51 protein-coding genes and 1 riboswitch are annotated in these 57,286 nt (G+C 69.7%); of the genes, 36 read left to right on the top strand and 15 right to left on the bottom strand.

Annotation, left to right across the window (positions count from 1 at the left end):
* Positions 1-73 precede the first annotated feature (73 nt).
* Positions 74-1,192, bottom strand: coding sequence for a restriction endonuclease (locus IEY81_RS05615; protein ID WP_189117475.1), 1,119 nt, complete (start codon positions 1,190-1,192; stop codon positions 74-76).
* A 168-nt stretch (positions 1,193-1,360) separates the two neighbouring features.
* Between IEY81_RS05615 and IEY81_RS05610 the strand changes: the two genes are divergently transcribed.
* On the top strand, positions 1,361-1,738 hold the full coding sequence (locus tag IEY81_RS05610) for a hypothetical protein (RefSeq protein ID WP_229787387.1): 378 nt from the start codon (positions 1,361-1,363) through the stop codon (positions 1,736-1,738).
* On the opposite strand, the gene IEY81_RS05605 is transcribed toward IEY81_RS05610, so the two are convergent.
* Entirely contained in the window at positions 1,707-3,002 is a 1,296-nt protein-coding gene (locus IEY81_RS05605) for an MFS transporter (RefSeq protein ID WP_189117473.1), read from the bottom strand. The genes IEY81_RS05610 and IEY81_RS05605 overlap by 32 nt on opposite strands.
* Complete coding sequence (locus IEY81_RS05600) at positions 3,003-3,575, bottom strand: helix-turn-helix domain-containing protein (protein WP_189117472.1); 573 nt, start codon at positions 3,573-3,575, stop codon at positions 3,003-3,005.
* 109 nt (positions 3,576-3,684) lie between these two features.
* Here IEY81_RS05600 and IEY81_RS05595 point away from each other — a divergent pair, with 109 nt between their 5' ends.
* Entirely contained in the window at positions 3,685-5,046 is a 1,362-nt protein-coding gene (locus IEY81_RS05595) for an FAD/NAD(P)-binding protein (RefSeq protein WP_229787385.1), read from the top strand.
* Between the two features lie 64 nt (positions 5,047-5,110).
* Here IEY81_RS05595 and mqo read toward each other — a convergent pair whose 3' ends face one another.
* Positions 5,111-6,574 (bottom strand): malate dehydrogenase (quinone), encoded by a 1,464-nt coding sequence (gene mqo / locus IEY81_RS05590; protein WP_189117471.1) that lies wholly within the window; start codon positions 6,572-6,574, stop codon positions 5,111-5,113.
* Between the two features lie 161 nt (positions 6,575-6,735).
* Between mqo and cds1 the strand changes: the two genes are divergently transcribed.
* Positions 6,736-7,836 carry an L-cysteine desulfhydrase Cds1 gene (cds1, locus tag IEY81_RS05585; RefSeq protein ID WP_189117470.1) on the top strand — a complete coding sequence of 367 codons (1,101 nt, stop codon included), beginning with the start codon at positions 6,736-6,738 and terminating at the stop codon, positions 7,834-7,836.
* Positions 7,837-7,969: 133 nt separating this feature from the next.
* Here the strand turns inward: cds1 and IEY81_RS05580 are convergent, their stop codons facing one another.
* A complete protein-coding gene (locus tag IEY81_RS05580) occupies positions 7,970-8,653 on the bottom strand; it encodes a YwaF family protein (protein WP_189117469.1) in 684 nt (227 codons plus the stop codon).
* A 172-nt stretch (positions 8,654-8,825) separates the two neighbouring features.
* The gene (locus IEY81_RS05575) at positions 8,826-9,638 is read right to left on the bottom strand and encodes a putative protein N(5)-glutamine methyltransferase (protein WP_189117468.1); all 813 of its coding nucleotides are present in this window, start codon (positions 9,636-9,638) and stop codon (positions 8,826-8,828) included.
* A gap of 16 nt (positions 9,639-9,654) precedes the next feature.
* Here IEY81_RS05575 and IEY81_RS05570 point away from each other — a divergent pair, with 16 nt between their 5' ends.
* Genes IEY81_RS05570 through IEY81_RS05560 form a run of 3 tightly spaced genes read left to right on the top strand, consistent with a single transcriptional unit; the run spans position 9,655 to position 11,482 of the window.
* A complete protein-coding gene (locus tag IEY81_RS05570) occupies positions 9,655-10,011 on the top strand; it encodes a hypothetical protein (protein WP_189117467.1) in 357 nt (118 codons plus the stop codon).
* Positions 10,008-10,433 (top strand): hypothetical protein, encoded by a 426-nt coding sequence (locus IEY81_RS05565; RefSeq protein ID WP_189117466.1) that lies wholly within the window; start codon positions 10,008-10,010, stop codon positions 10,431-10,433. Before IEY81_RS05570 ends, IEY81_RS05565 begins: the two co-directional genes overlap by 4 nt.
* Entirely contained in the window at positions 10,430-11,482 is a 1,053-nt protein-coding gene (locus IEY81_RS05560) for an MBL fold metallo-hydrolase (RefSeq protein WP_189117465.1), read from the top strand. The genes IEY81_RS05565 and IEY81_RS05560 overlap by 4 nt, the downstream gene beginning before the upstream one ends.
* A 29-nt stretch (positions 11,483-11,511) precedes the next feature.
* On the opposite strand, the gene IEY81_RS05555 is transcribed toward IEY81_RS05560, so the two are convergent.
* On the bottom strand, positions 11,512-11,943 hold the full coding sequence (locus tag IEY81_RS05555) for a GNAT family N-acetyltransferase (protein ID WP_189117464.1): 432 nt from the start codon (positions 11,941-11,943) through the stop codon (positions 11,512-11,514).
* Between the two features lie 57 nt (positions 11,944-12,000).
* Positions 12,001-12,109: riboswitch (TPP riboswitch) on the top strand.
* Between IEY81_RS05555 and IEY81_RS05550 the strand changes: the two genes are divergently transcribed.
* From IEY81_RS05550 to IEY81_RS05515, 8 genes are all read left to right on the top strand, one after another.
* Entirely contained in the window at positions 12,105-13,175 is a 1,071-nt protein-coding gene (locus IEY81_RS05550; protein ID WP_229787380.1) for a thiamine ABC transporter substrate-binding protein, read from the top strand. Its footprint overlaps the riboswitch before it by 5 nt.
* Before the next feature lie 10 nt (positions 13,176-13,185).
* The gene (locus IEY81_RS05545; protein ID WP_189117462.1) at positions 13,186-14,829 is read left to right on the top strand and encodes an ABC transporter permease; all 1,644 of its coding nucleotides are present in this window, start codon (positions 13,186-13,188) and stop codon (positions 14,827-14,829) included.
* Positions 14,830-14,985: 156 nt separating this feature from the next.
* Positions 14,986-16,020: an ABC transporter ATP-binding protein gene (locus IEY81_RS05540; protein ID WP_189117637.1), complete on the top strand. Its 1,035-nt coding sequence runs from the start codon at positions 14,986-14,988 to the stop codon at positions 16,018-16,020.
* Positions 16,021-16,031: 11 nt separating this feature from the next.
* On the top strand, positions 16,032-17,099 hold the full coding sequence (locus tag IEY81_RS05535) for a phosphatase PAP2 family protein (protein WP_189117461.1): 1,068 nt from the start codon (positions 16,032-16,034) through the stop codon (positions 17,097-17,099).
* Positions 17,100-17,129: 30 nt separating this feature from the next.
* A complete protein-coding gene (locus IEY81_RS05530; RefSeq protein ID WP_189117460.1) occupies positions 17,130-19,043 on the top strand; it encodes an acyl-CoA dehydrogenase family protein in 1,914 nt (637 codons plus the stop codon).
* Positions 19,044-19,278: 235 nt separating this feature from the next.
* Positions 19,279-20,244, top strand: a complete 966-nt coding sequence (locus tag IEY81_RS05525; protein ID WP_189117459.1) for a type IV toxin-antitoxin system AbiEi family antitoxin domain-containing protein — start codon at positions 19,279-19,281, stop codon at positions 20,242-20,244.
* Between the two features lie 4 nt (positions 20,245-20,248).
* The gene (locus tag IEY81_RS05520; protein WP_189117458.1) at positions 20,249-20,434 is read left to right on the top strand and encodes an AAA family ATPase; all 186 of its coding nucleotides are present in this window, start codon (positions 20,249-20,251) and stop codon (positions 20,432-20,434) included.
* 32 nt (positions 20,435-20,466) lie between these two features.
* Complete coding sequence (locus tag IEY81_RS05515) at positions 20,467-20,799, top strand: hypothetical protein (protein ID WP_189117457.1); 333 nt, start codon at positions 20,467-20,469, stop codon at positions 20,797-20,799.
* A 123-nt stretch (positions 20,800-20,922) separates the two neighbouring features.
* Here IEY81_RS05515 and IEY81_RS05510 read toward each other — a convergent pair whose 3' ends face one another.
* Positions 20,923-21,414 (bottom strand): inorganic diphosphatase, encoded by a 492-nt coding sequence (locus IEY81_RS05510; protein ID WP_189117456.1) that lies wholly within the window; start codon positions 21,412-21,414, stop codon positions 20,923-20,925.
* Between the two features lie 85 nt (positions 21,415-21,499).
* Here IEY81_RS05510 and dacB point away from each other — a divergent pair, with 85 nt between their 5' ends.
* The 4 genes from dacB to hpt are packed head-to-tail and all read left to right on the top strand — an operon-like array spanning position 21,500 to position 25,557.
* A complete protein-coding gene (gene dacB / locus IEY81_RS05505) occupies positions 21,500-22,879 on the top strand; it encodes a D-alanyl-D-alanine carboxypeptidase/D-alanyl-D-alanine endopeptidase (protein ID WP_189117455.1) in 1,380 nt (459 codons plus the stop codon).
* Between the two features lie 24 nt (positions 22,880-22,903).
* Positions 22,904-23,956 carry an Rv3626c family coenzyme F420 biosynthesis-associated protein gene (locus IEY81_RS05500; protein WP_229787378.1) on the top strand — a complete coding sequence of 351 codons (1,053 nt, stop codon included), beginning with the start codon at positions 22,904-22,906 and terminating at the stop codon, positions 23,954-23,956.
* A 55-nt stretch (positions 23,957-24,011) separates the two neighbouring features.
* Complete coding sequence (tilS, locus tag IEY81_RS05495) at positions 24,012-24,995, top strand: tRNA lysidine(34) synthetase TilS (RefSeq protein ID WP_189117454.1); 984 nt, start codon at positions 24,012-24,014, stop codon at positions 24,993-24,995.
* A gap of 10 nt (positions 24,996-25,005) precedes the next feature.
* Complete coding sequence (gene hpt, locus IEY81_RS05490) at positions 25,006-25,557, top strand: hypoxanthine phosphoribosyltransferase (RefSeq protein ID WP_189117453.1); 552 nt, start codon at positions 25,006-25,008, stop codon at positions 25,555-25,557.
* 13 nt (positions 25,558-25,570) lie between these two features.
* Here hpt and IEY81_RS05485 read toward each other — a convergent pair whose 3' ends face one another.
* Positions 25,571-26,386, bottom strand: a complete 816-nt coding sequence (locus IEY81_RS05485; protein ID WP_189117452.1) for a DUF8017 domain-containing protein — start codon at positions 26,384-26,386, stop codon at positions 25,571-25,573.
* A gap of 158 nt (positions 26,387-26,544) precedes the next feature.
* Between IEY81_RS05485 and ftsH the strand changes: the two genes are divergently transcribed.
* Both ftsH and folE read left to right on the top strand, forming a co-directional pair.
* Entirely contained in the window at positions 26,545-28,590 is a 2,046-nt protein-coding gene (gene ftsH / locus IEY81_RS05480) for an ATP-dependent zinc metalloprotease FtsH (RefSeq protein ID WP_189117451.1), read from the top strand.
* An 11-nt stretch (positions 28,591-28,601) separates the two neighbouring features.
* On the top strand, positions 28,602-29,240 hold the full coding sequence (gene folE, locus IEY81_RS05475; protein ID WP_268244486.1) for a GTP cyclohydrolase I FolE: 639 nt from the start codon (positions 28,602-28,604) through the stop codon (positions 29,238-29,240).
* 55 nt (positions 29,241-29,295) lie between these two features.
* Here folE and IEY81_RS05470 read toward each other — a convergent pair whose 3' ends face one another.
* Positions 29,296-30,816 carry a polysaccharide pyruvyl transferase family protein gene (locus IEY81_RS05470; protein ID WP_189117450.1) on the bottom strand — a complete coding sequence of 507 codons (1,521 nt, stop codon included), beginning with the start codon at positions 30,814-30,816 and terminating at the stop codon, positions 29,296-29,298.
* 94 nt (positions 30,817-30,910) lie between these two features.
* Between IEY81_RS05470 and folP the strand changes: the two genes are divergently transcribed.
* The 6 genes from folP (at position 30,911) to IEY81_RS05440 (ending at position 37,476) form a co-directional block, all read left to right on the top strand.
* Positions 30,911-31,738 carry a dihydropteroate synthase gene (folP, locus tag IEY81_RS05465; RefSeq protein ID WP_189117449.1) on the top strand — a complete coding sequence of 276 codons (828 nt, stop codon included), beginning with the start codon at positions 30,911-30,913 and terminating at the stop codon, positions 31,736-31,738.
* Complete coding sequence (gene folB / locus IEY81_RS05460; RefSeq protein ID WP_189117448.1) at positions 31,735-32,115, top strand: dihydroneopterin aldolase; 381 nt, start codon at positions 31,735-31,737, stop codon at positions 32,113-32,115. The genes folP and folB overlap by 4 nt, the downstream gene beginning before the upstream one ends.
* Positions 32,112-32,678 (top strand): 2-amino-4-hydroxy-6-hydroxymethyldihydropteridine diphosphokinase, encoded by a 567-nt coding sequence (folK, locus tag IEY81_RS05455; RefSeq protein WP_189117447.1) that lies wholly within the window; start codon positions 32,112-32,114, stop codon positions 32,676-32,678. Before folB ends, folK begins: the two co-directional genes overlap by 4 nt.
* A gap of 71 nt (positions 32,679-32,749) precedes the next feature.
* Positions 32,750-33,187, top strand: a complete 438-nt coding sequence (locus IEY81_RS05450; RefSeq protein WP_189117446.1) for a DUF3180 domain-containing protein — start codon at positions 32,750-32,752, stop codon at positions 33,185-33,187.
* A 96-nt stretch (positions 33,188-33,283) separates the two neighbouring features.
* A complete protein-coding gene (locus IEY81_RS05445; protein ID WP_229787376.1) occupies positions 33,284-33,796 on the top strand; it encodes a hypothetical protein in 513 nt (170 codons plus the stop codon).
* Positions 33,797-33,960: 164 nt separating this feature from the next.
* On the top strand, positions 33,961-37,476 hold the full coding sequence (locus IEY81_RS05440; RefSeq protein WP_189117444.1) for a bifunctional glycosyltransferase/CDP-glycerol:glycerophosphate glycerophosphotransferase: 3,516 nt from the start codon (positions 33,961-33,963) through the stop codon (positions 37,474-37,476).
* Between the two features lie 119 nt (positions 37,477-37,595).
* Here the strand turns inward: IEY81_RS05440 and IEY81_RS05435 are convergent, their stop codons facing one another.
* The gene (locus tag IEY81_RS05435) at positions 37,596-39,941 is read right to left on the bottom strand and encodes a hypothetical protein (protein WP_189117443.1); all 2,346 of its coding nucleotides are present in this window, start codon (positions 39,939-39,941) and stop codon (positions 37,596-37,598) included.
* 146 nt (positions 39,942-40,087) lie between these two features.
* On the opposite strand from IEY81_RS05435, the gene IEY81_RS05430 reads away from it, so the two are divergent.
* Positions 40,088-42,025: a glycosyltransferase gene (locus IEY81_RS05430; RefSeq protein WP_189117442.1), complete on the top strand. Its 1,938-nt coding sequence runs from the start codon at positions 40,088-40,090 to the stop codon at positions 42,023-42,025.
* Between the two features lie 33 nt (positions 42,026-42,058).
* Here IEY81_RS05430 and IEY81_RS05425 read toward each other — a convergent pair whose 3' ends face one another.
* The 3 genes from IEY81_RS05425 to IEY81_RS05415 are packed head-to-tail and all read right to left on the bottom strand — an operon-like array spanning position 42,059 to position 46,186.
* Positions 42,059-43,627, bottom strand: a complete 1,569-nt coding sequence (locus IEY81_RS05425; protein WP_189117441.1) for a class I SAM-dependent methyltransferase — start codon at positions 43,625-43,627, stop codon at positions 42,059-42,061.
* A gap of 9 nt (positions 43,628-43,636) precedes the next feature.
* Positions 43,637-44,767 carry an acyltransferase family protein gene (locus IEY81_RS05420; RefSeq protein ID WP_189117440.1) on the bottom strand — a complete coding sequence of 377 codons (1,131 nt, stop codon included), beginning with the start codon at positions 44,765-44,767 and terminating at the stop codon, positions 43,637-43,639.
* 3 nt (positions 44,768-44,770) lie between these two features.
* Complete coding sequence (locus IEY81_RS05415; protein ID WP_229787374.1) at positions 44,771-46,186, bottom strand: bifunctional cytidylyltransferase/SDR family oxidoreductase; 1,416 nt, start codon at positions 46,184-46,186, stop codon at positions 44,771-44,773.
* 304 nt (positions 46,187-46,490) lie between these two features.
* Here IEY81_RS05415 and IEY81_RS05410 point away from each other — a divergent pair, with 304 nt between their 5' ends.
* From IEY81_RS05410 to IEY81_RS05375, 8 genes are all read left to right on the top strand, one after another.
* Positions 46,491-47,444, top strand: coding sequence for a Rossmann-like and DUF2520 domain-containing protein (locus IEY81_RS05410; RefSeq protein WP_189117438.1), 954 nt, complete (start codon positions 46,491-46,493; stop codon positions 47,442-47,444).
* Entirely contained in the window at positions 47,444-48,328 is an 885-nt protein-coding gene (panC, locus tag IEY81_RS05405; protein WP_189117437.1) for a pantoate--beta-alanine ligase, read from the top strand. Before IEY81_RS05410 ends, panC begins: the two co-directional genes overlap by 1 nt.
* A complete protein-coding gene (gene panD / locus IEY81_RS05400; protein ID WP_229787373.1) occupies positions 48,325-48,750 on the top strand; it encodes an aspartate 1-decarboxylase in 426 nt (141 codons plus the stop codon). The genes panC and panD overlap by 4 nt, the downstream gene beginning before the upstream one ends.
* A 9-nt stretch (positions 48,751-48,759) precedes the next feature.
* On the top strand, positions 48,760-50,457 hold the full coding sequence (locus IEY81_RS05395) for an L-aspartate oxidase (RefSeq protein WP_189117436.1): 1,698 nt from the start codon (positions 48,760-48,762) through the stop codon (positions 50,455-50,457).
* The gene (gene nadC, locus IEY81_RS05390; protein ID WP_189117435.1) at positions 50,457-51,386 is read left to right on the top strand and encodes a carboxylating nicotinate-nucleotide diphosphorylase; all 930 of its coding nucleotides are present in this window, start codon (positions 50,457-50,459) and stop codon (positions 51,384-51,386) included. Before IEY81_RS05395 ends, nadC begins: the two co-directional genes overlap by 1 nt.
* An 11-nt stretch (positions 51,387-51,397) precedes the next feature.
* Positions 51,398-52,180, top strand: coding sequence for a type III pantothenate kinase (locus IEY81_RS05385; protein ID WP_189117434.1), 783 nt, complete (start codon positions 51,398-51,400; stop codon positions 52,178-52,180).
* A gap of 123 nt (positions 52,181-52,303) precedes the next feature.
* Positions 52,304-52,627 (top strand): histone-like nucleoid-structuring protein Lsr2, encoded by a 324-nt coding sequence (locus IEY81_RS05380; RefSeq protein WP_189117433.1) that lies wholly within the window; start codon positions 52,304-52,306, stop codon positions 52,625-52,627.
* 237 nt (positions 52,628-52,864) lie between these two features.
* Entirely contained in the window at positions 52,865-55,426 is a 2,562-nt protein-coding gene (locus tag IEY81_RS05375; protein ID WP_189117432.1) for an ATP-dependent Clp protease ATP-binding subunit, read from the top strand.
* Between the two features lie 121 nt (positions 55,427-55,547).
* On the opposite strand, the gene IEY81_RS05370 is transcribed toward IEY81_RS05375, so the two are convergent.
* Entirely contained in the window at positions 55,548-56,414 is an 867-nt protein-coding gene (locus IEY81_RS05370; protein WP_189117431.1) for an HhH-GPD family protein, read from the bottom strand.
* Positions 56,415-56,493: 79 nt separating this feature from the next.
* Between IEY81_RS05370 and IEY81_RS05365 the strand changes: the two genes are divergently transcribed.
* Positions 56,494-57,237 (top strand): hypothetical protein, encoded by a 744-nt coding sequence (locus IEY81_RS05365; RefSeq protein ID WP_189117430.1) that lies wholly within the window; start codon positions 56,494-56,496, stop codon positions 57,235-57,237.
* Positions 57,238-57,286: the final 49 nt, after the last annotated feature.

Below are 57,286 nucleotides of genomic sequence, written 5' to 3'. Positions count from 1 at the left end.
CATCGTTCGGTAACACCTGTCCGGCTGCGGCCTCACCGTCGGGCCCTGACCGGGGCTGAGCGACCGCGGATGCTCAGACCGCGCGGCGATAGATCGCCATCGCGCGGTCGTACGCCTCCCACGCCCGCCACGACTCCAGCGCCCGCTCGCCCTGCGGCTTGAGGCCGTCGACCTTGTGGTAGGAGTCGCCGCTGGCGTACTGCGACTCCCGGCCCGTCACCAGCGAGAGCAGCATCGGCAGCACGCTCTCGTCGGTGACCGTGATGGTCGGGACCTGGAACGTCTGCCGCACCCACTCGGCGCGCTGGTCGGAGCCGAGCACGAGCACGACCGGCAGCTGCGCAGCCCGCGCGATCGCATCCAGGACCGGGCCCAGGCTGTCGGGGACCCAGCGCTCGTGAGGGGGCGGGGTCGGGGCCTTCGGGATGCTCATCGTGGAGTACGCCGGGACCGACCCGGTCACGGCAGGGACCGATCCCGTCATTGCCGGGGTCGACCCCGTCGTCGGACCGGCGATCCGCTCCGGCACGTTCGGGACCGCCTCGGGCGCGATGCCCGGGGTGCTCGGGATCTTGGCGGAAACGACCTCCGCCGGCGTGACGGGGAGCTTCGTGAGGACCTTCTCGGCGACCTTCTCCGGAGCCTTCTCGGCGGTCTTCTCGGCAGCCCGCTCGCCGGCCTTCCGGCGCGGCCGGACGACCGGGATCTTGGAGGTGAAGTTGAAGCTGCCGGTGCGGGGCGAGGAGTCGGCGTGGCGGCCACGGGTCGGCTCGGGCGCCTTGCCGGGCGTCGGTGGGGCGGGTGCGGTGGCGGTGGTGACCAGCTCGGCGGCGTGTTTCCCGTGCGGGCGGATCGAGCCGTCGGCCGCGAACTCGAAGAGCGCGACCCGGACCCGGTCTGCCCACTCGACCGCATCGACGGTGAAGCCTGCCCGGCTGAAGAGCGCGACCGTGCGGGCGTCGTAGGCGTAGCCCGCGCCGCGGACCGCGCAGACGGTGCGCGCCTCGGTGGGCGCGCGGGTCAGCACGACCTGCGCGACCGCGACGTTGTCGGGCCGGCCACCGATGATGTCGATGTCGGCGGCCGAGGTGCTCCCCGAGGGGGCGGCGTCGGGCCAGCCGAGAGACTGCAGGTGCTCCGCGGCGTACTTCTCGGCTTCTTCGCCCGTGCGGGGCTGCCTCGGCGATGCCAACTGGGGTCCTTCCTCGATCTTCCCTCGGCCCTCCCTGGCCGATCGAGATTGGGGAGGATGATAGGCCCGCTGCGTACGCCCTGTCCGGCGGGGTCGCGAATCGGTCCGCGATGTTCGCTCCTGGCAGATCGGCGGCGGATGTCGGCGCTCGCCGCTAGCGTGGTTTTCATGAGGCGCCCGCACGAGAACGTCGCAACGGTCCTGGTGGACCCGCGTCGTCTCGGCGACATCGAGATCGAGCTGATGTCGCTCGACATGCCGCTGTGGCGGGTGTGTGCGGTGCCGATCGTGAAGGACGGTCAGCGGCTCGCGTTCCAGGTCCGCCACAAGCTGTTGATGTCGAAGCGGGGCGAGTGGGACTGCGCGAAGGACTGGGTCCCGGTCTACATCGGTTTCGGCTCGAGCTGGGCGTTCCCGGGCGAGGCGATCCCGTGGCCCGCCCACAAAGCGCTGTGGACGCTGCTCGAGGGCTACGCCGACCACGTCCGCTACAACAAGCGGCTGGGTGGGATCCCTAGGATCCCGCGCCTGCGGGAAGCCTGCTAGCCGGATCAGGCCGCTCGATCTGCTTCCAGGTCGGGTCGAGGACGGGGAACATCGTGACCACGAAGTAGGCGACCCCGCAGGTCACCAGCGCCGTGGTCAGCCCGAACCCGGAGACGAGGCCGCCGCCGAGCAGACCGCCGAGAGGCATCAGCCCCCACGCGAACGCGGAGATCAGCGACATCACCCGGCCGAGGACGTGCGCCGGGATCCGCTCGAACTGGAGCGCCCCGAGGATCGGGTTGATGAACCCGCTGGCGGTGCCGCCGATCGCGAACAACGCGAAGACCACCCACAACGGCGCGCCGAACGCGATCACCAGGAACCGTGGGATCCCGGTGACCAGGAAACAGACGAGGTACGTCGGGTAGCGCCGCATCCGGTCGCCGAGCGCCGCCGCCACGGCCGATCCTGCTGCGGAGAACCCGGAGAAGGTCGCGAAGAGCAGACCGATCGTCTCCGGCCCGGCGTGCTGCTGGCCCCATACCGGCATCAGCACGCTGCTCCAGGCCAGGTCGATCAGGTTCGTCAGCGCGACCATGAACGCGATCCCCATCAGCACCCGGTCGCGGCGGAGGAAGTGCCACCCCTCCGCCAGCTGAGCCCGATAGGAGACCGGTCCGGAGGTCGAGCCTGTCGAGACCTTGTCCGCACCGGAGGTCGAGCCTGTCGAGACCCCACCAGAGGACACCCGCAACCCCGCGACCCCAGCGGTCGACACCGCCAGTACAGCCGCCCCGACCGCGAACGACACAGCGTCGATGATGATCGCGTTCGTCGCCCCGACCAGCCCGATCAGCAGCCCGGCCGCAGCCGCGCCCAGCATCGACGCGGTGCGCTCGACGAACGAGTGCAGCCCGGTGGCTCGCTCCGTCGGCACCCCGGCCGCCGCGACCAGATGCGGGATCATCGAGGACTTCGCCGCATCCCCGGGGCCGCGCAGTGCACCGGCAGCCGCGACGAGGAGCAGCAGGGTCGCGAAGTGCAGCAGCCCCGTCACGTACAGCAGCGGGATCAGGCCGACCACGACGGCTGAGCCGAGGTCGCACACGATCGCGACGCGACGCGGTCCGAGTCGGTCGATGATCGGCCCGCCGAAGATCTTGCTGAGCACCAGCGGCGTCATCTCGAAAAGCGCGATCAGGCCGGCCTTGGCGGGGCTGCCGGTCGTCTCGAGCACGAACCACGGCAGCGCGAGCATCGAGATGCGGGTGCCGACCAGCGAGATGGTCTCGGCGGTCAGCCAGCCGTAGAGGGGGAGCTTCATCTATCTCTCCTGGTCGATCGCGAGGTGGCCGGGCATCGGGTAGGCGTGGAACTGGAACATCACCGGCTCGCCGTCGGAGTCCTCCTCGAACCCCTGGATGATGGCGCTGACCTGCTCCTTCAGGTGGTCGGCCTGGCTCGGGGTGAGGCGTACGACCCGGTCGTTGAGCTCGAAGACCTCGCGCCACTCCGGCGGCAGCAGCGGCCGCTCCTCGATCGCCTCCTGGAGGCGCTGGGAGTAGATGGTGACCACTGTCTGCAGGTAGGCATCGAGGGTCTCGCGCCCTTCGGGGGTGTCGGGCACGTTGTCCTCGCCGGTGACCGTCATCTGATGGGCGGCCTTCCACCAGCGCTCGCGCCCGTTGCCGCGACTCTCGTCGTCCTCGATGAACCCGCGCTGAGCGAGCTGGCGCAGGTGATAGGACGTCGCCCCGCTGTTGATGCCGAGCCGGGTCGCCAGCGTCGTCGCCGTCGCCGGCCCGTCGACGCGGAGGATGCCGAGCATGCGTACGCGCACGGGGTGGGTGAGGGCCTTGAGCTGGTCTACTCCAGGAACGATCTCGCGGGCTGCCATGGCATCAATGTAGACCGCAAAGAGATGTTTGCAAATGAATTTGTGTGGTCTGGTTGAAAATCGAGTAACCCGGTGAACAAAGCACGGATAGCGCAGTTACGCTGGGCGGGTGACGACTGATGCCGCTACGCCCACGCAGACCTCTACCCCGACGGTGGCGATCATCGGAGGAGGCGCCAGCGGCACGCTGACCGCGATCAACCTGCTCCGCCGCGGAGCCTCGGTGGTGCTCTTCGAGTCGCGGGGAGCGGCGGGCCACGGCGTGGCCTACTCGACCACCGACGGGCGTCATCTGCTCAACGTCCGGGCCAACAACATGTCGGGCTTCCCCGACGACCGTGACGACCTCCTGGAGTGGGCGTCCGCGGCCGGCATCGACCTCGGGCCGACCGACTTCCTGCCGCGCCGCGACTATGCGCGCTACCTGCGCGACCGGCTCTCCGAGGCGGCCGCGACCGGTGCCGGGATCCTGGAGACGGTGGGCGAGACCGTCGTCGACGTCGAGCCGGCCTGTGCCGGGTTCCGGGTGCTGACCAGCGACGACGAGGCGTACGCCGCCGAGGCCGTCGTGCTCGCCTACGGCAACCCGCCGCCCCGGCCGCTCCCCGGGCTGCCCGAGGAGGCGCCGTGGAACCTCTCCGACCCGTGGGACGTCGCCCGGATCAGTGCCCTGCCCGCCGACGCGACGGTGCTCGTCGTCGGCACCGGCCTGACCGCGGTCGACACGACCGTCACGCTCCTCGACGATGCTCCGGAGCGCCGGGTGGTCATGGTCAGCCGCCACGGTCTGCTCCCGAACCCGCACGTCGACGACCAGTTCACCTCCTGGGTGACGCCGATCCCCGACGGTCCGCTGACCGCCGACGGCATCGCCGGCCTCGTCCGCGAGCAGATCGAGCACGCCGCTGACCTCGGGGTCGACTGGCGCGCCGTCATCGACGGCCTCCGCGGCCCGACCCAGTCGATCTGGCGCCGCCTGCCCGAGCCGGAGCGCCGCCGCTTCCGTGAGGTCTACGCCCGCGAGTGGGAGGTACGCCGCCACCGCATGGCTCCGCGCATCGCCGTCCTCCTCGACGCCTACCGGGCCGAGGGCCGCCTGGAGATCCTCGGCGGCGGGGTGCTCGGCTGCCGGCCCGTCGAGGTCGACGCCGGTGAGCGACCGCGGGTCACCCTGGCCGACGGCGAGCGCGAGGTCACCGCGGTGATCAACTGCACCGGCCCGTCACCCGACATCACCTGCACCGACAACCCGCTCCTCCTCGCCCTCCAGAAGCGCGGCCTGATCGCCCCCGACCCCCTCCGCCTCGGCATCGACGTCACCGAGGACGGCCGCGTCGTCGGAGCAGACCGCCAGGTCGTACCCAACCTCCTGACCGTCGGCCCGCCCTGCAAGGGGGCCCTCTACGAGGCCACCGCGATCCCCGAGATCCGCGGCCAGGCCGCCGCCGTCGCCACGCACCTCACCAGCTGAGGGGAGCTCTGGGTCGGTCTGGTGGGTGTGGTGGTCTCGACAGGCTCGACCACCGGCGCGCTGGTCAGCTCAGGTGGAGCTGGCGGTCGGTGCGCGCGAAGGTCTCGGCGGCGAGCTCGGGGTCGGCGCTGAGCTCAGGACCGGTGGCGGGGATCATCGTCTTGAGCTGCGGCTGCCAGGAGTCCCAGCGGTCGGGGAAGCAGCGCTGCAGGACGTTGACCATGATCGCCGGGGCGGTCGAGGCGCCGGGGGAGGCGCCGAGCAGGCCCGCGATGGAGCCGTCCTCGGCGGTGATCACCTCGGTGCCGAACTGGAGCACGCCGTCGGGACGGATGACCTGCACGCGCTGGCCGGCGGTGATCCGGTCCCAGTCGTTGCGGTCGGCGGCCGGGAAGAAGTCCTGCAGGTCCTTGAACTTGGTGCTCGGTGAGGCCAGCAGCTGCTTGACCAGGTAGATGGTGAGGTCCATGTTGGAGAGACCGGCCCGCACCATCGGCAGCAGGTTGTGGGGGCGCACCGACCGGAACAGGTCGCTGAACTTGCCGGTCTTCAGGAAGCGCGGGCTCCACCCCGCGTACGGCCCGAACATCAGGTGGGTCTTGCCCTCGACGTGACGGGTGTCGAGGTGGGGGACCGACATCGGCGGCGCGCCGACGGCGGCCTTGCCGTAGGCCTTGGCGCGATGCTGGGCGACGAGCTCCGGCTTGGACGTACGCAGGAACTCACCGGAGACCGGGAAGCCGCCGAAGCCGCGGATCTCGCGGATCCCGGCCTTCTGCAGCAGCGGCAGCGCGTAGCCGCCGGCGCCGACGAAGACGAAGCGCGAGCGCAGGTGGTAGTCGCCGGACTGGTTGCGGCCGTAGACGTGCCAGAAGCCGTCCATGGTCTGGTGGAGGTCGGTGACCTCGGAGTGGGTCTCGAGGTCGGCGCCCTTGTCCACCAGGGTGCGGGTCAGGATCGAGGTCAGCTCACCGAAGTCGACGTCGGTGCCGGCGTTGGTCCAGGTGGCGGCGATCGGCTCCTTCTCGAGCGACTTGGCCGAGCGACCCTCGAGCAGCAGCGGCGCCCAGCCGCGGATGACCTCGGGGTCGGTGGAGAACTGCATGCCCTGGAAGAGCGGGTGCGTGGAGAGCGCCTCGTGGCGCTTGCGCAGGTATTCGACGTTGTCGGCGCCCCACACGAAGGACATGTGCGGCACGGTGTGGATGAACTTCTCCGGGTCCGGGATGCGGCCGTTCTCGACCAGGAAGGACCACAGCTGACGCGAGGACTGCCACTGCTCGTTGACGTTGATCGCCTTGGTGATGTCGACCGAGCCGTCGGGCTTCTGCGGGCTGTAGTTGAGCTCGCACAGGGCCGAGTGGCCGGTGCCGGCGTTGTTCCACGGCCCCGAGGACTCCACGGCGAGCGAGTCGAGCCGTTCGATCATCTTGATGGACCAGCTGGGCTCCAGCTCCTGGAGGAGCACGCCCAGGGTGGCGCTCATGATGCCGCCGCCGATCAACACTACGTCAAGAGGTTCGTCCACAGTTCTTTTGTCTCGCTTTTGAGGCCGCAATGGTTAATCGGGGCCCTTAGATCGGTCTAACTTGTGGGCAACTTCACTGGCCGGACCCGATTGTTTCGGTCCATTCATTGTGGCTCACGGCACATGACGCCGGTCGTTCAGGGTGGAGTTACGCTCTGGCGGTGCCACGCCTCTCTGACTCCCATCGCGCCTGGATCGACGAAGCCGTACGCCGCGTCGAGGCCGACGCGCAACGCTCGGCCGACACCCACCTGCATGCCGTCCCGCTCCCGGTCCGCGACGGCGCCAGCCCCACGGTCGACCTCTATCTGAAGGACGAGTCCGTCCATCCCACGGGCTCGCTGAAGCACCGCCTGGCCCGTTCGCTGTTCCTCTACGCGATCTGCAACGGCTGGCTCCACGAGGGCTCGACGGTCGTGGAGGCGTCCAGCGGCTCGACCGCGGTCTCGGAGGCCTACTTCGCGGGCCTGCTCGGCCTGCCGTTCGTCGCGGTGATGCCACGCTCGACCTCCGCGGAGAAGGTGCGCCTGATCGAGTGGCACGGCGGCCGCTGCCACTTCGTCGACAAGGCACCCGACATGTACGCCGAGGCCGAGCGCCTCGCCCGCGAGTGCGGCGGCCACTACATGGACCAGTTCACCTACGCCGAGCGGGCCACCGACTGGCGCGGCAACAACAACATCGCCGAGTCGATCTTCGACCAGATGTCCCAGGAGCGGCACCCGGTGCCGACCTGGATCGTCGTCTCGGCCGGCACGGGCGGCACCTCGGCCACGATCGGCCGCTACATCCACTACCGCCGCCACCCCACCAAGCTGATGGTCGCCGACCCCGAGAACTCCGCCTTCTACGGGGGCTGGGAGACCGACACCTCCGACTACGCCACCGGCATGCCCTCGCGCATCGAGGGCATCGGCCGCCCCCGCGTCGAGCCGTCCTTCGTCGGCGGTGTCGTCGACGACATGGTCCAGGTCCCCGACGCCGCCTCCATCGCGACGATGCGCTGGCTCTCCGCCCGCATGGGCCGCCCGGTCGGCCCCTCCACCGGCACCAACGTGTGGGCATCCCTGGGCGTCGTATGCGAGCTCGTCGAGGCCGGCACCGAAGGCAGCGTCGTCTCGCTCCTGTGCGACTCCGGCGAGCGCTACCGCTCCTCCTACTACGACGACGCCTGGGTCAGCGAGAAGGGCATCGACCTGACCCCCTACGCCGCCGCCCTCGCCGACTACGAGCGCACCGGAGTCCTCGTCGACCCCTCCTGAGGGCGTCCGGTGGTCGAGCTTGTCGAGACCCCCTACCAAGGAGATCGATGCGACGTTCGTAGAGGGGTCTCGACAGGCTCGACCTCCGGAGGAGTGGGGCCGCGATGCGCGCCGACACGATTGCGTCAATCGTCTAAACCTCTCTAGATTTCAAGCAATCGAAGGCCCGCAGCCCGAGAGTGAGCAGCGCCCACGCCACCGCCACGATCACGATCTCGTTGACGACGTAGAGCGGCCACGGGCCGAGCAGGTCGAGGGCTGAGCCCGATGACGGCTTGTAGCGCAGGTAGCCGTAGTTGGCGTCGATGGCGACATTCAGGACGTACGCCCCGACGGCCCACGCCGCCGTGGTCGCCACCGCCCAGCCGTAGTCGCGCCAGCGGGGGAGCAGGCTGAGGCCGAAGACGAGGTAGACGGCTGCGAGGACGATCATCAGGTGCACGGCCCAGAAGGTGACGTAGCTGACCTCCGGGAAGTCGCGTACGTCCGGAGTGAGCACGCCCTGGGTGGTCAGGGTGAGGCCCCAGAAGCAGGTGAGCGCGGTCGGGTAGGGGTGGTGGGTCCACAGCGCGAACGCTGCCGCGATCAGGGCCAGATCGCACAGGTGGACCGGCACGTCGATGACGACGTCGAAGTCGGTGACCCATTCGTGGGCCTGGAGCGGGACCGTGACCAGCGGGATCGCCAGCGCGAATGCCCGCGAGAATCTCGACGGAGCCGGCTCGTCACGCTGCCGCCTGCCCAGCACCACGACGACCACGATCCCCGCTGTGAGCAGGGACAACGGCACCAGGTGCGTCAGCCCGAAAGGCTCCATGTCGGCAGTCTGTCCGGAATCTCGAAGAAATTCTTCTGAAACCGCGTCATGGGTCTGCGGGTCGTCCGTTCCATCCGCGAGAAGGTCGTCCGCCGGTGGGGGGGTGGACGACCTTCCCGGCACCAGCCGGGCAGCGGTCCCTCTGAGTGCACACTGCGGGGGTGGTGTGCAGTCAGAGGGCCACTCCGGTCACCGCGGTCGCGTAGAGCTCCTCGTCGTGATGGATCTCCGCGACCAGCCCTCGGCCCTCCATCAGGCTCGCGGTCACGGGTGCCTGCTCATGGCCGGTCTCGATGACGAGTACGCCGCCGGGCGCGAGATGCTTCGGCGCCTGCTCGATCACCCGCCGTTGCACGTCCAGCCCGTCCGCCCCGCCATCGAGCGCCGCGCGACGCTCGTGATCCCGCGCCTCCGGTGGCATGTCCTGGATCCGGGAGGTCGGGACGTACGGCGCGTTGGCGACGATCGCGTCGAGCACGAGGTCGTCGGGCAGCGGGTCGAAGAGATCCCCCAGGAGCACGCGCTCACCGGTCGCTCCGGTGGTCGAGCCTGTCGGGACCCCCGAAGAGGCCAGGTTCACCCGAGCACACTCCACAGCCACCGGATCGATGTCGCACGCCCATATCTCTGCGCTCGGAACCCGAGAAGCGATCGCGGCCCCCAGCGCCCCGGTCCCACAGCAGAGGTCGAGCACCCGCGGCGACACGACCTCACGAAGCGACTCCACGACGAGATCGACCACGAGCGCCGACCGCTGACGCGGCACGAAGACCCCGGGCGCGACCCGGATCCGCAGCCCGCAGAACTCGGCCCGGCCCAGGATCAGCTCGAGCGGCTCGCCGGCCACGCGACGTACGACCATCTCCTCCCGCTCCTGCTCGGAGACGGGCTCGGCCTCGAGCAGCGCGGCCTCCTCCTCGGCGAAGACGCAGCCGGCGGCGCGGAGGCGAGCGACGAGCCCCGGATCGGGGGAGGGGGAGGTCATTGGAGAAGATTGGCACGTGGATGCCCTGACTCCGATCGGTTTTATCGTCGCCGGGTACGCCGCGTTCGTGACGATCGCGGCGGTCGTCGGAGTGGTGCTGAAGGCACCGCGGCCGCGCTGGCTCGACCAGCTGGCGTGGATGCTCGAGATCCTGGCGGTCGTGCTCGCCGTCGGTGCGCTGGCCGGCTGGTCGTCGGGTCGGAAGCCGGAGTCGCTGTCGACCTTCCTGGGCTACCTCGGCGCGCTGGTGTGTCTGATGCCGCTGGCCCTGCAGTCGATGCGCAACGACCGCTCGACCTGGTCGGCCGGGGTGATCGCGGCGGCCGCCCTCGCGACAGGAGTCGTGGCCGTACGCGTCATGATGGTGCGGTGACCCAGACCGAGCCCGCCAAGACCCGTTCCGGTCCGCATCTGGTCCTGCTGACCGTCTACGCGGTCTTCGTGCTCGCCGCGGGCTCCCGGTCGCTGGTGCAGGTCGCGACGAAGTTCGGTGAGGCACCGATCGCCTACTCGCTCTCGGTGGTCGCCGCGGCCACCTACGTCGCCGGCTGGTTCGCGATCCGCCGAGCGGCCGCCGGGTCCGCGGGCATCGCGAAGGTGATGCTCTGGGTCGAGCTGGCCGGCGTGGTCGTCGTCGGTGTCCTCTCCCTGGTCGTCCCGTCGTGGTTCCCGGACGACTCGGTATGGTCGAAGTTCGGGAGCGGATACGGATTCGTCCCAGCCCTGTTGCCGATCCTGGGCCTGCTCTGGCTCTGGAAGGGTCGAGCCGCAGGGTCGACAGAAGGAGATCGATGAGCCAGCCGACCGCAACCGCCATCTCGCCGGACTCGGGAGAGCACTGGTCGGCACCAGGCGCATGGACGGTCTCCGAGGGCGTGCACCGGATCCCGCTGCCGCTGCCGATGGACGGGCTCAAAGCGGTCAACATCTACGTCCTCGAGGGCGACGACGGGCTCTCGCTCGTCGATGGCGGCTGGGCGATCACCGAGGGGCGTACGGCTCTGGAGGCGGGGCTGAAGAAGCTCGGCTTCGAGTTCGGCGACATCCGCCGCTTTCTGGTCACCCACGTCCACCGCGACCACTACACGCTGGCCTCCGTGCTGGGCCAGGAGTTCGGCGCCGACGTGCTGCTCGGCGCCGGTGAGCGGCCGACCCTCGAGCTCACCAACGGCGATCTCGACGGCTGGATCTCGACCGACCGCCTGCTCGCCCACGCCGGTGCGCACGAGCTCGCCGAGAAATGGGCGGCCAACCCGCCGCCCGACCCGGACATGTCCCACTGGCGGATGCCCGACCGCTGGCTGGAGGGCGACGTACGCCTCTCCGTGGCCGGTCGCGACCTCGACGCCGTGCACACCCCTGGTCACACCCAGGGCCACTACGTCTACGCCGACATGGCCGGCTCGGTCCTCTTCGCCGGCGACCACGTGCTGCCCACGATCACTCCGTCGATCGGCTTCGAGCCGGTCCCGGTCATCGACCCGCTGGGCGACTTCATGGCGTCGCTGACCAAGGTGCGCGACCTGCCCGACCTGCAGTTGCTCCCGGCCCACGGCCCGGTCGCTCCCTCGTCCCACGCCCGCGTCGACGAGCTCCTGGCCCACCACGAGTCCCGCCTCGCCCAGTCGCTCGCCTCGCTGAAGAACGGCCGCCGCTCGGCCCACGAGGTGGCCAACGACCTCGGCTGGACCCGCCACGAGCGGTCCTTCGCCGAGCTCGACTACTTCAACGCCGGCCTCGCGGTCATGGAGACCAAGGCCCACCTCGAGTTGCTCGTCGCGCGCGGGCAGGCCACGCGTGAGGAGACCGAGGCGGGCGTGCTGTTCGCTCCCGTCGCCGGCTGATCAGGCTGGCCGGCCGATCAGGCTGAGCGTCAGGCTCGGCGCCGCATCGGGGTGTGCGGGATGCCGTCCTCGAGGAACTCGTCGCCGTCGGCCTCGAACCCGAACTTCGCGTACCAGCCGGCGAGCGGCGACTGCGCGGACAGCACGATGTCGCGACCGCTGACCGCGTCGACGGCTGCCTTCATGATCACGTCGGCCAGGCCGTGGCCGCGGTGGGAGGGGGCGAGAACGACGCGGCCGATGCGCCACGCGTCGCCGTCGTCGAGGATGCGGGCGGTGCCGACGACGCGGTCGCTGTCGCTGAGCACCACGTGACGCGTACCGGGCTCGAGGTCGCGGCCGTCGAGGTCGAGATAGGGGCAGTCCTGCTCGACGACGAAGACGTCCTGGCGCAGCTGCCACAGGGCGTACGCGGTCCGGGGGGAGAGCTCGTCGAACGACTGGATCTTCACGCTGGTCACGGCGGCAGTGTGACACGCCCCCGTGGTCTCGGCAGGCGCGACCACCGGTAGGGTGGAGCGAACAGACAGGGGAGGCCTGAAGGCCTGAGAGTGCGGCGAAAGGCGCCGCAGACCCTCCGAACCTGCTCCGGTTGAGACCGGCGAAGGGAGTCAGAATGCGCATGCGTACGCCTGCCATCGCAGCGACCGCGATCTCGGCGCTGCTGCTGTCGGGGCTGTCCGGGTGCGGGAGCACCTCCGGTGACCCGGAGAGCGAGCCGACCAGCGGCGCGGACGACAAGCGGGTCGTGATGCTGACCCACGACAGCTTCACGCTGCCCAAGGAGGTGCTGGCCGAGTTCGAGGAGAAGACCGGCTACACCGCCGAGATCCGTCATGCGGGCGACGGTGGCGAGATGACCACCAAAATCGCGATGGACACCGGCAACCCCGACGGCGACGCCGTCTTCGGCATCGACAACACCTTCGCCAGCCGGGCGATCGACCAGGGCGCGCTGGAGGCCTACACGCCGTCGGAGATCCCCGAGGGCGTCTCCGACTTCGACCTCCCCGGCGACGAGGAGCACTTCCTCACCCCGGTCGACAACGGCAGCGTCTGCATCAACATCGACACCGAGTGGTTCGCGAAGAAGAAGCTGACCCCGCCGGAGTCGCTCGACGACCTGGCGAAGCCTGCGTACAAGGATCTTCTGGTCGTCCCGGGCGCAGCCACCTCGACACCGGGCATGGTGTTCCTGCTGGCGACGGTCGCGGAGTACGGCGAGGACGGCTGGGCCGACTACTGGGGCGACCTGATCGACAACGGCACCAAGGTCGTCGACGGCTGGGACCAGGCCTACTACTCCGACTTCACCCAGGGCGGCGGCAAGGGGACGCGACCGATCGTCGTCTCCTACGACTCCTCGCCGGCCTTCACCGTCAAGGACGGGAAGTCCACGACCAAGGCGCTGCTCGACACCTGCTTCCGGCAGGTCGAGTACGCCGGTGTGCTGAAGGGCGCCGACAACCCCGAGGGCGCGAAGGCGCTCGTCGACTTCATGCTCTCCGACAGCGTGCAGGGGGCATTGCCGGAGAGCATGTACGTCTTCCCGGTCTCCTCCAGCGTCGAGCTGCCCGCGGAGTGGGCGAAGTTCGCCGAGCAGCCGACCTCCCCGCTCTCGGTCTCCCCCGAGGAGATCGAGAAGAACCGTGAGGAATGGCTGGCGACCTGGAGCGACACGATCGCCCAGTGAACAGCGCGCAGTGAGCTCCACCCGACGCGTAGCCACCCTGGTCGCGCTCGCCGCCCTCCCGGTGGCCGTGCTGGCGGTCTTCTTCGTCCTGCCGGTCACCGGGATGGTGCAGCGCGGGCTCTTCTTCGGCGGCTCCTTCGACCCGTCGGTGATCTCGCGGATCGTGGGGCGGCCCGAGATCCAGCGGGCGCTGTGGTTCACGCTGTGGTCCTCGGGGCTGGCGACCGTGCTGAGCGTCGCCTTGGGGCTGCCGGCGGCGTTTGCGCTGCACCGGCTGCGCTTTCCGCTGCAGCGGGTGATCCGGGCGGGGCTGCTGGTGCCGTTCGTCCTGCCCACCGTCGTCGTCGGCGTCGCCTTCCGCGAGCTCATCGGCGAGGCCGGGCTGCTGGCCCCGCTCGGGCTGGACGGGACACCGACCGCGATCATCCTCGGGCTGGTCTTCTTCAACGCCTCGGTCGTCATCCGTGCGGTCGGGGCGGCATGGGAGTCGCTCGACCCGCGCCCGGGCGAGGCTGCGGCAGCCCTGGGTGCCTCGCCGGTGCGGGTGCTGCTGACCATCACGCTGCCGGCGCTGCGGCCGGCGATCGTCTCGGCGGCCTCGGTGGTCTTCCTCTTCTGCGCCACCGCGTTCGGGATCGTCCTCACCCTCGGTGGGGTGCGCTACAACAGCATCGAGACCGAGATCTACAAGCTGACCTTCACGCTCTTCGACCTCCCCGGCGCTGCGGTGCTCTCGGTGCTGCAGCTGCTGGTCGTGGTCGGGCTGCTGGTCGTGGCCGGTCGGCTGCGGGCGGTGCCGGACGCGGCGCAGTCCCGGGTGGTCGTACGCCGCCGGCCGGTGTCGCTGCTGGACCTCCCGGCCCTGGCGTCGATGTCGGTGCTGGTGCTGCTGGTCGCCGGGCCGCTGCTGGCGCTGCTGCTCGGCTCGCTGCGGGTCGAGGACCGGTGGAGCCTCGCGAACTATGTCGCGCTGCAGACGCCCGGGTTCGACCCGCCGCTGCCGGTGCCGGTGACCAGTGCGCTGCTGACGTCGCTGACGGTCGCGGTGCAGGCGTCGCTGGCCGCGCTGGTGCTCGGGCTGCTGGTCGCCTTCGCGGTGACCCGGCGCTCGCGGTCGGTCGCCGAGCGTAGGGTGCGTTCGGTGCTCGACGGGCTGTTCATGGTGCCGCTCGGGGTCAGCGCGGTCACGCTCGGCCTCGGGCTCTACCTGACCCTCGGCACGGGTGTCTTCGACTTCCGCGACGAGCCGTGGCTGGTGCCGCTCGCCCAGGCCCTGGTCGCGCTGCCCCTGGTCGTGCGGACGCTGGTGCCCGTCCTGGCCTCGGTCGACGACCGGCTGCGCCAGGCCGCCGCCGGGCTCGGCGCCGGGCCGTTGCGCGCGGTGATGACCGTCGACGTACCCGCCGTCTGGAAGCCCCTCCTCGCCGCCTCCGGCTTCGCCTTCGCGGCCTCGCTGGGGGAGTTCGGCGCGACCTCGTTCCTGGTCCGCGAGGAGAACCCCACCCTCCCCGTCGTCATCCTCCGGCTGCTGTCCCGCCCGGGCTCCGACAACTACGGCATGGCCCTCGCCGCCGCCTGCGTACTCGCCGCCGCCACCGCCCTCGTGATGCTCCTCGTCGAGCGTCTCCGCGTGCCTTCGATCGGAGCACTGTGAACCCACGCCGAGAAGTCACCCCCGCCAGCCGAGGCGTCACGTACGTCGGCCGAGAGGTCGCGCGCGTCAGTCGAGTGGTCAGGAGCGTGCCGTCTCGGCCGACGGGGCTGACGCTTCGACCGTCCGGGCCGACGCCTCGGCGGGGTGGGGGTCGTGATGCTGTCGTTGCGTGAGGTGTCGGTGACGTACGAGGGGGCCGCTGCGGTCTCCGACGTCAGCCTCGACCTGGCCGACGGTGAGGTGCTGGCGCTGCTCGGGCCTTCGGGGTCCGGGAAGTCGACGCTGCTGCGGGCGGTGGCGGGGCTGGAGCCGGCGAGCGGCGAGATCAGCTGGGACGGGCGGTCGCTGCGCGGGGTGCCGACGCACAAGCGCGGGTTCGCGCTGATGTTCCAGGACGGCCAGCTCTTCCCGCACCTCGACGTCGCGGACAACGTCGCCTACCCGATGCGGCTGCGCCGGATCCCCTCCGCCGAGCGCAGGAGCAAGGTCGGCTACTTGCTCGAGCTGGTCGGGCTGAGCGGCTACCAGGAACGGCTCCCCGGCACGCTCAGCGGTGGCGAGCGACAGCGGGTCGCGCTCGCCCGGGCGCTGGCGGTCGAGCCCCGGCTGCTGCTCCTCGACGAGCCGCTCTCTGCGCTCGACGCCGGGCTGCGGGAGCGGCTGGCCGGTGATTTGCGCCGCATCCTCCACGAGGCCGGCACCACCGCCCTGATGGTCACCCACGACCAGGAGGAGGCCTTCGCGGTGGCCGACCGGATCGCGCTGCTGCGCGAGGGCCATCTCGTCCAGGAGGGCACGCTGCGGGAGGTGTGGGCGCAGCCGACGGACACCTGGGCCGCGCTGTTCCTGGGGTACGCGCGCGTGCTCGAGGGGCCTGCTGCGTACCAGGTCCTCGAGGCGGCGGGCATGACCCCGGCCGGTGCGGTCGCGCTGCGGCGCTCCGCCTTCGTCGCCGATCCGGAAGGTCCGCTCGCCGGCACCGTGGTCTCGGCCAGGGCGACCCCGGAGCTCCACCGCCTCGTCGTACGTCTCGATGAGATCGGTGAGGTCGACGCCGTCGCCGACTCGGCACCGGCGCCGGGGGAGCGGGTCAGCCTGAGGGTCGAGCCGAACCGGCTGGCGATCCCCGGAACGGCCGAAGCGTCCGCGCCGCCGCCCGCGGAATCGGCACAGCAACCACCGGCCACTTAGAATCAGCGGCTATGTATCGCCGCGCTCAGATCTTCCTCATCGGCAGCGCGCTGATCTTCGGCCTGATCGCAGTCGTGACCGCGCAGATCGTCGACAAGCGCATGCTCGACCCGGAGGGGTTCCTCGGACCGTCCTGGCTCCGGCTCCCCCTTCTCGTCGGGGCAGCGCTCCTCGTCGACCTCGTGCCGCGGACCCTGTGGAAGTCCAAGTTCAAGTGGGCGCAGATGGGACCGATCTTCAAGGAGCGGGTCCGCACCCACTGGACCCGCGAGCGCCTGACGCTGGTCGTGACCGGCATCATCTGCTTCTACCTGGTCTACGTCTGCTACCGGAACCTCAAGTCGTTCCTGCCGTTCGTGGTGCCGGAGACGTATGAGTTCGATCACGAGCTGCACCTGATCGACAAGGCGGTGCTCTTCGGCAACGACCCGGCGATCATGCTCCACGACCTCCTCGGCACCGGCTGGGTGGCCTGGTTCCTCTCCTACATCTACATGTGGTTCCTGCCCCTGGTGCCGTTCGCCGTCGCCGGCTGGCTGGTCTGGTCGCGCAACCTCGCCTACGGCTACTGGTTCGTGAGCTCGCAGTGCATCGCCTGGATCCTCGGCACGGTCTCCTACTACTGCCTGCCGACCGTCGGCCCCGGCCTGAACTACCCCTACCTCTACGCCGACCTGCCGGACACGCCGGCGAGCAGCCTGATGGAGTCGCTGGTCTTCACCCGACAACACGTGCTGTTCGACGTCGACGCCAACGTGGTGCAGTCGGTCGGCGGCTTCGCCTCGCTCCACTGCGGCATCACGCTGCTGGTCGCGCTGATGATCCAGTCCACGGTCAGGAACAAGATCGCCCGCTGGGCCGGCTGGATCAACTTCGGGATCACCGTCGTCGCCACCATCTACTTCGGCTGGCACTACCTCGCCGACGACATCGCGGGCTGCATGATCGCGCTCGTCGCCTACTACTTCGGCGGTCTGGCGGCCGGTCAGAAGTTCCAGCGCAAGGGCGTACGGCGGCTGGTGACCGAGTCCGACGAGATCGCGGGACGCGAGGCCAAGGTCGCCCACGAGCTGACCTGAACCCGACCTCCCACCACATAAGGTTGCGGCGTGACCGCAATCGACGCTTCCTCACTGACCGCACTTCTCGACGGGCGCTACGCGGGAGTCCGGGAGGACGTACGCAAGGCCCTGATCGAACGCGCCGACTTCCTCGACGAGGTCGAGGAGCTGCCCCGGGCCGAATACCGCGAGCGAGTCCGAGCGGCGCTCCTCGACGTCTCCGCGAGCGGGCTGACGGCGCTCGGGTTCCCGAAGGAGTACGGCGGCGGTGGTGACGTCGGTGCCTCCATCGCCGCCTTCGAGGAGATGGCCGGCGGAGACCTCTCGCTGCTGGTAAAGTCCGGGGTGCAGTTCGGGCTCTTCGGCGGCGCGATCCTCCAGCTCGGCACCGCTCGTCACCACGACCGCTACCTCGCTGACATCGTCTCCGGACGCCTGCTCGGCTGCTTCGCGATGACCGAGCACGGCCACGGCTCCAACGTCGCCGCGGTCGCCACCGTGGCCACCTATGACGCCGACGCGCAGGAGTTCGTCATCGAGACGACCCGCGAGGACGCCTACAAGGACTACATCGGCAACGCCGCCTGTCACGGTGAGGTGGCGGTCGTCTTCGCGCAGCTCGTCGTCGCCGGCGAGGAGCGTGGCGTCCACGCCTTCGTGGTGCCGATCCGGGTCTCCGGTGAGCCGGCGCCCGGGGTCCGGATCGCCGACGACGGGCCCAAGATGGGGCTCAACGGGGTCGACAACGGACGACTGTGGTTCTCGGGCGTACGGGTGCCGCGTACGGCTCTGCTCAACCGCTTCGCCGACGTCACCGAGACCGGCGAGTACGTCTCCGAGATCGAGTCGGCCGGACGCCGCTTCTTCACCATGCTCGGCACGCTCGTGCAGGGCCGCGTCTCGGTCGGCGGCGCCGCGATCCGGGCCTCCGAGGTCGCGCTGACGATCGCCGTCCGCTACGCGCTGCAGCGTCGCCAGTTCGAGGCCTCGTCCGACGAGACCGAGTCGCTGCTGCTCGACTACGGGCAGCACCAGCGCCGGCTGCTCCCGCTGGTCGCGCGCACCTACGCGATGCGCTTCGCGCAGGAGATCGTGCGCAACGATCTGCACGACGTCTTCTCCGGCGTCACCACCTCCGAGCACGCCCGCCGCGAGCTCGAGTCGCGGGCGGCCGGCACCAAGGCGATGGCGACCTGGCACGCGACCCGCACGATCCAGGAGTGCCGCGAGGCGTGCGGTGGCGCGGGCTACCTCTCCGCCAACCGGTTCGCCGCGCTGAAGGCCGACACCGACGTCTTCACGACCTTCGAGGGCGACAACACGGTGCTCCTGCAGCTGGTCGCGAAGGGGCTGCTCACCGGCTACTCGAGCGAGTTCGAGGAGATGGACCAGCTCGACATGGTCCGCTTCGTGGCCGGGCTCGCCGTCGAGACCGTCCTCGAACGCACGGCCGTCCACAAGCTGCTCGAGCGCGTACGCGACGTGGTGCCGGTGGCCGGCGAGCGCGAGCCCGACATCCTCGACTCCGAGTACCACCTGGCGATGCTCCGCTTCCGCGAGGAGCACATGCTGGCAGGTGTCGCCCGCCGCCTGCAGTCGGGCATCAAGGACGGCCGCGAGCCCGGCGAGGTCTTCTCGAACGTGCAAGACCACGTCATCAGCGTCGCCCGCGCCCACATCGAGCGACTGATCCACGAGGCCTTCCGCGAGAAGGTCCTGTCGATGCCGGAAGGACCGGAGCGGGAGCTCATGGGCACCGTCTGCGACCTCAACGCCCTCTCCGTCATCGAGGCCGACCGCGCCTGGTTCATGGAGCACGGCCGCCTCTCCTCCGAGCGCTCCAAGGCCATCACCGCCGAGGTCAACCGCCTCTGCCGCGACCTGCGCCCCCACGCGCGGCTGCTCGTCGACGGGTTCGGGGTGCCTGAGGTGCTTCTGCGGGCGGAGGAGCTGATCGGCTGAGGTTCGGCTGGCGGGGGTGGTGGATGCTCACCGAGGTAACTCGGTCGAGCGTCACTCACTTCGCGGAGTTCCACGAGGAAAGTGAACGTTCACCGAGGTAACTCGGTGAGCATTCGACCAGACGTCGCCGCGGATCCGGGCCGCTGACCGTCCACAGGCGATGTTCGGGCGAGGGTTGTCCACAGTCCCCCGATCTGTCGCCGAAAGTGTCGGTGCTCCCGCGAACCCTGGGTGCATGGACCCGTTACGAATCATCACCGCCACCGAAGGCTTCTTCACGCGCAGAGAGGCGAAGAACGCTGGCTACGCCGACCGTGAGATCACTCGCATCGTCCGAGATGGTGCCTGGCATCGAATCAGACGTGGCGCCTACGTGTTCGCCGACGAGTGGAAAGCGCTCGACGCCGTGGGCCGACATCGCGTACGCGCTCGGGCCGTGCAGCGCTCGCTGGGCAGCAAGATCGCGCTGAGCCATGTCTCCGGCCTCGTCGCCCACGGCATCGACCTGTGGGGAGTGGATCTCGCAAAAGTGCATGTGACCAGGCTCGACGGTGCTGGAAGGCCGCTTGAGGGCGATGTCGTCCATCACCTGGGCGTGGTTCGCGACGACGAGATCGAGACTCGGGACGGGCTGCGAACGTTGCCAACGGTTCGGTGCGCGTTGGAGGCGTGCCTCCAGGCGTCCGACGAGGTCGCTCAGTGCCTTCTCGACGCGGGCCTTCGAGCGGAGGCATTCACGAAAGAGGAGCTCGAGGCCGAGCACGAGCGAATGGACCAGTGGCCGTTCAGTCATCCACTCGGGGCTGCTGTCGCACACGCGGATCCGCGGTCGGGTTCGATCGGGGAGTCGAGATGCTTGTGGCTGTTCCGCGTCGGCGGTCTACCGCGCCCGGAGCTCCAGGTGCCGGTCTATCGTGCCGACGGGTCGCTCGTGGGCATCGTCGACTGGGCGTGGCCACAGTTTCGCTTGTTCGGCGAGTTCGACGGTCGGGTGAAGTACGGCAAGTACCTCCGCCCCGGTCAGACGCCCGGCGACGCAGTGTTTGCGGAGAAGCGGCGGGAAGACGAGATCCGCGAGATCACCGACTACGGCTTCGTCCGCGTCACGTGGGTGGATCTGGACAACCCGAGACAGACGTTGGCCCGAGTCGACTCCCGGATGCGGAGCGCCGGCCGATCTCGGCTCGAAATGGTTGACTGACCGTGTGGCCAGGCTGATCCTCATCAACGGGATGCCCGGCGTCGGGAAGTCGACGCTCGCCAGACGTTTCGCCGCCGACCACCCCGGCACGCTGGTATGTGACGTCGATGTGCTGCGTACGTTCGTCAGCGGATGGCGAGATGACTCATCGGGGCCGGCGCCAGGATCCGACCGGCGGCACTCGGCCTGATCAGCGGCTACCTACGCGACTCCGGCGACGTCGTGCTGCCGCAGCTGTTCGCCAGGCTGAGTGAGCTCGAGCGCTTCGAGCGGGCGGCGCTCGATGTCGGCGCCGAGTTCGTGGAGGTCCTGCTCGAGCCGGTCGAGAAGGATCCGCTACGCCGTTTCCACGACCGCGACGACGGGTCCGACCCCTGGCATCCGATCGTGCGGGAGATCGTGGCCGAGTCCGGCGGGGACGAGCACCTCCGAACGTACGAAGCCAAGCTCACCGACCTGCTCGCCCACCGCCCGGCGACCAAGGTGGTCTCGAGCGTCGCGGGTGAGGTCGAGGCGACGTACGGCTCCCTGTGCGCCGCGCTGTCTGATTGCTGACCGAGTTACCTCGGTAAACGCACACTTCCTTCGCGGAAGTCCACGAAGGAAGTGTGATTCGACCGAGTTACCTCGGTGAGCATCCGCGCCCCGACCGAGTCACCCCAGCCGCGAACGACCAGCTCAGTGAGCGGTGTTCTTGAACCGGTCGATCGAGGCAGCGATCTCCTGCTCAGCAGCAGCCTTGCCGACCCAGTCGGAGCCCTTGACGGTCTTGCCGGGCTCGAGGTCCTTGTAGTGCTCGAAGAAGTGCTTGATCTCGTTGAGCGTCCACTGGTCGACGTCCTCGAGGTCCTGGATGTGGTCGAACCGCGGGTCGCAGGGGACGCAGAGGACCTTCTCGTCCTGGCCCTTCTCGTCCTCCATGACGTACATCGCGACGGGACGCGACTCCACCAGCACACCCGGGAAGAGCGGGTAGGGGGTGAGGACCAGCGCGTCGAGCGGGTCGCCATCCCCACCGAGGGTGTCTTCGATGTAGCCGTAGTCTGCGGGGTACATCATGGAGGTGAACAGCACGCGGTCGAGTCGAAGCCGGTTCGACTCGTGGTCCACCTCGTACTTGTTGCGGGATCCCTTGGGGACCTCGATCAGTACGTCGAACTCCTGCGTCACTTCTTGCCTCCAGACAAACCCAAAAACGGAATGCCGGACAGTCTGACACCGATCAGCGTCACATCCGGCATCGAGGAGGATATCCGTGGAGCCCCAGAGCGCGCCGAACTGGCCATCCGAGGAGCCGGACGAGGGTCGCGGGAAGCTCGTCGTCATCCTCCCGCTGGTGCTCGCGCTGCTCGTGGGAGCCGCCGCGGCGGCCTACGGGCTCGGCTGGGTGCGCTACGCCCGAGGCAACGTCGCGCCGACCCCGCCGCCGGTCCCGCTGAGCATCGCCGCGGTCAGCCCCGCGGCGGTCGAGGGGCAGCAGACCCGGGCGCCGGGGAAGCCGGACCAGGTCGCGCTGGAGGGCGTGATGCGGGGGATGGTCCGCGACAAGCGGCTCGGCAAGCACCTCAAGGCGGCGATCGCGCCGCTCGAGGGCGCCCCGCTGGTGAAGCACGGCAGCGGCGCTGCGACCCCGGCGAGCGTCACGAAGGTGCTGACCAGCGTGGCGGTGCTGGAGGCGTACGGCCCCGAGCGCAGGTTCGAGACCAGCGTCACCCTCGAGGGGCGCACGATCACGCTCGTCGGCGGCGGTGACGCATCTCTCAGCAGCAGCGACCTCGACGCGCTCGCCGCCGAGACCGCGCGCGAGCTCGGCGCCACCAAGACGGTGCGGCTCGCCTACGACGACAGCCTCTTCACCGGCCCGACCATCAACCCCGCCTGGCGGCGCACCTACCTGGGCGGCGAGGTCGGCGGCATCACCGCGCTGTCGGTCGACCACGGCGGCTCCCAGGCCTACGGCTACAGCCGCGACCCGTCCAAGCAGGCCGCCGAGCAGTTCAAGAAGGCGCTGGCCAAGCGCGGCATCAAGGTCAACGGCAAGCCGGCCAGGGGAGCGAAGTCAGGCGCCCAGCTCGCCGCGCGCCAGGGCGACACCCTGCGCGAGATCGTCGAATACACGCTTCAGCACAGCGACAACCAGCTCGCCGAGATCCTCGCGCGCCACGTCGGCCTCGCCTCGGGCGCCCCGACGTTCGAGGGCTCGGCCGCCGCGGTCGCGGACACCTTGAAGGACCTCGGCATCGACACCACCGGCCTGGTCCTCCGCGACGGCTCCGGGCTCTCCCGCCAGAACCGGATCCCGCCGACCCTTCTGGTCAGCACCCTCCAGACCGCCGCCAGCTCCTCACGCCCCGAGCTGGCGCCCGCGCTGACCGGGCTCCCGGTCGCCGGCTGGGTCGGATCGCTCTCCCGCCGCTTCAACTTCGACGCCGAGCCGGGCCGCGGCCGCGTCCGGGCGAAGACCGGCACCCTCACCAGCGTCTCCGGGCTCTCCGGCATCGTGGTCGACACGCGCGGCACGCCGTTCGTCGTCGTGCTCATGGCCGACGGGTTCAAGCCCGAGAAGACGCTGGACGTACGCGACGCCCTCGATGACGCGATGACGGCTGTCGCGACATGTCGCTGCTCGGCGTAGGTCTGGTCGGCTACGGTCGTACGCATGACCCATCGCGCTGAGGACCCTGCCCCGTCCGGAGCGACCATGGTCGACTGGGACCTGGCCGTACGCCTCGGCTCGAAGGTGGCCGGGGACGGCCCGATCGTCTCCCGGGACGAGGCCCAGCACGCCGTCGAGGAGCTGCGTGCCGACGCCGCGAAGGCCACCGAGTTCGTCCGTGACTTCACCGGCCTGGACGCGCCCCGCGACACCGCACCGGTCCTGGTCGTGGACAGAAGAGGCTGGATCCAGGCCAACGCCGACACGTTCGCCCACGTGATCTCGCCGGTCGTCGACCGGATCACGGCCAAGCGCGCCCCCGGCCTGCTGTCCCAGGCGCTCGGCTCCAAGGTCAGCGCCGCCGAGGTCGGCGGCCTGCTCGGCTTCATGTCCTCGAAGATCCTCGGCCAGTTCGACCCCTTCTACGAGCCGTCGGGCCGGCTCCTGCTGGTCGCGCCCAACGCCGTCCACGTCGAGCGCGAGCTCGGCCTGGACCCGACCGACTTCCGGCTGTGGGTCTGCCTCCACGAGGAGACCCACCGCGTGCAGTTCACCGCCAGCCCGTGGATGCGCGAGCACCTCTTCACCCAGATCGAGGGCCTCACCGAGGCGATGGACCCGTCCTCGCTCTTCGACAACGGGCTGCAGCGCATCACCGAGGCGCTCAAGGGCGACGGCAGCATCGTGGACGCCTTCGCCAAGCCCGAGCAGAAGGAGATCATCGACCGGGTCACCGGGATGATGTCGCTGCTCGAGGGCCACGCCGACGTGGTCATGGACGACGTCGGCCCGGGTGTGATCCCGACCGTCGCCACGATCCGCAAGGCGTTCAACAAGCGCCGCCAGGGCATCGGCGTCCTCGACCGCCTGCTGCGCCGCCTCCTCGGCCTCGAGGCGAAGATGGCGCAGTACCGCGACGGAGCGAAGTTCGTACGCCACGTGATCGACCGCGTCGGCATGGACGAGTTCAACGCCGTCTTCGCCGGTGCCGAGAACCTCCCGACCAAGGCCGAGATCGTCGAGCCGGACGCATGGGTCGGCCGAGTTCTGGGGTAGTCCAGGGAGTTTCCGTCGCTCTACTGGTGAGTAACCGACGGAAAGTCCCTGGAGTATGAGTCTGCACCCCTCCATCGCCGCCGTACGCCGCCCCGTCCGCGCCACGCTCGAGCAGCTGGAGCCGGGCGAGAAGGTGGTCGTGGCCTGCTCGGGCGGTGCCGACTCGCTGGCGCTCGCCAGCGCCGCGATCTTCGAGGGCCACAAGCTCGGGCTGCACGTCATCGGCGCGACCGTGGACCACGGGATGCAGGGGGGCAGCGCGGCGCAGGCCGAGAAGGTGGTCGCGCAGCTCGCCGAGATGGGCGTCGACGAGACCGTGACCGCGACGGTCGAGGTCAAGACCGACGGCGACGGCCCCGAGGCGGCCGCGCGGCAGGCGCGCTACGCCGTCCTCGACCAGCTCGCCGAGCGGCTCGGTGCGAGCGTGATCCTGCTCGGCCACACCCGCGACGACCAGGCAGAGACGGTGCTGCTGGGCCTGACCCGAGGCTCGGGTGCGCGCAGCCTCTCCGGGATGCGGGCGTCCTTCGACCGCTACCGCCGTCCGCTCCTCGCCACCACGCGCACCGACACCGAGACCGCCTGCCAGGTCGAGGGGATCGACGTCTGGAACGACCCTCACAACCGTGATTTCGCCTACACCCGGGCCCGTATCCGCCACCGCGTCCTCCCCGTCCTCGAGGAGCACCTCGGCCCGGGAGTGACCGACGCGCTCGCCCGCACCGCCGAGCAGCTCCGCGAGGACGCCGACTTCATCGACGACATCGCCGAGGCGATGCACCGAGAGCTCGACGGCACCCTCCCGGTCGGCGTCCTGGCGCAGTATCCGGCCGCCGTCCGCACCCGCGTCCTCCGGATCGCCGCCCTCGAGGCCGGCAGCCCGGCCGCCGAGCTCACCCGGGAGCACGTCAAGGCCGTCGAGGCGCTGGTCACGGGCTGGCGCGGGCAGCGCTGGATCGACCTGCCCGGCCACATCCGGGCGCTGCGTACGGACTCCTCGATCGTCTTCGAATCAGGTCCATCCCCCACCAGCATTTAGAGTGGCGCTCATGGACACCGAGTACGTCGGCGACGACCTCGTGAAGACCCTGTTCACCCACGACGAGATCCAGGCCAAGGTCGAAGAGCTGGCCCGCCGGATCGAGAAGGACTACGAGGGCGAGGATCTGCTGATCGTCGGCGTCCTCCGCGGTGCGGTGATGATCATGGCCGACCTCGCTCGCGCCCTGAACCGCCACGTCGAGATGGACTGGATGGCCGTCTCCTCCTACGGCTCCGGCACGAAGTCGTCCGGTGTGGTGCGGATCCTGAAGGACCTCGACACCGACGTCACCGGCAAGCACGTGCTGATCGTCGACGAGATCATCGACTCCGGTCTGACCCTGACCTGGCTGACCTCCAACCTCACCAGCCGTGGCCCGGCGAGCATCGAGATCGCCACCCTGCTGCGCAAGCCCGAGGCGGTCAGCATGCCCGTCGAGGTGAAGTACGTCGGCTGGGACATCCCCGACGAGTTCGTCGTCGGCTACGGCCTCGACTACAACGAGAAGTACCGCAACCTGCGCGACGTCTCGACGCTCGCCCCGCACGTCTACAGCTGAGCCCAGCAGAACCTCAGCGGACCGGACGCACGCTCGCGATCACCTTCGCGAGCGCTGCGTCCGGGTTCGACCCCTCCGCGCCGCGGTCGGCGACGACCACGAAGAGCGCCTCGCCCGACTTCTTCGGCACCGACACCACGGTCACCTCGATGCTCGGCACCGGGCAGGTCTGGTCGAGTGGCGTGGCGGAGGCGGTCACGGCCCGCGCGACGGTACGGCCGCCGTCGACCTTCACCTCCCGCGGCTCACCGAGGGAGCCGGTCGGGTTCTCGCCGCCGTCGTCCTGGGCAGCCGCCTTCGCCCAGTGCATCGCGGTCGCCTCGATCGATCCCTTGTCGGAGATGGACCCGGGCGTGACGAAGCCGACGAGGGTGTGCCAGTTGTCGTCGCACCAGTCGTCGCCGTAGGTCGTGATGCCGTGCATGAGCGCGGTGATCTCACCCTGCGGTGACTCGAACCCGGCGAGCGCGCCCGGCCCCGGCTCCCAGTCCGGAGGTACGTCGTAGGCCATCTCGTCCTTGTCCGAGACCACCTGCTGCCACGGGCCGTCCGGGACCGGGGCGGGAGCGGCCGATGCGGACCCGGTCGGCTTCGGCGTGCGAGCCGGAGAGGCCGACGGCGAGGAGGCGGGAGAAGAGGCGCTCGGCGAGGAGCTGGCCGGCGGAGCAGGTGCGTCCTCCGACCCGTACGCCACCAGCCGCACGGCCACGATGGTTGCGGCAGCGAGCAGCGCGACCACGAGGAGGACCAGGATCCCGATGATCACCCACGCGACCCGACTGTCGTAGCTGCTCCCGGAGGGCGGCGTCGGCGCCGCGTTCTGGGTCATGGCGACACCCTAGATCAGCGGTCGCCCGGAGCCGTGCTTTCGCTGACGGCGGAACCGCTCAGATGGGATCGGGCACGATTGGCCGTGTACCGTCGTTATAAGTGACAAGCACCCTCCCTGGCGTGCGTGTCTGACCCCGGAACGGTTGAAAGAAGCCTGTGAAGCGCATATTCAAAGGTCCCTGGCTGTGGATCATCCTGGCAGTGCTCGGTGTGATCCTGGCTCTGCAGTACCTGGCCCCTCGCAACGGCGGCGACGAGATCACCACGAACCAGCTGACGTCCTACATCCAGAAGGACCAGGTCAAGGAGATCACGTTCGTCGACGGTGACCAGGAGATCAAGGCGACCTTGATCAAGGGTGTCCGTGACGACGGCGCCGAGGTCACCACCTCCTGGGTCGACGGCGACCAGGAAGCGCTCATCGAGATGGTGCGCAAGACCCAGGCCGAGGGTGACAACCTGAAGAAATTCAACTCCGAGGTCGCCAAGCCGTCCGTGCTCGGCTCGATCCTGAGCTTCCTGCTTCCGTTCGTGCTGATCATCGTGCTGTTCCTGTTCCTGATGAACTCGGTCCAGGGCGGCGGTGGCCGCGGGGTCATGCAGTTCGCCAAGTCCAAGGCGAAGCTGATCACCAAGGACATGCCGAAGACGACCTTCGCCGACGTCGCGGGCGCCGACGAGGCGGTCGAGGAGCTCCAGGAGATCAAGGAGTTCCTGCAGGAGCCGGCGAAGTTCCAGGCCGTCGGCGCGAAGATCCCCAAGGGCGTGCTCCTCTACGGCCAGCCAGGCACCGGTAAGACCCTGCTGGCGCGTGCCGTCGCGGGCGAGGCCGGCGTGCCGTTCTACTCGATCTCCGGTTCCGACTTCGTCGAGATGTTCGTCGGTGTCGGTGCCAGCCGTGTCCGCGACCTGTTCGAGCAGGCCAAGGAGAACGCGCCGGCCATCGTCTTCATCGACGAGATCGACGCCGTCGGCCGCCACCGTGGCGCCGGCATGGGCGGCGGCCACGACGAGCGCGAGCAGACGCTCAACCAGCTGCTCGTCGAGATGGACGGCTTCGACGTACGTGGCGGAGTGATCCTGATCGCGGCCACCAACCGTCCCGACGTGCTCGACCCGGCGCTGCTGCGCCCGGGCCGCTTCGACCGCCAGATCCAGGTCGACGCCCCCGACCTCGCCGGCCGCGAGAAGATCCTGCAGGTCCACGCGCGCGGCAAGCCGCTGGCCGGCGACATCGACCTCGACAGCGTCGCCCGTCGTACGCCGGGCTTCTCCGGTGCCGACCTGGCCAACGTGCTCAACGAGGCCGCGCTGCTGACCGCCCGCAGCGACCAGAAGCTGATCACCAACAAGGCGCTGGACGAGGCCATCGACCGGGTCATCGCCGGTCCGCAGAAGCGCACCCGCCTGATGAGCGAGCAGGAGAAGCTCATCACCGCCTACCACGAGGGTGGCCATGCGCTGGTCGCAGCGGCCCTGCCGGGCCCCGACGTGGTCCAGAAGATCACGATCCTGCCGCGCGGCAAGGCGCTGGGCTACAACCTGGTCATGCCCGACGACGACCAATACAGCCAGACCCGCTCGTCGATGCTCAACAAGCTCTCCTACATGCTCGGTGGCCGCGCCGCGGAGGAGCTCATCTTCCACGACCCGACCACCGGCGCCGGCAACGACATCGAGAAGGCGACCAACCTCGCCCGCGCGATGGTCACCCAGTTCGGCATGACCGAGCGCCTGGGTGCGATCAAGCTCGGCGAGTCCAACGGCGAGCCGTTCCTGGGCCGCGACATCGGCCACCAGCGCAACTACTCCGAGGAGGTCGCGGCCATCGTCGATGACGAGACCAAGAAGCTCCTCGCGACCGCCCACCAGGAGGCCTTCGACATCCTCGAGGAGAACCGGGACGTCCTCGACAACCTGGTGCTCCAGCTCCTGGAGAAGGAGACGCTCTCCAAGCAGGAGGTCGCCGAGATCTTCGAGCCGCTGCGTCGCCGCGACCCGCGTCCGGCCTGGACCGGCTCCGACACCCGTCGTCCCTCCGACCGCCCCGCGGTCGAGATCCCGGAGTGGATCGTGGAGCGCGACAAGGCTGCGGTCGCCAAGGCGATCCGCTCCGCGTCGAAGTCGAAGCAGCCGGCCAATGGCGTCGAGGTCGCTCAGCCGAGCGAGACCGGCTCGTCCGAGTCCACCCCGCCCGCCTGATCCGGCCGACGATGTCCGAGACATTCGACGATGTAGCGCCCGTCCACGTCCCCGAGCGGGACGTGGACGACGTGCCGCCGTTCGACCACGAGCGCGCCGAGGCGGCCGTGCGCGAGCTGCTCTACGCGATGGGGGAGGACCCCGACCGCGAAGGCCTGCTCGAGACCCCTGCCCGGGTCGCCCGGGCCTACGAGGAGGTGACCCGCGGCCTTCATCAGAGGCCCGAGGACGTGCTCACCACCACGTTCGACCTCGGCCACGACGAGATGGTCCTGGTCCGTGACATCGAGCTGTGGTCGATGTGCGAACACCACCTGGTGCCGTTCACCGGGGTAGCCCATGTGGGCTACATCCCGGCCGACTCCGGCAAGATCACGGGCCTTTCCAAGCTCGCCCGCCTGGTCGACGTCTACGCCAAGCGCCCCCAGGTGCAGGAGCGGCTCACCACCCAGGTCGCCGACGCCCTCACCGAGATCCTGGAGGCCCGGGGCGTGATCGTGGTGATCGAGGCGGAACACCTGTGCATGACCATGCGTGGCGTCAAGAAGGCCGGCGCCCGCACGATCACCAGCGCCGTACGCGGCACGATGCGCTCCAACGCCACCACCCGCGCCGAGGCGATGTCGCTGATCCGCGGCGGCACCCGCTAGATGATTGATGCGCGGGGTGGCCGTCGCGTAGCAGGTCAGCCTGTGCATCAATCATCTAGCCGGCGGAGCGATGCAGCCGGCGGCGCACCCGCCGGACGAGGCCGCGCAGACCCGCTGCTTCCTGCTGGCCGGCGAGATCGTCACGCAGGTCTCTGATCAGGGCCCGCTGACGGTTGAGCCGGCCGGCCTGGCGTTCCAGCCGGGCCTGCTGCTTCTGCGTGGTCGCCTCGAGGGCGGCGATGCGCTTGCCCTGCTTCTTCACCGTCGTGGCTAGCTTCTTGGCGAGCTCCTTCTCTCGCTGGCGCGCGGCGGTGTCGACGTGCTCGGAGGCGATCTTGAGGGCGTTGATCCGGTCCTCGATGCGCCGCAGGGCCTCGTCACCCGCGCCGCGGATCGTGGTCACCGGGGCGGCCGGCTCGAGCGCGGCGAGCTCGGTGTCGTACGCCGCGTTCTCCTGTCCCGGCTGGGCGACGTGGGCCAGGCCGGCGTCGTCGAGGAAGGCGGTCAGCCGCTTCCAGCCCTCGGTGAGCCGGTTGTGGAAGCTGGTGTAGTCGGCCGCCTGGGAGAGCTCGTCGAGCGTCGTCTCCGGGGTGATCGAGTCGAGCATCGTGTAGGGCAGCGCGTGGTAGTCGCACAGCTCCAGCACGCGGGAGTCGTGAGCGACGACCATGGCCGGGGTGCCGGCGAGCACCGCGGCGACGTTGCCGTGGATGCGGGTGCCGAAGGCGAACCGCTGGGTCGCCAGGAACCGTGTCCACGAGCCGGCGTCGAGGAACATCCGGGTGCGGTCCTCGGCGTAGAGCCGGTGGTCGCGGTCGATGCCCATCTCGGGCTGACGGTGACGTCCCCACTGCAGCATCGCGAAGTCGTGGTGGGTCTGACCGACGTAGGTCATGTTCGGGTGGCGGTCGGCGTAGGCGTCGACATAGGTCTCGAACCAGGGCGCGGTCAGCGGGCTCATCGAGACGGCGACAGGGTCGTCGTCGGCCAGCGGGGTGGCGCGCTCGTCGCGGACCGTGAGATCGGGACCGTTGAGATAGATCGACGGGCAGCCGATGATCTCGACGTGCTCGTCGCCGTAGCCGAGCCGGCGGAGGTATTCGGCGGTGATCTCCCCGCGTACACCGACTTTCGGCGAGCGCTCCAGGACACAGTCCATGAAACGCCGGTGGAGGGCGGCCAGCTCGTCGTCGGGCGCGGTGTCGAGCTCGGCGAGGGAGAGCTGCGCACCGATGCCGACGATCGTGGTCGGGATGGAGATCTGCTCGATGAACGCGGTCAGCCGGGTCAGCGGGCGGGTGAACTCCGGGCGCAGCGCGTTGGCCAGCGGCACCACGAAATGGTCGTACTCCTCATCGACCGCCGCAGCCTCCTCGGTGGTGAACGCGCGCCGTTCGTGCACGAAGCGGTTCGGGACGATCTCGGTGCCGGGCACGCTGAGGAGCCGGTGGGTCGAGTCGGCGAAGAGGAGGTTGCCGACGTTGGTGCCGTAGAACCCGATCCCCCACGCGCGCGGGTCGGCCGCCTCGATCACGTCGAACGGATCGCGGGCGGAACGGAGCAGGATCTTGGCCACGACACCAGCCTACGTAGGCAACGCGGGGCGACCGGGCTCATCTGGCCGAGTCGGCGGCGCGGACGCCGCCGGATAGGGTCTGAGGGTGCAGGTCATGGGGATCGTCAACGTCACGCCCGACTCGTTCAGCGACGGCGGGCGGTTCCTGGCGACCGATGACGCGGTCGCCCACGGCCACGAGCTGATCGCCCAGGGCGCCGACCTGCTCGACATCGGCGGCGAGTCCACGCGTCCCGGTGCGACCCGCCCGCTGGTGGCCGACGAGCTGGCCCGGGTGGTGCCGGTCATCGAGACGCTGGCCGAGGAGGGGGCGACCCTCTCGGTCGACACGATGCGTCCCGAGGTCGCCGAGGCGGCGGTCAAGGCCGGCGCCAAGATCATCAACGACGTCTCCGGCGGTCTCGCCGACCCGCGGATCCTGAACGTCGCTGCCGACCACGGTGCGACGTACGTCGTGATGCACTGGCGCGCGCACGGCGCCGAGATGCAGCACGAGGACCACCTCGTCTACGCCGACGGCGTGGTCGCCACGGTCCGGGCGGAGATCGAGCAGCGGATCGAGGCGGCGCGGGCCGCGGGGATCCAGGACGACGACATCGTGATCGACCCGGGTCTCGGCTTCTCCAAGACGGCTGACGACAACTGGCGGCTGCTGGCCGGGGTGGAGGAGTTCCACAAGCTCGGCTTCCCGGTGCTCATCGGGGCCAGCCGGAAGACCTTCCTCGGCCACCTGCTGGCCGCCCCCGACGGCACCCTGCGTCCGGTGGGTGAGCGGGAGAGCGCCCACGATGCGATCACCGTCTTCCTCGCGCAACGCGGGGTGTGGGCCACCCGTGTCCATGACGTACGCGCCGCCAAGGACGCCCTCGCGGCGGCTCAGAAGCTCGAGGGACTGACCGAGCGCGAGGAGAACATCCGATGAACATCACCGAACCCGCCGACGAGATCCAGATCCTGGGTCTGGAGTGCTACGGCCACCACGGCGTCTTCGACTTCGAGCGCCGCGAGGGGCAGAAGTTCATCATCGACCTCGTCATCGGCACCGACTCCCGTCGGGCCGCCGAGACGGACGACTTGCATGACACCGTCGATTACGGAAGTCTCGCAACGGCGGTCAAAACTAGTGTCGAGCGCGACCCGGTGGACCTCATCGAGACGCTTGCCCAGCGGATCGCGGACATTTGCCTTGCAGACAGCCGCACGCTTTGGGTACGTGTTACGGTTCACAAACCGGGGGCGCCTATCGAAGCGACGTTCAAAGACGTCACCCTGACGATCACCCGGAGGCAGAGCACGTGACAGAGGTACCCAACCCGTACATCATCGACGCCGACACGCTCACCGGGGAGATGCGGCCGATTCGGCGGGCGGTGCTGTCGTTGGGCTCCAATCTCGGGGACCGACTGGCCAACTTGCAGGACGCGTTGAACACCCTCGCCGAGACCCCGGACGTCTGGGTGACCACCGTCTCGCCGGTCTACGAGACCGAGCCGGTCGACTCGCCGGAGGACGCCGACCTCTACCTCAACGCGATCGTCCTCGCCGACACGACCCTCACCCCGGCGCGCCTGCTCGACCGCGCGCTGACCATCGAGGACGCGTACGGCCGCTCGCGCAGCGGCATCTTCAACGAGCCGCGCACGCTCGACATCGACGTCATCTCGGTCGGCGACAAGATCGTCGAGGAGGAGTCGCTGACGCTGCCGCACCCGCGTGCGCACCAGCGTGCCTTCGTCCTCAAGCCGTGGGCCGACCTGGAGCCCAACGCCGACCTTCCGGGCGTCGGCCCGATCGCCGAGCTGCTGGAGCAGGCCGACCAGACCGGCATCACCCGTCGCGACGACCTCGTCCTCGAGCTCTGAGCACTGCGCCGGAGGACCCTGACCAGGGTCCGGAGAAGGATCCCGCCGACGACGAGCGCCGGCTCCGCCCGATGTCGGGCGGAGCGATCACGGCCTGGGCCGTGATCGGCCTCGTCGGCGGCTGGCTGGCCCACCCCGTGCTGGAGAGCTGGCGCGGCGTGGCCCCGGTCGTCACCTGGGCCCAGCCGCTGGTTCTGCTGCTGATCGCGGCGGCGCTGGGCGTGACCGCCTGGATCACCCACCGTCAGCTGCAGGTACGCGGCGAGCGCATCGAGGCCTACCAGGCGGTCAACCGGCTGGTGCTCGCCCGCGCCTGCACCCTGGTCGGGGCCCTCCTGGCCGGCGGCTATCTGGGCTACGCGGTGAGCTGGCTGGGCTACGACGCCAGCACCGCAGCAGGGGAGCGGCTGGTGCGCTCGACCCTCGCTGCGGTCGCCGGGATCGCGATCGTGGTCGCCTCCCGACTCCTCGAACACGCGTGCCGGGTCCGCAAACAGGATGAAAACTAGCCGTACCGTGGAAGCATGCCTTCCCCATCCGCAACTTCAGTCACACGCAGGCGTCAGCGCAGCACACGCCTGACGGTCGCTGTAGCCCTGCTGGCGTTGGCTGCTGTCACGATCACCGGTGCGGTGGCCTCCGGGTCCTGGCTGGTCGTCGTGCTCGCAGCAATTCTCGGGCTCGCCTGTGGCGCTGCCGCTACCAAGATCACCCACTCAGAGCTTCTCCAGACCCGCCGCGACTGGGCACGTGACCGCGCCGAGCAGGCCCAGGCCTACCGCGTCGAGTCCGAGAAGCGCGCCGAGGAGGACGCCGAGTTCCGCGCCCACATGGACGCCAAGCTCGCCGAGCGCGTCCAGGCGGTCGAAGAGCTCGAGGCCGCCCTGGCGGCTGCCCACCAGCGCGCCGCCGAGGCCGTCCGACGCCGCGGTGAGGAGGCCCGTCGCGCTGCTCAGGCTGAGCTGCGTGGCGAGCAGCTCGAGGCGAGGCTCGAAGCCGTCGAGGCGGATGCTGCCGAGGCAGCGATCCGGGTCGCCGAGCTCGAGTCCGAGCTGGATGCCGTACGCGCCGAACTAGAGGTTGAACGCACCAGCTGGACCGGAGCCCAGTCCGCCTGAGACCGGTTTCACCCCTTCGGGCTGAATGCTGGCTGGCGTTCGTTCGCCTGTAACCTCTGGGTTCGATCAGATACACGGGAGCGTCGTCCCCGACGCGCTCGAACCGAGAGGGATTGTGCATGGGTCAGGGAATCGTCGACGTCTTGCGTCGAGCCGAACGAAGGATGCCTCAGGGTGTCCGTCGACTGGCTCGCGACGCCGGGCATCGCGTTCTCGGTCACGAGCGTGGACCGCTGGTCTCGGTCGTGGTCACGGTCACCGACCAGGACAAGCAGTATCTGGCCGAGTCGCTCCTCTCGGTGCGCGAGCAGACCCACACGACGCTCGACATCCTCATCGCGCCCTACGGCCAGGCCAGCGTGGTGAGCGACCAGATCCTCGCGGATCTCCCCGACGACTACCGCCTGCGGCTGCTGGAGAGCTCCGCCACCCAGGCCGAGGCCCGCGACCGTGGTGGCCGCGCCGCCCGCGGCGCCTACGTCTGCTTCCTGCTCGCCGCCGACCTGCTCACCCCGAACGCGATGCGTACGCTGGTGACCTCCCTGGAGCGAAGCGGGTCCGACCTCGCGGTCGGCCGCATCGAGAGCCGTCAGCGGCTCTCCCCGCCCGTGGTTCCGGTCTACGACCTCGTGCACGCGGAGAACCGCTCCGGTCTCACCCTGGCCGACTTCCCGGTCGCGCTCAGCGACGTCGGCGTGAGCAACCGGCTCTTCCGCACCTCGTTCTGGCGCCGGAACGGCTTCAGCTTCGACGTCCGTGGCGGCGCTGCCGCGGTCGGCTTCGACGGCTACCTGAAGGCCAACCGCTTCGACGTGGTCACCGCCCCGGTCTGTGTCGACATGGACCGCGCCGACGGCACCCCGGTCGAGCAGCTCCACGACCAGACACTCGGCATGGCCGAGTGGATCGACCAGACCCGCTCGACGTGGGCCGCCATCGGCGACCTGGCCCCGGAGCTCCGCGACCACTGGGCGCTCGGCGAGCTCGCCGGCCGCGCCCACACCATCCTCGGCGACGTCGAGCGGATGACCGAGGAGCAGTGGACGAGCCTGCGCGACCTCGTCGTCGAGCTCGAGCACGACGTCTCGCCCCAGGTGTGGCTCAAGCTGCCGGTCGAGGCGCGTGCCCGGCTGACCTACCTCCTCGCCGACCAGCGTGAGGAGCTCACCGCGTTCGTCGCCTCGCGCTGGTTCGAGCGCGGCAACCTCCGCACCCGGCTCGCCGACGGCAAGGTGCACGGGATCTTCCCCGACACCGACCTGCCGGAGGCCGTGACCACCCTCAACGTGCACGAGACGCCCGCCCGGGTGCTGGTGCGCGACGTACGCCCGCTCGACTCCGACCGGGTCGAGGTCGACCTGGTCGCGCGGATCGAGCTCGTCGACCTGGCCGGTAGGGCCCCGGTCATCACCGCCCGGCTGGTGCCGGACGTGGCCGTCGCGGGCGACGTGGACGAGGACGGCTACGCCACCGAGGTCGGTGAGACGCTGCCAGACCCGGTCGAGCTGACCGTGACGGCCCGGCCCGACGCGCAGGCCAACATGACCATCGGTCACAAGTACCAGGACTACCGCCCCGGCGGCTGCCGCACCGAGATCGACCTCAGCCTCCTCGCCGAGGGCCGCTGGCACCTGGAGGTCACCGTCGACGTCGAGGGCGTCGTCCGCACCACCAGCGAGGTGCAGATCGACACCCGCGGTCCTGCGGGCAACCTCGCCACGCGCTACCGGCCGCGCGTGCACACCTCGTCGGGCCTCTCGGTCGCCTACGACCGCTACCTCGACCAGCTCAGCTTCCGCGCCGCCCCGACCGCGCCCACCGCGCTCGTGAAGGCCCACGTCGTCGGTCGCACGGTGTGCCTGATGCTGTCCGGCGACCTCCCGCGGGCCGTGCAGGCGACCGGTGGCGGCGTACGCATCGAGGAGCCCGTCCACGACGGCAAGGTCACGCTGACCTTTCCCGCCCACGGCGCCGTCGAACCGGGTGCCCCGGCCGCCTGGCGTCTGGAGGCGCTCCACGACGACGCTCTGGGCCGGATCGTCTGGACCGACCCGACCGGCTCGCCGTGGACCGGCGAGCGCGGTGGCAGCCTGCTGGCCTCGCGCGACGGCCGCGGCTACGTCCAGGTCATCGAGGTCCCCGACACCGTCGCGCTCGACCGCGTCGAGCTCGGCGATGGCCAGATCACCGTGCGCGGTCACTGGCTCAGCACGATCCCGAAGCACGCCCGGCTGACCCTCTCCGGCTCGCGCCACAGCGAGACCGTGAAGATCGACACCGGCGCCGACGACTTCGAGGTCGTCTTCTCGCTGCACTGGGACGAGTGGGGGCTGGGCGAGTCCGTCCTGCCCAGCGGCGTCTACCAGTTCAAGCTGACCTGCGGCGCCAAGCGCCCCGGCAACGTACGCCACACCCACGCGTTCCTCGAGCACCAGGCCGAGTTCCAGACCAGCGACGAGGTCCGGCTCCGTCCGGTCAACGGCAGCGGCCCGGGCATCACCCTGCAGCCGCCGATCCCGGTCGACCACGCCGGCAGCTATGCCCACAACCTCGCCCGCGAGCGGGTGCTGGCCGCCGAGGAGCCGCTCGACGAGTCCGCGGTCTACCTCTCGACCTACGCCGGCTCGACCGCCACCGACTCCCAGCTGGCGATCCACGAGCACCTGCGCCGCACCCGGCCCGACCTCAAGCTCTACTGGGGCGTCGCCGACCACGCCTCCCGCGTCCCCGAGGGCGGCATCCCGGTCGTGCTGCAGACCCCGGAGTGGTACCGGGTGATCGGCACCGCCAAATACCTGGTGCAGAACATCGACTTCGACCGCTGGTGGCGCAAGCGGGAGGGTCAGCGGTTCCTGCAGACCTTCCACGGCTACCCCGCCAAGTCGATGGGACTGCGGATGTGGCGCGCGAAGATGTTCACCGAGCTGCGCTGCCAGGCCGAGCTCGACCGTACGACCGCCGGCTGGGACCTGATCCTGACCCCGACGCCGGAGATGGACCGCTACTACCGCGAGGAGTACGCCTACGACGGCCCGATCCACAGCGAGGGCTACCCGCGCGACGACGCGCTGGTGAGCCCGACCGCTGACGAGGACCGCACGCGCACGCGCAACCTCCTCGGGATCGGCTCCCACCAGAAGGTGGTCCTCTACGCCCCGACCTGGCGCGACCACCTGGCGCTCAACTACCGCTCCGCGAAGATGGTCGAGCACCTCGACGTGGTCGCGGCCAGCGACGAGCTCGGTGACGACTACGTCATCCTCGTGCGCGGTCACCGCTTCAACTCCAAGGGCAGCGAGCGGAGCGAGCGCACCGCTCGGGTCATCGACGTCACCGACTACCCGGAGATCAACGACCTGATCCTGGCCTCCGACGCCGCGGTGCTCGACTACTCCAGCCTGCGCTTCGACTTCGCTCTCACCGGGCGGCCGATGGTCTTCCTGGTGCCCGACCTGTCCGACTACACCGGCGGCATCCGCGGCTTCCTCTACGACTACGCCGACACCGCCCCCGGGCCGATGCTCGACACCGCCGAGGAGGTCGTCGCGGCGCTGTCCGACCTGGGCCGCCTCGAGTCCGACTACCGCGACCGGATCGCCGAGTTCAACGCGAAGTACCAGTACACCCAGGACGGGAAGGCCACCGAGCGCGTCGTGGAGAGGTTCTTCGACAAGCCCTGAGGCCAGCTCTGAGACCAGCCCTGAGGCTCAGATGTCAGAGGTCAGAGATCGACGATGGCGCGTCCCGTGCGGGACGCGCCATCGTTGCGTTCGCGGGCCTCCGGCCCACGGTCACCGGATCAGGGCAGGCGGGCGAGCGCCGGCTTCGTGACCGCGGTCTTGTTGGGCACCGCGTTCCAGCGCTCGGGCAGGACCGTACGGTGCGGGCCGACCTCCAGTAGGAGCGCGGCCCGGAAGGTCATGCCGTAGGTCTCCACGTAGGGAGCCAGCGAGGCGAGAAGGTCCTTCTTCCGCCACTGGGCGGCGTCGAGCACCAGGACCTCGATGTCGAACGCGTCGAAGTCGAAGGCGTGCCGCTGGTGACCGTCACGGCGCAGCTCGGCGGCCGCGGTGGTGCGCTCGGCCTGCTTGTTGGCGGCGGCGTGGATCTGCTGGAAACCGCTGACGCCACGGGTGCCGACGACGTCGGTCGCAGCCACCAGGTTGCCCTCGAGATCGGTGTCGGCCAGGCCGGCGATGTCCTCGGTCAGCACGGCGGAGACCGGCAGCACGACGAGCTTGTCGACGTCGGGGAGCAGGTCGGCGACCACGAGCCGCTCGAGCTGGCCCATCGGCATCGCGCTGCCGTCGGGCAGCTTGATCCCGTCGAAGCCGGAGACGTCCAGCGCGGTGAGGGTGATCCCCGGGCGGGCGAGCTCGTCGAGACGCAGGTCGGTGCCACCGGTGTGGACCCACAGGTGGACCGGCCGGGACGAGTACGCCGCGATCGACTTGATCAGGCGGCGCAGCTTCGGACGCTGCTTCGGGCGGGCCGAGACGGCGACGTGGATCGCGTCGGCGGGCACGCCCTCCGGAGTCCGGACCTGGTTGCTGCGTACGTCCTCGGGGACCGAGCTGACCAGCTCGCCGACCTTGCGGGCGGCGGCATGGCGCTCACGCGCGATCTCGACCTCGGCGGCGTTCATCTCGCGCCACTGCTCGTAGACCTCCTCGACGCTCGCACCCGAGAAGATCTTGGTGAGGATCTTCTCGAGGCGGTCGTTCATGCTCTCCCGGATGCCGTCGAACTCGGCCGGGGTGAGCGGGTTGAGGCCGGCGAAGCGCGGGTCGGAGAGGTTCTTCGGGCGGAAGTCGATGTCGATGCCGATGCTGCGACCCGGCAGGTAGCAGTGCAGACGGCTGGTGACCAGCTTCCGGTGGTCGCGGCGGTAGCCCTCGAGCATCGCGATCGCGTCGTCGATGTTCTGCACGAAGGGCCGGAAGCGGACCTCGTCGAGGCCGCCCTGGGCGTAGGTCGGGGCGCCCTCGGGGATGCTGCCGTCGAAGACGTCGACGTAGCCGACCGGGGCGTCCGGGCCGGGGAGCTCCTCGGCGTCGGGGAAGACGGTCGAGACGGTCGTGGTCAGGCAGCCCGAGAAGAAGGCCGGGACGCCGACGGAGAGCAGGATGTCGACGGTCGTCCAGTCGCGGCAGCCGATCGGGGCGTACTTCTTGAGGTACTCGATCGTCTCGTCGGTCATCATGGCGCGGGTGCTGCAGTGGAACGAGACGAAGATCGGGCGCAGGTTCTTGTGGAACGGCATCCCGTAGCGCATCTCGAAGATCGGGTGCATGTACCACCCGAAGCCGAGCATCCAGGTGTCCTTCGGGACCGGCTGGTACATCGACGCGTCGCGCTGCAGGGTCATCAGCTGGACCTTGGCGGAGAGGCCCTCGCGGACTCGCTCTGGGCGGACCCGCGAGCGCAGCCGCTCGGCGAGGTCGTCGAGCTCGGACTCGCCGGTGAACTCGAGGTCCTTGTGGCGGACCACGTGGCCGAGCGAGGCGACGGTCTGGACGTGGTCGCCGATGTTGGCCGAGGCGCGGGAGCGGCCGGGGTGGCCGTAGTCGACGACGGCGTAGGAGACGGTGCCCTCCGGCACGGCCGGCCCCTCGGGCTCGTCGTTGTCGGCGGCGACCCACGAGCGCAGCCAGTCGCGGCTCTCGACGACCCACTTGGTGTCGCCCTTGGTGCCGTCACCGACGGCCTCGTCGAGGCGGGCGTAGAGGCTGCGGGCCAGCTGCTGGTCGCCGAAGCCGAAGACGCGGCTGGTCATCGCGAGCCACGCGCGGCCCGGGACGAAGTCGGCGCCGGACTCGGCGAGGCGCGCCAGCGTCGCGCGGGTCGCGTCGGGGTCGACGTGGAGCCCGGACATGACGTACTCGTCGGCGGCCTCGACGGCCCACTTCTCCAGCGGGACGCCCTGGAAGAGGGCCCAGGCGCGCTCGTAGAAACCGCCGCCGGCGGCGTTCACCGCGCCCTCGAGGTCAGGACCCACGACGAGCGGCTCGACCTCGATGGAGATCGGCGCCGGCTTCGCGTCCTGGGACGCAGCCTCCGAGATGGACGGGACGCGCGCGGTCAGGCTCTGACGCAGGCGCTCGGGGAGCAGCTGGCGAGCGAGTCGTCGAGCTGGGCTGGCCATGGGACTCCTTCAGTAACGGGTACGACGCATCGTCGGTGGGCAGAGCCGCGTCGATCGCGGTCCGTCAACACGTTCCCCCTATGATCCAGCCGGATATCCTGCCCGAAGAATCGGCAATCCCCAAAGACGCCGACTAATCTCTGCGCATGCCGATCCCCAACCCCCACGAGCAGGTCGCGCTTCCCGAGGGCCGCTACCTGACGATGTGCAACGAGATCGCGACCAAGTTCGGTGGCCAGACCCGCGCGATGATCATGCGCAACCGCCTGATCACCCAGAACACCGGGATCCCGACCACCCTGCTGACCACCGAGTCGAAGCCCGTCTACGACGAGGTGCGCCAGGTCCTGCGCGACTCGGGTCAGCTCGTCGACGGCATGGAGCTGCTCAACCTCTACGAGTGGTACCGCGAGCACCCCGTGACGGATGAGCCGGACGAGTCGGTCGCCGGCATGGACGGCCGGCTGGGTGAGGTCGCCGGCACGACCACCCAGGACGTGCTCCACCCCGACGGCACCGTCTACTACACGGCCCACTCGCAGTCCGGGAAGGACTGGGCGCGCGACTACCGCCGCCCCGACGGCTCGGTCTACCTGCGGGCGCCGGGCCCGGGTGCCCCGGCCGCGTCCCGGGTCCCCTACATCCTCACCGACGCCGAGGGTCGCCCGGTCCGCTCGTGGGAGCGCGTGGGCGGCTGGCTGTGGCACTGGTTCGAGCAGCTCGTGGGCGACGCCGAGCGGGTCTTCTTCGTGACCGACTCCCGGTTCGCGCTGCGCGACGTCATGCCGCGCCAGGACGACCGCTTCTACTTCCTCCACCTCATGCATAACAACCACGTGGTGAAGGAGCGGCGCTGGAACTCCCAGCTCTCGGGCAAGTACGCCCCGCTGCTGGACAACATCCACGAGTACGACGCGCTCGTGAACCTGACCCACCGTCAGTCCGAGCACATCGCGATGCGCTACGGCGCCACCTCGCACCGGTTCGTCGTTCCCAACCCGGTCGAGCTGCCCGAGCTCCCGGAGACGATGCCCGAGCGTGAGCCGGCCACCTTCGTCACCGTCGCCCGGCTCGAGCCGCAGAAGCGGCTCGAGCACGCCATCAAGGCGTTCGCGAAGGTCGTCGAGAAGCGACCCGAGGCCAAGTTCCAGATCTACGGCGACGGCAAGCTCTACAAGTCGCTCGCCGACCTGATCGAGACCCTCGACGTCGGCAAGAACGTCCAGCTGATGGGTCACAACCCGAAGGCCAAGGAAGCCCTGCTGCACGCCACCGGCTTCATCATGACCAGCGTCAACGAGGGCTACCCGCTGGCGACCCTCGAGTCGCTCTCCTACGGCTGCCCGGTGATCAGCTACGACATCAACTACGGCCCGCGCGAGCAGATCAGCGACGGTGTCGACGGCTACATCGTCGAGGCCGAGGACATCGACGCGGTCGCCGAGCGCTGCATCCGGATGATCGACGCGCCCGAGAAGGTCGCGGAGATGTCCCGCAAGGCTCTGGAGAAGGCCGAGAAGCACACCTGGCGCGCCTTCCTCGAGGACTGGAAGGTCGCCTTCGAGGGCGCCGTCGCCCAGCGTCCGGGCCGCATCGAGAAGGCCCAGGCCCGGCTCGACGTCCACGCCCTCGGCTGGGCGCGCCCGATGCCCGAGGGCGTCGCCACCCGGCTGCCCGGCCCGGCCGGCCGCCTGGGTCGCACCCAGGCGAGCTCTGCCGCCTTCCGCGACTCTCGTACGCTCCGCTTCGACGCCCTGCTGACCGTGACCGGCGAGTGGCCGAAGGGCGTGATGGCCGACCGGATCGTCACCCTCGACGCCGTCTGCAACGAGACCGGCGAGGTCGCCTCGCTGCCGCTCGACGTCACCCCCGAGGGTCGCGGCGAGTTCCGGCTCGCCTCCCGTTTCGACCTGGCCGAGATCTTCGAGCAGTTCTCCGAGGACTCCCGCAACCTGGACCTGCGGCTGCGGTTCACCGTCCACAACTGGAGCTGGCAGACCAAGCTCGGCCGGCCCCGCCACGTGCGCCCCAACTTCGAGGTGTCGTTCGGGCCGAACGACGTGCTCCACCTGCAGCGACGCTGAGGGTGCCGCTGAGGTGCAGCTGACCGGCTGGGGTCAGGCGGAGGCCGTACGTACGACGTGCAGCTTCATCCGCCGCTCCAGCCGGTAGCCGGGGCGGTCCCGGAAGTACTCGTCGACCGCGTCGCGGCAGCCGCTGTAGTGGAAGTAGTCGTCGAGCACGATCCGTCCCCCGACGACCAGGTGAGGAGCGATCCGCTCCAGGCAGGTCCGCGTCGACTCGTGCCAGTCGCCGTCAAGGTGGGCGAAGGCCACCGGCCCGTCGATCTCGAGGGTGTCCTGGAAGAGCCCCTGGATCAGCTGGACGTTGTGCTCGGCCGGGACGACCCCGTGGCGCTCGAACGAGTCGCGCACCTCGTCGTAGAGGTTGTCGCGGTAGCCGTAGTAGGTCTCGCCGGCGATCCCCTTCGAGGTGCCGCTGACGATCTTCCGGTAGCGCTGGTGCACGTCCTCGCCGTCCCGCTCGGACGGCTCCGGGATCATCCCGAAGACGTCGTAGACCCGCATCGGTCGCTTGGGGTCCTTCGCCGCCGCCATCACGATCGCGGAGCCGCCGAGCGCGGTGCCGGTCTCGATGATCAGCCCCGGCCTGCCCTGCAGATCGGCATCGAGCACCTGGCGGGCGAGCACCTCCAGGTTCTCGGGCTTGAGATAGGTCAGGTGCTCGGCACGTACGCCGTCGACGACCGTGTGCACTCTGGCGGGCAGCTCGAGGTCGGCAAGCGGGTCGCGTACGGACTCCCGGGTGCGGATCGTCTCGGACCGCAGCCGGGCCAGCTCCGCCTCGAGCTCGGCCCTGGTCGGGGGTGCGGCCGTGGGTGTCGCAGCCTTCGCAGGCTGCGACGAGGGCGGTGAGCTGCTCCCGTCGGGCTTGCGTGCCACCACGACGTAGTTCTTCGGCATCCCGCGCTCGAGCCGGGCACCGGAGACCTCCAGCCGCGCGTAGAAACGGCTGAGGTGGAGGGCGATCCGCCGGTGGAGGAGCACGACCGGGGCGACGTAGGCGAGCCGCCAGCGCAGGCCGCGCCCGCGCAGCTCGGCGAGGCTCTCGGGCAGGTGCTTCGCCATCATCTGATGGTTGTAGGCGACCGTGCCGAAGTAGCCCTCGAGCCAGTTCAGCCGGGCGATCTCGAAGCCGGCGTCCTCGAACATCTTCCGCAGCGCGAACTGCGTGTAGCGGAAGAAGTCGTAGGGCTTCTGGTGCTCGGCGAAGAAGAGCGGCGCGGAGAGGAAGATGCGGCCGCCGGGCTTGAGCACACGGAAGAGCTCCGCGATCGCCTTCTCCGGCTCGGAGACGTGCTCGAGCACCTGGTTGCAGATCACCCGGTCGAAGGTCGCGTCCTCGACCGGGATGTCGGTGATGTCGCAGACGTAGTCCAGCGGCGCGTACGCGGTGCTCAGCTGGGCGAAGTCGGCGGCCTCGTAGCGCGCGTGCTTGAAGAGGTTGCGGTAGGGAGACTTGCCCGCGCCGGCGTCGAGGACACGCATGCCGCGCTTGGTGCCTCGGGCGAAACGGACCATCTCCCGGCGCAGACGCACACGGGACGGGTTGATGCGCCGGCGCGGGACCTTCTTACCGCGGTCCTGCCGACCACGTGTCAGCATGCACCGACATTAACGCCCCGTGACGGATGTCTCCCGCAATCCACGAAGGACGGCGTCGCGCACCGGGTCGTGGAGGCGACGCTCGATCAGGTAGTGGAGCGCGATGGCCAGCACGAGAGCGGTCGAGACGGCGGCGGCCAGCACGACGTACTCGTCGAAGCGGCCGTGGAAGACGTCGATGATCCAGAACGCGAACTGGGCGTGCACCAGGTAGAGCGGGTAGGTCAGCGCGCCGAGGGTCGACAGGAAGCGCGCCTCCACCCGGCCCAGCGGACCGGCCGAGACCAGCCAGACGAGCGCAGCGAACGCCAGGATCGCCAGGCCGGTCACCACCGGCGAGACGGGGGCGCCGACGAGCTCGGTCGCCCGGTCGGCGTACGCGGTCGCCTGCCGGATCCCGAGGATCACGTTGTAGCCGACCGCGAGCCAGGCGACGAACGAGTTGCCGAACCGGTAGATGAGGAAGAGCGCCATGCCCATCGCGAAGAACGGCGCGTACTCGGCGAAGAGCAGCGAGTTGAGCACTCCGGAGTCGGTCGTGCGCGCGATCTGGGCGAGCAGCGGCCACAGGAAGACCATCGCGATGACCCGCTGCTTGGTGATCCCGACCAGCAGGAAGACGCCGATGAGCAGGTAGAACTTGAGCTCGATCCAGAGGGTCCAGAACGCTCCCTGGGCGCTGAGCACGTTCCAGGCGTCCTGGGTCATGGTCAGGTTGATCAGACCGCCGACGAACCCCTGGTCACGCCCGCCCTTCCAGAAGGCCTGCAGCACCAGCGTGATCACGACGGCGACCCAGTAGGCCGGGAAGAGCCGCGCGATGCGGGACGCGGCGAAGCCGGGCAGGTCACGCCCCCAGGCGGTCATCAGGATGACGAAGCCGCTGATGATGAAGAAGAGCTCGACGCCGAGGTAGCCGTAGCGGGTGACGTGGTTGAGCGTCGGGAAGACCTCGCGGGGCGCGACGCCCCAGTAGGAGGTCGCGATGCCGGTCAGGTGGTAGCCGACGACGACCGCCGCCGCGATGAACCGGAGCGCGTCGAGCGCACCGAGCCGCGGGCGGCGGGCGGCCTTCTTGGGTGCGGGCGGCGGCGCGGCGGTCGGGGCCGCGTCCGCAGGAGCGGTCGGAGTGCTCGTCATGGGTCAGTTCCCCGCCGCGGCGTCCAGGGCCTCTTGGATCGGGTCGATGCGGCGCAGGTCGATGACGTGGCCGGTGCTCGAGGCGATCAGGGTGTCCAGCGACGCGCGCGCGACCGCCTTCGACTCCAGCAGCGTGTGGGACGGCTCCTGGCCGAATGCCTTGGTGCGCATCGGGGTGGCGGTGCGCTCGGGGTTGATCGCGTTGACGCGTACGCCCTCCTCGGCCCACTCGTCGGCGAGGGCCTGGGTCAGGTTGACCGTGGCCGCCTTGGCCGAGGAGTAGAGCGCGTAGCCGCGGCGGCCGCGGGTGTAGGAGCTGGAGGTGAAGAAGAGCAGCGAGCCCTTCGCACGGGCGAGGTAGGGGTAGAACTCCTGGGCGATCAGCACCGGCGCGATGTAGTTGATCTCGGTCGCGGTGTAGATCGTCTCCTCGGAGACGGTGGCGAGGTCGCCGCGCGGCAGCACGCCGGCGGTGTTGACCACGAAGTCGATGGAGCCGAAGCGCTTGCCGGCGTCGGCCGCCGCGGCGACGATGTCGGCACGCTTGGCGACGTCGGTGTGGGTGGCCGAGCGGCTGTAGGAGGCGACGTTGGCGCCGTAGGACTCGGCCAGCTCCGCGATGTCGGCGCCGATCCCGTAGCTGCCGCCGAAGACGACCATGTTCTTGCCCTCGAGAGCGGCGCGGTAGTCGTCCTCGGACTTCTGCGGGAACTGCTGGTGGGCGGTGAGCTGGAAGAGCTTGTCGGCGATGTAGACGTCGATCGGCTCGGTGACCTTCATGTTGCGCTCGTGACCGTTGACCACCCAGATCTTGGTCTCGGGGAGGTACTTGAGCACGACGCTGCAGTCGTCGGTCGCCCGGAAGTCGGGGTCCTGGTCGGCGATCTCGTAGGCCCGCTTCAGGGTCGAGGCGAGGAAGGCCTGCGGCGTCTGGCCGCGGCGCAGCCGCGAGCGGTCCGGGATCTGCGAGATCGTGTTGTCGTCGTTGAGCTCGATGATCGTGTCCGCCGAGGGGATGGCCACGTCGACGGCCTGGTAGGTCACCAGCGCCTTGAAGCAGTCGGTGATCACCTCTTCGCTGAGCAGCGGACGTACGGCGTCGTGGAGGAGCACGTTGCAGTCGGCGTCCTCGGGGAGGGCGGCCAGCGCGCGCTTGGTCGTCTCGTTGCGGGTCTCGGCGCCCTCGAGGATCTGGGTGACCTTCGGGTAGCGGCCGTCGCGGGTCATCGCGTGCACGGCGTCGAGGTGACCCGGCGCCATCAGGATGATGATCTCGTCGATCTCCGGGTGACGGTTGAGCACACCGAGGGTGTGCTCCATGATCGGCATCCCTGCGATCTTGATGAGCTGCTTCGGGATGTCGAGGCCCACACGGGAGCCCACACCGCCGGCAAGCAGCACGGCTACGTTACGGAGCACTGAACTCTGACCCTTTGGTAGATGACGAGGAGGGCTGGATTCTTCCACGTTCATCAGTATCGACTCCAATGCCGGGTGCGATGTGATACCGGGCCGTGGGTCCGTCGTGTGGTCCCGATGGACGACGCGGCTGGTGTGATCGCAGTCACGCGATCGTGATGTTTCGGAAGAGTGAACGGCGGCGTACCGTTGTTTCGGCTCGGTCACAGTGGCTGAGCGCACGCAGGCACAACGTCTGGTACCCATCCCGGCTCCGCTCACACGGGGGAGTGGTCGGAGGGACTGGAACGAAAGGTCTACCACCATGAACCACCCGCTCAGGGTGGGCGTCGTCGGCGCTGGTCGCGTCGGGGCCGTCCTCGCAGCCGCGCTGCGCAACCCCACCATCGCCTCGGGCGCCGCTTCGGCCGGTGGCCACACGATCGTCTCCGTCGCAGGCGAGTCCGACGCCTCTCGCGCACGCATCGCCTCGCTCCTCCCGGGTGTCCCGGTCGAGAAGCCGACCGCGGTGGCGAGATCCTGCGACCTGCTGCTCCTCACCGTCCCCGACGACATGCTCGGCAACGTCGTGCAGACGATGACCGACGCCGGCGCCATCCGCCCCGGGATGTACGTCGCGCACACCTCCGGCCGCCACGGCCTGGCGATCCTCGAGCCGGCCGCCGCGATCGGCGCGCACGTGATGGCCATCCATCCGGCGATGACCTTCTCCGGCACCGCGGTCGACCTCGGCCGGCTCTCCGGCTGCGTCTTCGGCCTGACCGCCGCCACCGCGGCCGACCGGGCGTTCGCCGAGGCGCTCGTCGGCGACCTCGGTGGCAAGCCGATGTGGGTGCCCGAGGAGATGCGCACGCTCTACCACGCCGGGCTCGCCCACGGTGCGAACCACCTGGTCACCCTGGTCACCGAGGCGATGGAGATCCTCTCCGCCGCGGGCGCCACCGACCCCGCCGGCACGCTGCGCCCGCTGCTGACCGCCGCCCTCGACAACGCCCTCGACCACGGCGACGCGGCCCTCACCGGCCCGATCGTCCGCGGCGACGCCGGCACCGTCGCGGCCCACCTCGACGACATCCGCGTCAACGCGCCGCAGACGCTGGCCTCGTACGTCTCGATGGCGCGCGCCACCCTCGACCGGGCCGTCTCCGACGGCCGCCTGCTGCCCATCCGCGCGCTCAAGATCAAGAAGCTGCTCGACGACGCCGACCGCGCCGCCGTGCAGCCGCTGCCGCGCCCGCTGCACACCTGGAACCCGTGATGACCCAGTTGGCTTCGACTCGCGAGGAGCTCGCGAAGCTGCTCGCTCCTGCCCGCCGCGACGGCGCCGTGGTCGGCTTCGTGCCCACCATGGGCGCGCTCCACGAGGGCCACGCGTCGCTGATGCGCGTCGCTCGTGAACGGGTCGGCGGCGGACCCGTCGTGGTCTCGATCTTCGTCAACCCGCTGCAGTTCGGCGCGGGCGAGGACCTCGACCGCTACCCGCGCACCCTCGAGGCCGACCTGGAGGTCTGCGAGCGCGAGGGCGTGGACGTCGTCTTCGCGCCGTCGGTCGACGAGGTCTACCCGGGTGGGGTCTCGACAGGCTCGACCAGCGAGGACGTCACCGTCGCTCCCGGCCCGCTGGCCGAGGTGCTCGAGGGCAAGACCCGTCCGGGCCACTTCGGGGGCGTGCTCACCGTCGTCGCGAAGCTGTTCGGCCTGGTCCGGCCCGATGTCGCCGTCTTCGGCGAGAAGGACTACCAGCAGCTCGCCCTGATCCGTCGGATGTCCTCCGACCTGTGCCTCGGGGTCGACGTCGTCGGCGCGCCCACGCAGCGCGAGCCGGACGGCCTGGCCCTCTCCTCCCGCAACCGCTATCTCACGCCCGACCAGCGCGCGGAGGCCACCACGCTGTCGCAGGCGCTCTACGCCGCGCAGCGCGAGGCCGAGCACGGCGTCGAGGCCGCGCTCCAGGCGGCGCGCGCCGAGCTGCGCCGCGGCAAGGACGTCGACCTCGACTACCTCGTGGTCACCGACCCCGCGCTGGGCGACCTGCCCGCCAACCCGGAGCCGGGCACCGACGCCCGGATCCTCGTCGCCGCCCGTGTCGGCACCACTCGACTCATCGACAACATGAGCCTCACGATCGGAGCACCCCGATGACCCGTCTGCGCACCATGATGACCGGCAAGATCCACCGCGCCACGGTCACCCAGGCAGACCTCCACTACGTCGGCTCGGTGACCGTCGACGCCGACCTCCTCGACGCCGCGGACATCCTCCCCGGCGAGCTGGTCTCCATCGTCGACATCACCAACGGTGCCCGCCTGGAGACCTACACGATCGCGGGCGAGCGCGGCAGCGGCGTGCTCGGCATCAACGGCGCCGCCGCCCACCTGGTCCACCCCGGCGACCTGGTCATCCTGATCGCGTACGCGCAGATGACCACCGAGGAGGCCAAGGCGTTCGAGCCGCACGTCGTGCACGTCGACGCCGACAACCACATCATCGCGCTCGGCTCCGACAGGAGCGAGCCGGTCCCGGGGACCGACCAGATGCGTGGACCGCTCGTTCTCACGCAGTAGCGTGCCGCTATGAACATGCAGCTGCTCTCCGCCCGCGATCCGGGCTGGACCGAGTGGGCGGACGTGATCGTGGTGGGCTCGGGGATCGCCGGGCTGACCGCGGCGCTACGGCTGAAGGACCAGGTCGAGCGGGTCGCCGTCGTGACCAAGGACGTGCTCCAGGCCGGCTCGACACAGTGGGCGCAGGGCGGCATCGCGGCCGCGCTCGGCGAGGGGGACACCCCCGACCAGCACGAGGTAGACACCCTCGTGGCGGGCGCCGGAGCGTGCGACCTGGAGGCCGTACGCGTCCTGGTCGGCGAGGGTGCCGAGGCGGTGCGCGAGCTGATCGCTTGGGGCGCGGAGTTCGACAAGGACCCTGCCGGCAACCTGTCGCTGACCCGCGAGGGCGGCCACCGCCGTGACCGGATCGCGCACGCCGACGGCGACGCGACCGGCGCGGAGATCCAGCGGGCGCTGATGGAAGCCGTCCGGCGTGCACCGGAGATCATGGTCTTCGAGCACGCGATGGTCGTCGACCTGCTGACCGCCGCCGACGGCGGTGTGGCCGGCCTGACCATCCACGTGATGGGGGAGGGCGACGCCGACGGCGTCGGGATCGTACGTACCCGGGCGGTCGTGCTCGCCTCCGGCGGCCTCGGCCAGGTCTTCTCGCAGACCACCAACCCGGCGGTCGCGACCGCCGACGGGATGGCGATCGCGTTGCGCGCCGGGGCGACGCTGCGCGACCTCGAGTTCGTGCAGTTCCACCCCACGGTGATGTATCTCGGCGAGGACTCCCGCGGCCAGCAGCCGCTGATCTCCGAGGCCGTACGCGGCGAGGGCGCCTTCCTGGTCGACTGGGACGGCAACCGGCTCATGGAGGGTGTGCACGAGCTCGGCGACCTCGCTCCGCGCGACATCGTCTCCAAGGCGATCATGAAGCGGATGCTCGATACCGGGCGGACGAACATGTGGCTCGACGCGCGTCACCTGGGCGGTGCGCAGGAGACGTCGGCCGCCTTCTGGGAGCGCCGTTTCCCCAACATCCTCGCCTCGCTCCGCTCCCACGGCGTCGAGCCGTCCGTGGACCTGATCCCCGTCGCTCCGGCCTGCCACTACGCCTCGGGTGGCGTGCGCACCGACCTGTGGGGTCGCAGCGACGTACCCGGCCTCTACGCCACCGGAGAGGTCGCCTGCAGCGGCGTCCACGGCGCCAACCGGCTGGCCTCCAACTCGCTGCTCGAGGGGCTGGTCTTCTCGCGCCGGATCGCCGAGGTCCTGCCCGGCGAGCTGCGCCAGCTGGAGGACCCGGCCCCGGGTGCCGCCACCGGCCGCGCCCTCGTGCCCGGCAGCGCGCTCAAGACGCTGCAGGAGACGATGACGACCAAGGTCGGCGTGCTGCGCAACGCGACCGGACTCGCCGAGGCGGTCGAGACGCTCGAGCAGCTCGGCCGGACCCCGGCGACCGAGATCGACCCGGCCGCCTGGGAGGCGACCAACCTGCTGACCGTCTCGCTCGCGCTCGCCAAGTCTGCGCTGCTGCGCGAGGAGACCCGCGGGTCCCACTGGCGCGAGGACTTCGCCGAGCGCGACGACGCCGGTTTCGCCGGCCATTTCGACGTGCGGCTCCGGGACGGCGAGACTGTCGCCACGTTCACCCCGGGTGCTGCGACCGACCCGTCCCAGACCCCGATCCAGAACCCGACAACCCTGGCAGGAGCCTGATGACCATCCGACGCGTGCCCTTCGACGAGATCCCGCAGTCTCTGCGTGACGAGCTGACCCAGGCGGGTCTGGACGCCGGCGAGGTCTACGACGCCGTAGAGCTCGCTCTCGACGAGGACCTGCCCATGGTGGCTCCTGGCGAGATGCCCAGCGAGGACGTCACCTCGGTCGCGACGATCGCCCCCGACTCCACCGGCGTCGGCGTCTTCGCCGCCCGGGAGGACGGCGTGGTGGCCGGCCTCGGCGTGGCCGAGCTCGTCTTCGCGTACGTCATGGGCGACTCGGTCGAGGTCACCGACCGTGTCCGGGACGGCTCCAAGGTCAAGGCGGGCGACATCATCATGCGCATCGCCGGGTCGACCCGCGGTCTGCTGACCGCGGAGCGTACTGCTCTCAACTACGCCTCCCACCTCTCCGGTGTCGCCACCGGGGTCGCGGCCTGGACCGAGGAGCTGGAAGGCACCGGCGCGCAGGTGCTCGACACCCGCAAGACGCTGCCGGGCTTCCGGGCGCTGGAGAAGTACGCGGTGCGCTGCGGCGGCGGTGCCAACCACCGGATGGCGCTCTCCGACATGGCGCTGGTCAAGGACAACCACATCGTCGCCGCCGGCGGCGCCGTGCAGGCCTACGAAGCCGTGAAGTTCGCCTACCCCGACGTGCCGATCGAGGTCGAGGTGACCACGCTGGAGGAGCTCTCCGCGCTGCTCGACGCGGGCTGCGGCCGGATCATGCTCGACAACATGTCCACCGCGATGATGAAGGAGGCCGTCGCGATCACCGCCGGTCGCGCGGTGCTCGAGGCCTCCGGCGGGCTTACCCTCGACCGCGCCCGCGAGGTCGCCGAGACCGGCGTCGACTACCTCTCCGTCGGCGCCCTCACCCACTCGGTGAAGGTCTTCGACATCGGCTTCGACCTGTCCGAGGGCTGAGGCGTCCCGCCATGTCCCTGCTCGCTGTCAACATCGGCAACAGCCACACCGTCCTGGGGCTGATCGCCGACGGCGTCGTGTCCGCGGACTGGCGGGTCTCCACCCTGGAGCACCGCACCGCCGACGAGTGGTGGGCGCTGCTGCGCGGCACCCTCGGTGACCCGTTGGTGGCGAGCGTGGACGGCGTGGTCGTGTGCGCGACCGTGCCCTCGGTGCTGCACGAGTGGCGCGAGATGATCGGCCGCCACCTGGCGTCGGTCGCGTGCGTGGTGGTCGAGCCGGGCGTACGCTCCGGCATCCCGATCCTCATGGACAACCCGCGCGAGGTCGGCACCGACCGCATCGCCAACGCGGTCGCGGCCGTGGCCCTCCACGGCGGGCCCGCGATCGTGGTCGACTTCCGCGGCACCGCGACGACCTTCGACGTGGTCAACCCTGCAGGACAGTACGTCGGCGGCGCGATCCTGCCGGGGATCGAGCTGTCGCTCGAGGCGCTGGGCCGCCGGGGCGCGCAGCTGCGCAAGGTCGAGCTCGCCCGGCCGCGGTCGGTGATCGCCAAGAACACCGTCGAGGCGCTCCAGTCGGGGATGGTCTTCGGGGTCGCCGCACAGGTCGAGGGACTGGTCGCCCGGATCATCGCCGAGCTCGGTGTGTCCGCCGATGATGTGACGGTGATAGCGACCGGCTATCTGGCCGAGTTCGTGGTGGGAGAGTGCAAATGCTTCTCCGCGTATTCACCAGGACTCACGATGCAAGGCCTCGAACTGATATTCCAGAGAAACGCTATTCGTTAACGCCTTTCAGTATGGCGATCTGTTGATCCGACCTGCTCGTATGTAATGCTATGGGCGTCTCATTTTCGGAGATGGCTATATTCGGCCCCTTTTCGGGTGAAGAAGAGCAGTGAAGGTAGGAACATGGCAAAGAAGGTTCAGATCATCCTCGAGGATGACATCGACGGCTCGGAAGCTGCTGAGACGGTGTCTTTTGCCCTGGACGGCACCTCCTACGAGATTGATCTCAGCGAAGCCAATGCGGCAAAGCTGCGTGATTCTCTCGCGCTCTTCATCGGTCACGCCCAGAAGGTGAGCGGTCGCCGGAGCGGCGCGAAGAAAGCCGCCGCCGCCGGTGGAACGACGCCGAAGGTCATGCGCGAGTGGGGAAAGGCCAACGGTTACTCCGTTCCCGACCGTGGTCGTATTCCGGCGGACGTCCGGGCCGCTTTCGAGGCGGCTCACTGACCCGTCGGTCTGGACGCAGCGACGACCGGCTGCCGTGTCCTGCGGGGCGCGGCAGCCGCCTTCGTGTGAGGGGTGCTGCCCGGCGTACGGCACGCCGTGTTCGCTCTCAGCGCACGGATCGCGATGTGTTGTCGGGAACGCGTAGGCTGTCTGTGGGGTTGTTTCCCGGTGAGACCGCCCAGCCGGAGCAGTCCGGTGGGCGCCTGCGCCCCAGATTCTTATAGGAGAGATGCGTACATGTTCGAGCGGTTCACTGACCGAGCCCGCCGGGTGGTCGTGCTGGCCCAGGAAGAGGCCCGCATGCTCTCCCACAACTACATCGGGACCGAGCACATCCTGCTCGGCCTGATCCACGAGGGCGAGGGCGTCGCAGCCAAGGCCCTCGAGTCCCTCGACATCTCGCTCGAGGCGGTGCGCAACCAGGTCGAGGAGATCATCGGCCAGGGTCAGCAGGCGCCGTCCGGGCACATCCCGTTCACGCCGCGCGCCAAGAAGGTGCTCGAGCTGTCCCTGCGCGAGGCGCTGCAGCTCGGCCACTCCTACATCGGCACCGAGCACATCCTGCTCGGCCTGATCCGGGAGGGCGAGGGCGTTGCCGCCCAGGTGCTGCAGAAGCTCGGCGCCGACCTCAACCGGGTCCGCCAGCAGGTCATCCAGCTGCTCTCCGGCTTCCAGGGCAAGGAGGGCCAGACCGGCACCTCCGGCGCCACCGCGTCGACCGGCACCAGCTCGACCGAGGCTCCTTCCTCCAGCCTCGTGCTCGACCAGTTCGGCCGCAACCTGACCCAGGACGCCCGCGAGGGCAAGCTCGACCCGATCATCGGTCGCGAGGGTCAGATCGAGCGCGTCATGCAGGTGCTCTCGCGGCGCACCAAGAACAACCCGGTCCTGATCGGTGAGCCCGGCGTCGGCAAGACGTCGATCGTCGAGGGGCTGGCCCAGGACATCGTCAAGGGCAACGTGCCCGAGACGCTCAAGGACAAGCAGATCTACACGCTCGACCTGGGTGCGCTCGTGGCCGGCTCGCGCTACCGCGGTGACTTCGAGGAGCGCCTCAAGAAGGTGCTCAAGGAGATCAAGACCCGCGGCGACATCGTGCTGTTCATCGACGAGATCCACACCCTCGTCGGTGCCGGTGCGGCCGAGGGCGCCATCGACGCGGCCTCGATCCTCAAGCCGATGCTGGCGCGGGGCGAGCTGCAGACCATCGGTGCGACCACCCTGGACGAATACCGCAAATACCTGGAGAAGGACGCCGCTCTCGAGCGCCGCTTCCAGCCGATCCAGGTGCCGGAGCCGTCCATCGCGGTCGCGATCGAGATGCTCAAGGGCATCCGTGACCGCTACGAGGCTCACCACCGGGTGACGATCACCGACGAGGCGCTGGTCTCCGCGGTGACCCTCGCCGACCGTTACATCTCCGACCGGTTCCTGCCGGACAAGGCGATCGACCTGATCGACGAGGCCGGCTCGCGCCTGCGCATCCGCCGGATGACGGCCCCCGCCGACCTGCGGGAGTACGACGACAAGATCGCCGACGTGCGCCAGCGCAAGGAGGCCGCGATCGACGGTCAGGACTTCGAGGCCGCTGCCCGTCTGCGCGACGAGGAGAAGCAGCTCATCGCCAAGAAGGCCGAGCGTGAGAAGGCCTGGCGTGCCGGCGACATGGACGAGGTCGCCGAGGTCGACGAGGAGCTGATCGCCGAGGTTCTCGCCGTGGCGACCGGCATCCCGATCGTGCAGGTCAACGAGGAGGAGTCCCAGCGCCTGCTGCGCATGGAGGACGAGCTCCACAAGCGCGTCATCGGTCAGGACGAGGCCGTCAAGGCTCTCTCCCGCGCCATCCGACGCACCCGTGCCGGTCTGAAGGACCCGAAGCGCCCCGGCGGTTCGTTCATCTTCGCCGGTCCGTCCGGTGTCGGTAAGACGTGGCTGTCGAAGACGCTCGCCGAGTTCCTCTTCGGTGACGAGGAAGCCCTGATCCAGCTCGACATGTCGGAGTTCGGTGAGAAGCACACCGTCTCCCGCCTCTTCGGCTCGCCTCCGGGCTACGTCGGCTACGAGGAGGGCGGCCAGCTCACCGAGAAGGTGCGTCGCAAGCCGTTCTCCGTGGTCCTCTTCGACGAGGTCGAGAAGGCTCACCCGGACATCTTCAACTCGCTGCTGCAGATCCTGGAGGAAGGTCGCCTGACCGACTCCCAGGGCCGCGTCGTCGACTTCAAGAACACCGTCATCATCATGACCACCAACCTCGGCACGCGGGACATCGCGAAGTCCGTCAACCTGGGCTTCTCCCAGGCCAACGACGCCGCAGGCTCCTACGAGAAGATGAAGTCCAAGGTCTCCGACGAGCTCAAGCAGCACTTCCGTCCCGAGTTCCTCAACCGTGTCGACGAGGTCATCGTGTTCCCGCCGCTGTCGCAGGAGCAGATCATCTCGATGGTCGACAACATGATCTCGGCCGTCGAGGTCCGGCTCAAGGACCGCGACATGGGTATCGAGCTCACCACGGCCGCGAAGAAGCTGCTCGCCCAGCGTGGTTTCGACCCGGTCCTGGGTGCCCGTCCGCTGCGCCGCACGGTCCAGCGCGACATCGAGGACGTGCTCGCCGAGAAGATGCTCTACGGCGACATCGGCCCCGGCTCGATCGTCGTGGTCGACGTCGAGGGCGAGGGTCCGTCCGCGACCTTCACCTTCGAGGGTCAGAAGCGTTCCTCGATCCCCGACGTGCCTCCCCTGGAAGGCGCGACGGTGACCGATATCGAGCTCCCCGACGAGGACAAGCCCGAGAGCGAATAACGCCGAGAAGTCAGTAATCGACGCCGAGTGGTCAGAAATTCTGGCCGCTCGGCGTCGATCCTTTTGCCGTACGCCGGATTTATGACGTCTCGCCGTCGATAACTGACGTCTCGGCGGGGTGTCAGGGGAGGGCGAAGAAGTCTGGCTCTACCTCTTTGGCGAGATTGTCCTTCAGGAGTCCTTCTAGGGCGCGGCGGCGCTGGGTCTCGTCGGACCAGACGGTGTCGAGGCGGCTGCGGTGGACGGGGGCGTCGGCGTCGCGGAGTACGGCCATCAGCCGGCCCCGGCATTGGCGATCGGTGCCGGCCCAGGTCTGCACCTTGCGGGGCGGGCCGTCGTACGCGGGGTGGCCGGCGGCGCGCCAGGCGCAGAGGTCGGCGACGGGGCAGCGGGTGCAGGACGGGTTGGCCGCGGTGCAGACCAGTGCGCCGAGCTCCATCACGGCGACGGACCAGGTGGCGGCGGTGGGCTCGTCGAGGGGGAGTACGCCGGCGGCGAGCTCCCTCTCGGCCTTGTTCACCGACTGCGCGGGGAACTCGACTCCGCTGAGAGTGCGCGCGAAGACGCGACGTACGTTCGTGTCGAGGACGACGTGGCGCTTGCCGTAGGCGAAGGTCGCGATGGCGGCGGCGGTGTAGTCGCCGACGCCGGGGAGGGCGATCAGCTCGTCGTAGGAGGCCGGCACCTCACCGTCGTGCTGCTCGACGATCGCGGTGGCGGCGGCGTGCAGGCGGAGCGCACGGCGGGGATAGCCGAGACGGCCCCAGGCGCGTACTGCCTCGCCGGTCGGCTCCGCGGCCAGATCGGCCGGGGTCGGCCAGCGCTCCATCCACGCCTCGTGGATCGGCAGGACGCGGGAGACGGGGGTCTGCTGGAGCATGAACTCGCTGACCATCACCGACCACGCGGAGGCGGTCGCGGAGCGCCAGGGAAGGTCGCGGGCGTTGGCGTCGTACCAGTCCAGAACGGTGTCGTGGAGTTCGGTCACACCCAGATTGTGCCGTGCGACAGGTATTGCTCGGAGTGGCACCCCGAAACCAGGGCGCGGGGTCACTACCGTGTCGCCTATGGCCCGCGCGCGAAGGAGTGGAGGACGGCTGCCGGCTTCGGTCTACTGGCGCCGGCGGCTCGCCGTGCTTGGCATCGCTCTCCTGCTGATCGTCGGGATCGCGCGGTTCTTCTCCAACGCCTCCGACGACCCTGACGAGTCCGCTGCGACGGTCGCCGACCAGCCCACCGCGACGGTGACCGTCACCCCGACGCCCGACGCGAAGCCGTCGACGAAGGACGGCAAGGCCGGCGACTCCGGCGACAAGGGCGACGCGGGTGAGAAGAAGCCGACGAAGCCGAAGAGCAGCAAGCCGCCGGAGCCGACCGGCGAGTGCTCGCCCTCCGACATCGTGGTCGAGCCCGCTGTCGCCAACGGCTACGCCGAGGACAACGTCACCATCCCGTTGAAGCTGCGGACGGTGAAGGCCTCCGCCTGCATGTGGAAGCTCTCCTCGGACGCGCTGCAGGTGCGGATCTCGCAGAAGAGCGGCGACCTGGTCTGGTCGACCGTGGTCTGCCCGAAGGCGGTCCCGCGCAAGGAGATCGTCGTACGCCGCGACACCCCCACGACGCTCCCGCTGACCTGGTCCGGTCGCCGTGTGGTGGCCGGGGAGTGCACCGGGCACGGCCCGTGGGTGAAGCCGAACTTCTTCGTGATCGTCGCCTCCGCCCTCGGTGGCGAGCCGTCGACGGCCACGTTCGGCCTCTACAAGCCGGGCACCGCCCTGCCGCGTACCGAGCCCGACTCCCCGAAGAACTGACAGGTCGAAGCGTCAGCCCGGTCGGCCGAGACGGCACGATCGTGCCCAC

Source organism: Nocardioides luteus (assembly GCF_014648595.1).
Classification (GTDB): Bacteria; Actinomycetota; Actinomycetes; order Propionibacteriales; family Nocardioidaceae; genus Nocardioides; species Nocardioides luteus.
This window is presented reverse-complemented; position numbering and strand designations above follow the sequence as displayed.

Bases quoted from the DNA above. Each gene is read 5' to 3' on its own strand.
- IEY81_RS05550 (WP_229787380.1), top strand. From the start codon at position 12,105: ATGCGTACGCCTGCCATCGCAGCGACCGCGATCTCGGCGCTGCTGCTG.
- IEY81_RS05540 (WP_189117637.1), top strand. From the start codon at position 14,986: ATGCTGTCGTTGCGTGAGGTGTCGGTGACGTACGAGGGGGCCGCTGCG.
- IEY81_RS05580 (WP_189117469.1), bottom strand. From the start codon at position 8,653: ATGGAGCCTTTCGGGCTGACGCACCTGGTGCCGTTGTCCCTGCTCACA.
- IEY81_RS05420 (WP_189117440.1), bottom strand. From the start codon at position 44,767: ATGACGAGCACTCCGACCGCTCCTGCGGACGCGGCCCCGACCGCCGCG.
- IEY81_RS05425 (WP_189117441.1), bottom strand. From the start codon at position 43,627: ATGCTGACACGTGGTCGGCAGGACCGCGGTAAGAAGGTCCCGCGCCGG.
- IEY81_RS05395 (WP_189117436.1), top strand. From the start codon at position 48,760: ATGAACATGCAGCTGCTCTCCGCCCGCGATCCGGGCTGGACCGAGTGG.
- folP (WP_189117449.1), top strand. From the start codon at position 30,911: ATGGGGATCGTCAACGTCACGCCCGACTCGTTCAGCGACGGCGGGCGG.
- IEY81_RS05535 (WP_189117461.1), top strand. From the start codon at position 16,032: ATGTATCGCCGCGCTCAGATCTTCCTCATCGGCAGCGCGCTGATCTTC.
- IEY81_RS05385 (WP_189117434.1), top strand. From the start codon at position 51,398: ATGTCCCTGCTCGCTGTCAACATCGGCAACAGCCACACCGTCCTGGGG.
- IEY81_RS05430 (WP_189117442.1), top strand. From the start codon at position 40,088: ATGCCGATCCCCAACCCCCACGAGCAGGTCGCGCTTCCCGAGGGCCGC.
- IEY81_RS05575 (WP_189117468.1), bottom strand. From the start codon at position 9,638: ATGACCTCCCCCTCCCCCGATCCGGGGCTCGTCGCTCGCCTCCGCGCC.
- IEY81_RS05560 (WP_189117465.1), top strand. From the start codon at position 10,430: ATGAGCCAGCCGACCGCAACCGCCATCTCGCCGGACTCGGGAGAGCAC.
- tilS (WP_189117454.1), top strand. From the start codon at position 24,012: ATGAGTCTGCACCCCTCCATCGCCGCCGTACGCCGCCCCGTCCGCGCC.
- IEY81_RS05500 (WP_229787378.1), top strand. From the start codon at position 22,904: ATGACCCATCGCGCTGAGGACCCTGCCCCGTCCGGAGCGACCATGGTC.
- IEY81_RS05450 (WP_189117446.1), top strand. From the start codon at position 32,750: ATGTCGGGCGGAGCGATCACGGCCTGGGCCGTGATCGGCCTCGTCGGC.
- IEY81_RS05610 (WP_229787387.1), top strand. From the start codon at position 1,361: ATGAGGCGCCCGCACGAGAACGTCGCAACGGTCCTGGTGGACCCGCGT.
- IEY81_RS05605 (WP_189117473.1), bottom strand. From the start codon at position 3,002: ATGAAGCTCCCCCTCTACGGCTGGCTGACCGCCGAGACCATCTCGCTG.
- folE (WP_268244486.1), top strand. From the start codon at position 28,602: ATGTCCGAGACATTCGACGATGTAGCGCCCGTCCACGTCCCCGAGCGG.
- IEY81_RS05485 (WP_189117452.1), bottom strand. From the start codon at position 26,386: ATGACCCAGAACGCGGCGCCGACGCCGCCCTCCGGGAGCAGCTACGAC.
- IEY81_RS05375 (WP_189117432.1), top strand. From the start codon at position 52,865: ATGTTCGAGCGGTTCACTGACCGAGCCCGCCGGGTGGTCGTGCTGGCC.
- IEY81_RS05525 (WP_189117459.1), top strand. From the start codon at position 19,279: ATGGACCCGTTACGAATCATCACCGCCACCGAAGGCTTCTTCACGCGC.
- hpt (WP_189117453.1), top strand. From the start codon at position 25,006: ATGGACACCGAGTACGTCGGCGACGACCTCGTGAAGACCCTGTTCACC.
- IEY81_RS05435 (WP_189117443.1), bottom strand. From the start codon at position 39,941: ATGGCCAGCCCAGCTCGACGACTCGCTCGCCAGCTGCTCCCCGAGCGC.
- IEY81_RS05440 (WP_189117444.1), top strand. From the start codon at position 33,961: ATGCCTCAGGGTGTCCGTCGACTGGCTCGCGACGCCGGGCATCGCGTT.
- IEY81_RS05410 (WP_189117438.1), top strand. From the start codon at position 46,491: ATGAACCACCCGCTCAGGGTGGGCGTCGTCGGCGCTGGTCGCGTCGGG.
- panD (WP_229787373.1), top strand. From the start codon at position 48,325: ATGACCCGTCTGCGCACCATGATGACCGGCAAGATCCACCGCGCCACG.
- IEY81_RS05380 (WP_189117433.1), top strand. From the start codon at position 52,304: ATGGCAAAGAAGGTTCAGATCATCCTCGAGGATGACATCGACGGCTCG.
- nadC (WP_189117435.1), top strand. From the start codon at position 50,457: ATGACCATCCGACGCGTGCCCTTCGACGAGATCCCGCAGTCTCTGCGT.
- IEY81_RS05365 (WP_189117430.1), top strand. From the start codon at position 56,494: ATGGCCCGCGCGCGAAGGAGTGGAGGACGGCTGCCGGCTTCGGTCTAC.
- panC (WP_189117437.1), top strand. From the start codon at position 47,444: ATGACCCAGTTGGCTTCGACTCGCGAGGAGCTCGCGAAGCTGCTCGCT.
- IEY81_RS05600 (WP_189117472.1), bottom strand. From the start codon at position 3,575: ATGGCAGCCCGCGAGATCGTTCCTGGAGTAGACCAGCTCAAGGCCCTC.
- folB (WP_189117448.1), top strand. From the start codon at position 31,735: ATGAACATCACCGAACCCGCCGACGAGATCCAGATCCTGGGTCTGGAG.